Source organism: Streptomyces sp. NPDC110618, assembly GCF_055657065.1.
On sequence record NZ_JBVKBN010000006.1, the window covers coordinates 223,062 to 278,037 of the forward strand.

A 54,976-nucleotide genomic window follows, 5' to 3' on the forward strand; every position below is an offset into this window, starting at 1 on the left:
CGTCGGCCTGGGTGCCGTACACCTTGAACTCCCAGAGCGAGTAGCCCCATCCGGTGGCGCGGGCGGTGCCGTACACCCGGACGTGCTGGGCGGTTCCGGAGATGTTCAGCGTCTCGTTGCCGCCGCCGGAGGTGGTGGTGGAGTAGGCCGTGGTCCAGTCGTCGCCGTTCTGGGAGATCTCGATGCGGTAGGCACTCGCGTGGGCGGTCTCCCAGCTCAGTTCGACACGGCTGAGCTGGGCGGGGGCGCCTAGATCGACGCTGATCCACTGCGGGTCCTCGAACTTGCTGGACCAGCGGGTGCCGTTGTCGCCGTCGACCGCCGCGGCGGCGGGTGTGCCGGCGTGCTCCTCGCTGGAGGCGGTGACGTCCTTGCCCTGCGAGAGCAGGGTAGGTGCGGCGGCTGCCCTCGTCGCGGGCACAACGGCGAGCAGGGCCGCGGCAAGGGCGAGTACGACCGTCACAACCACGGTGTGGAGCGCCGGTCTTGGGGGTGGGGCCATCGCGACGGGTCGGCCTGCTGCGGGCATGGCTGAACTCCTCGGTACGAGTGAGGTATTGGGACAGAGCGCGCTCCGGGTGAACCCTGCCGCCGTTCAACTACCGGGTCAATAACTCCGTCACGACTTTTCTTTCACCTTTCATTAAGTGAGGAGCGATCGATCATGTGAACCGAGGGGCGTCACATACGCGCCAATAGCGTTCGGAACGGGCGGGACCCGCCGTCCTCAACGTCCGTACAGCCAGGGCCACTTCACACCGCCGTCACAGGTCCCGCACGCGACGATCACTTCCGGTCGACCCGCCTCCGGCGGTGCAGACATCGGGACGAAGCGCCCCTAGCCTCCCGGGCCATGCGATCACCTCTGATGAGACGCCTCGGTCTCACCGCCGTCCTGGCTCTCCTGCTCGCCGCGTTCGGCCTGGCCCCCTCCGCGCACGCCGCCGAACCGGCCCCGGCCGCCCTGTCGTTCAGCACCGACAGCGCGACGACCACGCCGGGCGGCACGGTGAACCTGTCGATGACGCTCACCAACAACGCCACGTACGACATCTGGTTCGTCTACCAGACCATCGACCCGACGTGGCTCACCACCCAGCGCCCGGACCTGAAGTACAGCTTCACCTCCTGCTCGCTGGCCACGGCCGCGGGCGCCACGCCGTGCACCGGCACCGGTCCCGCCAACCTCGGCGCGAACTACGGCACCACCGTCCCGCCCGGCCAGAGCCGCACCGTCACCCTCACCCTCCAGGTCGCCGCGGACTCCGGCTGCAACGGCAACATCGGCTTCTACTCCTACTTCTACGCCGAGTTCAGCGACAGCACGAGCATCAGCGGCGGTCCGGTCTACACCCCCGAGACCCGGGTGCTGTGCGCCTGACGAGCCGCGGCTGACCTGAAACCGGTCTGTGGCCTGCTTCCCCGCGTGGTCCAGACCTCCGGAAGAAGCACCGGCGGGCCGACCCGGCCCGCCGGTGCCTTCATCAGGCCCCCGACCTGCACACAAAGCGTTTCGCGCCCCTGCCGCACCACCCCCTCGGCCCGGCCCCGGCGCGTCAAGTCCGGGTCGATCACGACCTGTTGGACACCTACGCTTTTCCGTCATGTTTCGCTAGATGACCACGAAAGCTACACAGAGACTCCACTATGTGACACGACGGATGCGTGAACGACCGGCTACTGAGGGGGGCACGGCGTCGCGCAAGGGGGTGAGTCCGCTCAGTGCGAGCTGCGCCCACCCCTGCCCGGGGAGGGGACAAAACCGCATGAAGCGGATGTTTCACACCAGCGCGCTGATAGCGGGCGCGCTCATCGCCGCGATCGGCCTGCCGGCCGGAACGGCACACGCCGACACCACGCCCCGCATCGATCTGCGGGTCCTGGTCGTCAGCGACGGCGGCCCGTCGACGGACGCGATCGCCGCCGAACTGGACACGGCGGGAACCCCGTACACCGAGATCGACCTCACCGAGGCGGACCGCCCGGTGATCGACGCCGACCTGCTCGCGGACACCGTCGACGGACGGCCCCGGGCCAGGTTCCAGGCCGTCGTCCTGCCCAGCGACAACCCGTTCCCGGCCGGATCGTCCGAGATGGCGGCCCTGGTCGACTACGAGCGGACCTACGACATCCCCCAGGTCGACGCCTACACCTACGCACGCCCCGAAGCCGGGCTGAAGTACCCCGTCGAGGGCGGGTACGCCGGAAGCGTCGACGGAGTCCGGGCCAAGGTCACCGCGGCCGGTAAGGCCGGGCCCTTCGGCTACCTCCGGGACGAGGTTCCCTTCGAGGACAACTCCCCCACCGTCGGCGAGAGTTACGCCTACCTCTCCACGCCCGTCGCGGGCGCCGACTTCACCACCTACGTCGACGCCGCGATACCGGGGACCGCAAAGCGCGGCTCCCTCGTCGGCGAGTACCGGCACGACGGGCGGCGCGAGCTGGTCGTCACGTTTGTGTACAACCAGTACCAGCAGCAGTTCCGGCTGCTGGCCCGCGGCATCGTGGAGTGGATGACCGGCGGGATCCACCTGGGCGCGTCCCGGAACTACTTCGCCGTCCACGTCGACGATGTCTTCGCCGCCGACGACCGCTGGAACACCGAGCTGAACTGTACCCCCGGTGACGTCGACTGCCCCGACGGCGCGGGCACACCGGACCCGATCCGGATGACACCCGAGGACGTCACCTACGCCGCCGACTGGCAGGCGAGCCGGAACTTCACCCTGGACATGGCCTACAACGGCGCCGGAAGCGTCGAGCACCGCCAGGACAACGGCGGCGCCGACCCCCTCGCGGACAAGTTCATCGCCGAGCGCGACGAGTTCCGCTGGATCAACCACACCTACACGCACGCCTTCCTCGGCTGCGAGCAGGACACCAGCGTGGTGCCGTGGCGCTGCGCCACCGAGGCCGACGGCAGTGTGCGCTGGGTCAGCCGGAACACCATCGTCGACGAGATCGCCACCAACCGGGTCTGGGGCGAGCAGTCCGGACTGCCCCTGCACAACGACGAGTTGGTCACCGGTGAGCACTCGGGCATGAAGGTGCTGCCGCAGCAGACCGCCGACAACCCCAACCTGGCGCTCGCCCTGGACGACACCGACATCACCTGGCTCGCCTCGGACAACTCCCGCGAACCGCAGCAGCGCCAGGTCGGCCCGTCCATCACCGTGCCGCGCTACCCGATGAACGTCTTCTACAACGCGGGCCGGGCCGCCGAGCAGGTCGACGAGTACAACTGGATCTACACCAGCCGCGCCCAGGGCGGCAGCGGGATCTGCGAGGACAACCCGGCCACCTCCACCTGCCTCGACGAGCCGCTGGACACCGCCACCGGCTACGCCGACTACATCGTGCCGCTGGAGATCCGCACCGCCCTCGGCCATGTCCTCGCGGGCGACCCGCGCCCGCACTTCATCCACCAGTCCAACCTCACCGAGGACCGCATCGCCTACCCGGTCCTCAACGGCGTACTCGACACCTACGACGCCCTCTTCACCGCCGACGCCCCCGTGGTCAACCCGCGGATGAAGGACATCGGCGTCGAACTCCAGCGCCGCGCCGACTGGCACGCCGCCCTGGACGGCGGGCAGGTCACGGCCTACCGGATCGGTGACACGGTCACCGTCGAGGCCCCGGACGGGGTCGCGGTCGCCGCCACCATGCCCACCGGCACCACCCTGGCGGGCGCCGCCTTCGGCGATGCCTACGCGGGCGGCCGGTCCGGGTGGACGCCGTCCACGGGGACGCCGCTCACCCTCGGCCTGCCCGCCTCCGCGGTCCCCGCCGCGATTCCGGGCACCGGCCCGGCCGCGGTCCCGGAGCCGGCGCCCGAGACCCGCGTCCCGGCGGAGGTCCGCGAGCCCTCGACGGCCTGAGCCGCGCACGACCCGAGGTCCCGGCCGCCCGTGTGCGGCCGGGACCGGCACGACCACTCTCACCTCGGCCGTGGAGCACATCGATGCACGATCCCCGCGGCGCGCGCCGCTCGGACGCGACGCGCGTCACTCTGCTCACCGAAGGCACCTACCCGCACAGCCACGGAGGCGTCAGCGTCTGGTGCGACCAGCTCGTCACCGGCATGCCCGACGTGGCGTTCGACGTCATCGCCGTCACCGGAACCGGGCACGAACCGGTGGTGTGGGAGCTGCCCTCCCATGTCTCCCGGGTCCGCTCCGTGCCGATGTGGGGCGCACCGCCCGAGGGCGAGCCGCCCAAGGGCCGCGCCCGCCGTCAACTCGCCCGCGCCTACGAGCGGTTCCTGACCGCGCTGCTGGACCCCTGCGCCGAGGACGACTTCGCCCCTGGCCTGTACACGATGGCGCGGGCCGCGGAGGAGGGCACGCTCAGCCCTTTTCTGCGCGGTGACCGGGCGGTGTCGGTGCTGGCCTCCGTGTGGAACCGGCCCGGTCTCGTGGTCCGCGAGGCCCGGCCCACCCTGCACGACGCGCTGACCGCCACCTCGCTGCTGGAGCACGCCCTGCGCCCGCTGACGGCCCCACTGCCCACCGACGGGGTCACCCACGCGGTGAGCGGCGGTGTCGCGGTCCTGCCGGGCCTGGCCGCACGGGAACGGCACGGCGTTCCGCTGCTGCTGACCGAGCACGGCGTCTATCTGCGCGAGCGCTACCTCGGCTACCGCACCGCCCCCTACCGCTGGCCGGTGAAGGCCGTCGTGCTGGGCTTCTTCCGGCTGCTGGCGGAGGAGACCTACCGCAAGGCGGCCCTGATCACCCCGGGCAACCGCTACAACCGGCTGTGGGAGGAGCAGGGCGGGGCCGCACCGCAGTCCATCCGGACCGTGTACAACGGCGTCGACCCGGCTGCCTTCCCGCCCGCCGGGCCGGAACCGGAGACCCTCACCATGAGCTGGGCCGGCCGGGTCGACCCGATCAAGGACCTGGAGACGCTCATCCGGGCCTTCTCGCTCGTCCGCGAGCAACTGCCCGACGTACGGCTGCGGTTGTTCGGCGGTACCCCGCGCGGCGGTGAGGCTTACCGGGAGCGCTGCGAGGCACTGGCCGCCGAGCTGGGGCACGCGGACGCCGTGACGTTCGAGGGGCGGGTGGACGACATCAAGGACGCCTATGCCGCGGGGACGATCGTGATGCTGTCGAGCATCAGCGAGGGTTTCCCCTTCACGCTGATCGAGGCGATGTCGTGCGGGCGGGCCACCGTGTCCACCGATGTGGGCGGGGTGCGCGAGGCCGTCGGCGACATGGGGCTCGTGGTGCCGCCGAGGGACCCGGCCGCGATGGCCGCCGCCGCGCTGGAGCTTCTCGGCGACCCGGTGCGGCGGGCGGCGATGGGCGAGGGGGCGCGGCTGCGGGTGATCGAGCAGTTCACCCTGCGCCGGACCATCGACACCTTCCGCGACATCTACCAGGAACTGCCCAGAACGAGCCGGGTGCCCGCGCCCGAGCCCGTGTCGCTTCCCGAGCCGGCGAGGAGTCTCGCCATATGAGCGGCCCGATAGCCCTGGAGCCCGGCGGCCAGGAGCACGACACCCTGGCGCTGCGGCTCGCCGACGACGCCACCCTCGCCCTCCGGCTCCCGGACCGCGGCACGCACCGCGCCGAGGTGGACGCGCTGGCGGCCGAACTCGCCGACCGCATCGGGCCCGCGGTCCATCCCTACGAGGTGGCGGCGCTGCTGGAGTCGGAGGGCCTGACCGGCGCCGTGGTCACGGAGCGGTTCGGGCACCCCGACATCTTCTCGCTCGCCTCCGCCCTCTACGAACTGGTCCCCCGCACCTTCCCCGAGCCCGCGCCCACGCCCGACCCCTGGCGGCCGGACCATGTGCGCTGTCTGCTGCGCGGCCTGCTGTTCGCGCTGCCGGGGCTCGCCTACCTCCTCGCCGCGCCGCTGTGGAAGGCCTCGGCGCACCTCACGCCGCTGGTCGTGGCGGGTCTGGTCTCCTGGGCGTGGGGGCAGGGCCTGGGCCACCGGGCCCACGCCCGGATGGCGGCCGGCCGGCGCGCGGCGGGCCGTACGCTCGCCGTCGGCGCGCCCCTGGGCGCCGTTCTCGCCACGGCCTGCGCGGCGGTGCCCGCGCAGGCCGGTCCGGTCACCCTGGTGGCCTTCGCGCAGGCCGTCTACCTGGCCGCGGCGGGCGTGCTGCTGGTGCTCGGCGCCGAGTGGCTGCTGCTGGCCGCGCTCACCCCGCTGATCGCCGGGTCCGCCGCACTGCCCTGGTGGAACCCGCCCGCGGAACTGCGCGCCGGACTGCCCCTGCTGGCCCTGCTCGCCACCCTCGCCGTCACCGCCCACGCCCTGCGCCGCGCGCTCACCGCACCGCCGGGCCCCGCCGCTCCCCCGCCACCCGCGCACCGGTCCCTGCCGTACGGCCTGTTCGGGCTCGCGGCCGGAGTCATGGTGATGCTGGAGGGCCGCGAGCACCCGTACGCGGTGATCGCGCTGACCCTGTCCATGGGCCCCGCCGAATGGCTGCTCTACCGGTACCGGGGGCTGTCCGTCGGTGCCCTGCGCGCCGCCGCCACGCCCACCGCGTTCCTGTGGCGCTCGGCCGGGGTGCTCGCCCTGTGCCTGCTCGCCTACCTGCTGCCGCTGCTGCCGGCCGCCCTGCTCACCGGCAGCGACCCGGTGGCGCTGCTGCCGCTCGCGGCCGCCCTGTGGACGGCCCTGCTGCTCCAGGCGTTCGGCGTCGCCTGGGCCCCGGCCGCGATCTGTCTGACCGCCGCGGCCTGCGCCTTCGCGACCGCCCCGGACCGTCTCGCACTCGCCTACGGGGGCGCCGCCCTGTGTCTCGCGCTCTGCGCGCTGTGGACGCTGGGCCGTCCCGCCCCGCACGTCTGAGCCACCGCCGCTCACCCAACCGACCGGAAGGACCCCTGAGTTGACCTCCGCACCGCTCGCCGCCGTCACCGGAGCCGAGGGCTTCATCGGCTCGCACCTCACCGAGGCCCTCGTCGCCTCCGGGCACCGGGTCAGGGCCATGGCCCAGTACAACTCCTTCTCCTCCTACGGCTGGCTGGAGACCCTGGCCCCGGACGTCCTGGAGCACGTCGACATCGTCCTCGGCGACGTCCGCGACCCCGGTTCCGTGCGCGGCCTGCTGGAGGGCGCCGACTGCGCGTACCACCTGGCCGCGCTGATCGCGATCCCGTACTCCTACCAGGCGCCGCACAGTTACGTGGACACGAACGTGACCGGCACCCTCAACGTGCTGGAGGCCGTGCGCGCCCTGGGCACACCACGGCTGGTGCACACCTCCACCAGCGAGACCTACGGCACCGCGCAGACCGTGCCGATCACCGAGGACCACCCCATCAACACCCAGTCGCCGTACGCCGCTTCCAAGGCGGGCGGGGACCGGCTGGCCGACAGCTACCACGCGAGCTTCGAGACGCCGGTGGTGACGCTGCGGCCGTTCAACACCTTCGGTCCCCGGCAGTCGATGCGGGCCGTGATCCCCACCGTGATCGGGCAAGTCGCTTCGGGACAGCGCACGATCACCCTCGGCGACCTGCGGCCCACCCGGGACTTCACCTACGTCAAGGACACCGCGCAGGCCTTCCTCGCGGTGGGCACCGCGCCCGCCGAGCAGGTCGTGGGCCGCACCTTCAACGCCGGTACCGGCGGCGAGATCTCCGTCGGCGACCTGGTCGCGCTGATCGGCAAGGTGATGGACACCGCCCTCGACGTGCGCGAGGACCCCGAGCGGCTGCGGCCGCCCGCCTCGGAGGTGATGCGCCTGGTCGCGGACGCCTCCCGGCTCACCGCGGCCACCGGCTGGCAGCCCGCGCACACGCTGGAGGAAGGCCTCGCCCACACCGTCGAGTTCTTCCGCGACCCCGCCAACCTGGCCCGCTACAAGACCGGCATCTACAACATCTGAACCCTCCACCGACGTTCCATGAAGGAGCAGTCCCCATGCACGCAGTGATCCTGGCGGGCGGCAAGGGCGTCCGGCTGCGGCCCTACACCACGGCCCTGCCCAAGCCGCTCGTCCCCATCGGCGACCAGCACGCCATCCTGGAGATCGTGCTGCGCCAGCTCTCGGCCTCCGGCTTCACGCACTGCACCCTCGCCATCGGCCACCTCGGGGAGATCATCCGCGCCTTCGTCGGCGACGGCTCGCAGTGGGGCATGAAGGTCGACTACGCCACCGAGGAGAGCCCGCTGGGCACGATGGGCCCGCTGCTGTCGCTGCGCGAGCGGCTGCCGGAGACCTTCCTGGTGATGAACGGCGACATCCTCACCGACCTCGACTTCGCCGATGTGCTGCGCCGGCACCGCGAGTCGGGCGCGCCGCTGACCATCGCCACGTACGCGCGCAAGGTGCACATCGACTTCGGGGTGCTGACCACCGACGACAGCAAGGTGGTCGCCTTCACCGAGAAGCCGAGCATGGACTGCCGGGTCTCCATGGGCGTCTACGGCCTGTCCCGGGACACGCTCGCCGACTACACCCCCGGACTGCCGCTCGGCTTCGACGAGTTGGTCCTCGACCTGCTCGACTCCGGGCACCCGCCGCACGCCTACGACTTCGACGGGTACTGGCTGGACATCGGCCGCCCCGACGACTACGACCGGGCGAACGCGGAGTTCACCAGCCGCAAGAACCTGCTGCTCAAGGGAGCCTGAGTCCCGTATGCGCATTCTCGTCCTGGGCTTCACCGGCTATCTGGGCGGCCATGTCGTCGAGCGGCTGCGCGCCCTGCCGGGCGCGCGGGTGCTCGGCGGCGGCCGCTCCCGCGACGCCGACCATCACGTCGACCTCGCCACGGCCGACCCCGAACGGCTGGCGAAGACCCTGGCGTCGGCGGCGCCCGACGCGGTGGTCAACTGCGCGGGCGCCGTCGCGGGCGACACCGTCACCCTGGCCGAGGTCAACGCCCGCGGCCCGGCCGCGCTCTGCGCGGCGCTGCGCTCGGCGGCCCCGGCGGCGCGCCTGGTCCATCTGGGCTCCGCCGCCGAGTACGGGCCCGGCGCGCCCGGCGTCCCGGTCACCGAGTCGGCGCCGGCCGGCCCGGTCGGCCCGTACGGCGCGACCAAGCTGGCGGGCACGGCCGCGGTGACCGCCTCCGGGCTGGACGCGGTGGTGCTGCGGGTGGGCAATCCGGTGGGGCCGGGTGCCCCGGCCGCCGGACTGCCCGGCCGGGTCGCCGCCCAGCTCCGGGACGGCGGCGGCGTCCTCAGACTGGGTGACCTCTCGGCGTACCGCGACTTCGTCGACGTACGGGACGTGGCGCGGGCCGTGGAGCTGGCGGTGACGGCGCACGGGCCGCTGCCGCCCGTGCTGAACGTCAGCGGCGGTGCCGCGGTGCCGGTGCGGGACCTGGTGCACGGGCTCGCCGCGGCGGCCGGGTTCCAGGGCCGTATCGAGGAGTCCGTGAGCGGCTCGGCCCGGTCGGCGCGGGTGTCCTGGCAGTGCTCGGACATCACGGCCGCGCACGAGGTGCTGGGCTGGCGGCCCGCCCACACCCTTCAGGAGTCACTGCGGGCGCTGTGGGAGGACGGACGGACACCGTGAGCCTGCTGATCCCGCTGTACGTCCATCCCGCCGAGGACCCGGGCGCCTGGCACCGGCTGATCGAGGGCGCGGACCGTACGTACGGCGTCGTCATCAACCCGGCGAGCGGCCCCGGGAGCGAGCCCGACCCGGCGTTCACGGCGGCGGCCGGGGCGCTGCGCACGGCCGGGGCGCGGCTGCTGGGTTACGCGGACACCGGGTACGGGCAGCGCGATCCGGCTCAGGTGGTGGAGGACGTGCGCCGGCACCTGGAGTGGTACGGGGCCGACGGCTGCTTCCTGGACCGGGTGCAGGCGGACCGGGCGGGGCTGCCGGAGTGCCGCAGGCTGGTGCGCGCGGTGCGCCGGACCGGGGCGGAGACGGTGGTGCTCAATCCGGGGGTGCATCCGGCGCCGGGGTACACGCGGCTGGCCGACCTCACGGTGACCTTCGAGGGGCACTGGTCGACGTACGTCTCGGCGTTCAGCCGCCCTTCGTGGACCGCGCGGCAGCCCGCCGAAAGGTTCTGTCATCTGGTGTACGGGGTGCCGGAGGCGCTGATCCCGCTGGCGGTGCGGACCGCGCATCACCGGGGGGCGGCGGTGTCGGGGCCGGTCACCGGGGAACAGCCCAATCCCTGGGCTGGGTTGACGCCCGCACTGTCGGGGGTGGAGGTGTGAGGAAGACAGTTGTGGCGGTGGTGCTCGTCGTGCTGGCGGCCCTCGCCGGGTGTTCCGGTTCGGGCGACAGCGGCACCGCCGAACCGTCCGAGCGGTGGCGGCCGCGCCCCGGGCTGGCCTGGCAGTGGCAGCTCGACGGGAAGGTGGATCCGTCCGTGGACGTGCCGGTGTACGACATCGACGGCTTCGAGAACTCCGCCGAGGACGTGGCCCGGCTGCACCGGGACGGGCGCAAGGTGATCTGCTACATCAACGTGGGCGCCTGGGAGGACTTCCGGCCCGACGCGGACGACTTCCCCGAGTCGGTGCTGGGCCGCCCCAACGGCTGGAAGGGGGAGCGCTGGCTGGACATCCGGGAGCTGTCGGTACTGCGGCCGATCATGGAGCGCCGCTTCGACATGTGCCGGGACAAGGGGTTCGACGCGGTCGAGCCGGACCTGGTGGAGGGGTACGGCAATGACACCGGGTTTCCGCTCACCGCGCGGGACCAGCTCCGGTACAACCGCATGATCGCGGACGTCGCGCACCGGCGCGGGCTGTCCGTCGGGCTCAAGAACGACCTGCCGCAGATCCCCGAGCTGGTCCGGCACTTCGACTTCGCGGTGAACGAGGAGTGCGCCCAGTACGACGAGTGCGGGCTGCTGAAGCCGTTCATCGCGGCGGGCAAGGCGGTCTTCCACGTGGAGTACGCCGAGCCGAACTCCGCCTTCTGCGCCGACGCGCGGCGGCTGAAGCTGTCGTCGATGCGGAAGAAGCCCGCGCTGGGGGTGTGGCGGGCGCCCTGCTGACGCGGGGGGCGCTCTCCGTAGGCTGGTGGTCATGACCAGGCGGATACAGGTGGTGCAGTTGCTGGTGTCGCCCGCGCACCGGCTCGCGGGGCGGCCGGCCGACGGGCTGCCGCCCGCGCGGGACGGGGACCTGGTGACGCGGGCGGAGGTCCGCGCGGGGCTCGGCCTGGTCGGTGACCGCTACTTCGGGCAGAAGGCGCACCGGAACGCCTCGGTGACCTTGATGTCCGAGGAGAACCTGCCCGTCGGCATCGATCCGGCGGTGGACCTGACCGGCACGCGGCGCAATGTGCTGCTGCGGGGTGTCGAGATCGACTCCCTGGTCGGTTCGGTCGTCAGCATCGACTGCGGGTCCGGGCCGGTGACCTTCGCCCTGAACCGTCCGGCGCGGCCGTGCGCCTGGATGGAGGTCACCGTCGGCCCGGGTGCCCAGCGCGCGCTGCGCGGCAAGGGCGGCGTGCGGTGCACCCCGCTGTCGGACGGGGTGCTCGAAGTCGGTGACGCGGTCTTTCAGGAGGTCGGCTCGGCGCCGGTGTAGAACGCGACCGTCGCCTTGGTCGTCGACTCGACCACCTCCGGGTCCGCGCCGGAGGCGGCGTAGGCGGCGCCCCACAGTTCCCCGGAGAGGGTGTGGCAGGCCTTGCCCTCGTCGGACATCGCCCACTCCTGCGCCTGCTCCGGCGTGTAGCCGCCGCCCGCCAGGTGCATGCCGAGCCCGAGCAGCATCATGTCCCAGCCCACTCCGGTGGCGCCAGGCCCGAACTGTCCCCAGAACTCCTCGGGCACGACCGCGACGTGCTCCAGTTCCAGGACGGTGCGCTCCTCGTCCTCCGGGGTCAGGCGCAGGGAGACCTCGCTGAAGCCCGGGTCGGGGCCGTAGAGCCAGCTCACGCGGAGCAGGGTGGGCCGGTCGCACTGCAGGATCTCGCCCCCCGCCTGGCCCTGGAGCTGATAGCGGCCGCCGACCTTGAACTCGCCGGTGACCGGCAGGAACCAGCGGGCGATGCGCTCGGGGGAGGTCACCGCGTCCCACACATCGGCGATCTCGGCGTCGTAGGAGCGCCGCAGCAACACGGTGCGGGCCTCGCCGGCCTCGACCTGGCGGGTACCGACCCGGCGGTGCAGGCGGTTGATCTCATCGACGAAGTCAGTCATCGTCTCTCACTTCCTGATGGCGTCTGCGCTCGCGCTTGCCGCGCGCGAGTTCCGTCTCCAGTGCGTCGAGCCGCTGTTCCCAGAAGCCCCGGAACCGGTCCAGCCAGTCGTCCACCTGGCGCAGCGGGGCGGCGTCGACGGCGTACAGCCGCCGGGTGCCCTCCGCGCGCACGGACGCGAAGCCGTTGTCCCGCAGCACTTTCAGGTGCTGGGACACGGCCGGCTGCGAGATCCCGAACTCCTCCCGGATGACGGCGGTGATCTCACCCGACGCCTGCTCGCCCGTGGCGAGCAGCTCCAATATCCGGCGTCTGACCGGATCCCCCAGAACGTCGAAGGCGTGCACGGAGCCGACTATGCCACCCCTCGCTTATATAAGGCAACTCTTAAATAAGAGCCCGCGTTGCATATACGAGCCGGGGTTCAGGGGCGGCCGATGACAGCGACGATCGGTGCCGGGCGGACGATCTCGGCGGTCAGTCCCGCCGCCGTGAACCCGGCCGCCACCTTCGCGGCGATCTCCTCGTTCCGCCCGCCCGGCGGGTCGTAGCACGCGTACAGGGCGCCGCCGGGGGCGAGCAGGTCGGCGGCGAGGGCGAGCTCGGCGGTGGCGGGGCCGGTCCAGAAGAGGTTGACGTCGATCGCCAGGATCTTGTCGTAGCGGCGGTCCGACAGCCCGGCCGCCGCCAGTTCGGGAGCGGAGAAGGCGGCCCGGGCGAGCGTGACCCGCCCGGCCTCGATGCCGTCACTGTTGCGTGCCGCCGCCCGGGCCACGGCGTGCGGCGAGCGGTCGATCGCCGTGATCGTGCCGGTCGTCAGCAGCGGGCGGAGCTGCTGGACGGCGCCCCCGCCGCCGCAGCCGATCTCCAGCAGGCGGTCGGCCGGGCGGACGTCGAGCAGGGCGACCGCCTCGGTGATGCGCCGGGGGACCGCTCCTGCCACGGCGGCTCCTCTCAGACGGGCGTCCGTGCCGTCACGAACGCGTCGATCGCGGCGGTGAGTTCCGCGGGGCGCTCCACGGGGAGTTCGTGCCCCGCGTCGATGATGCGCACGAGAGCGTCCGGGTACGCCTTCGCCATGCGGAGCATCTGGCCGACCGGGAGCTGGATGTCGTGGTAGCCGTGGATCAGCAGGGTGGGGGTGCGGATCTCGCCGACGCGGTCGAGGACGTCGAACGCGCGCATGGCGCCGTACAGGGTCATGACGACCTCGCGCGGGGTGTCCGCGGAGGCGCGGATGTACTCGCGGATCTCCTCGCGCGGGTATCCGGGGGCGAAGGCGCGCTGGATGTTGGCGGCGACGAAGAGCTTGAACGGTACGAGGGTCGAGGCGGCCATCAGCAGCCCCCGGCCGCGGCTGTACGTCATCCGGCTGATGGAGTTGACCAGCACCAGGCGCTCGACCCGCTCGGGCCGGGCCAGGGTGATGGCCTGGGAGATCATGCCGCCCATCGAGTGGCCGACCAGGACGCACCGCTCCATCTCCAGGTGGTCGAGGAGGGCGACGACATCTGCGGCCAGTTCCTCGATGGTGCGCACCCCGGCGCCGGTGCTCTCGCCGTGGCCGCGCAGGTCGAGGCGGACCACGCGGCGGCGCTCGGCGAAGTGGGCCATCTGGTGGTCCCAGCGGTGCCGGTTCGCGGTCCAGCCGTGGATGAAGACCAGGGGTGCCTCGGGGCTGTCGCGGGGCCCCTCGTCGTCGTACGTCAGCTTCGCGCCGTCGACTGCGAGTTGCGGCATGGGGGCCTCCTGCATGCGGTCCGGTTACTGGCCGGTACGGTAACCGGTCGCCGGGCCCCGCGTCACCGGCCCCGCGTCACCGGTCCCCGGCGGATCCGGTGGACGGTGCGGACTCTGCCGAGCGGCGCAGGAGGGCGTTGAGGCGGGCGGCCTGGCGGGTGAGGTGGTCGCGCTCGGCGAGGCTGGACGCCCGGTCGGCGGCCTCGGCGTACAGGCGTGCCGCCGTGCGCGGGTCGCCGTCGCGTTCGTGCAGGTGGGCGGCGACCGCTGTGTAGCGGGGCAGGGAGTCGTCGAGGGCGGCGAGCACGGCCAGTCCGGCGCGGGGGCCGTCGGCCTCGCCCACGGCGACGGCGCGGTTGAGGCGGACGACGGGGCTGTCGGTGAACCGGACCAGCTCGTCGTACCACTCGACGATCTGCACCCAGTCGGTCTCCTCGGCGGTGGGCGCGTCGCAGTGCAGGGCGGCGATGGCGGCCTGGGCCTGGAACTCGCCGAGCCGGTCGCGGGCGAGGGCGGCCTGGAGGATGTCCACGCCCTCGGCGATCAGTACGGTGTCCCACCGGCTCCGGTCCTGTTCGGCGAGGGGCACCAGACTGCCGTCGGGGGCGGTGCGGGCGGCGCGGCGGGCGTGGTGGAGCAGCATCAGCGCGAGCAGGCCCCGGACCTCGGGGTGGTCGATCACGGCCGCGAGCCGGCGGGTGAGCCGGATGGCCTCGGCGGCGAGGTCCACGTCCCCGGAGTAGCCCTCGTTGAAGACCAGGTACAGCACGCGCAGGACGGTGGCGACGTCGCCCGGCCGGTCGAAGCGCACGCCGGAGACGGTGCGCTTGGCGCGGCTGATGCGCTGGGCCATGGTCGCCTCGGGCACCAGGTACGCCTCGGCGATCTGGCGGGTGGTGAGTCCGCCGACGGCACGCAGGGTGAGGGCGACCGCGGAGGCCGGGGTGAGCGAGGGGTGCGCGCACAGGAAGTACAGCTGGAGGGTGTCGTCGGTGGCGGGCGCGGGCCCGGGCGGCGGCTGCTCCTCGACCAGGTCCTCGCGGCGGCGCCGGGCGGCGTCCGAGCGGGTCGCGTCGAGGAACTTGCGCCACGCCACCGTGACCAGCCACCCCTTGGGGTCCCGCGGCGGGTCGGCGGGCCACCCGCGCAGCGCCTCGATCAGCGCTTCCTGTACGGCGTCCTCGGCCGCCGCGAAATCCGCTCCGCGCCGGACGAGGACACCGATCACGCTCGGCGTGAGGCTTCTGAGGAGGGCCTCATCCATGACATTCGGTGATGCCCGGCTGCGGGGCGAGGAAGGGCCGCAGCTCCAGCCACTCGTGGATGGGCTTGCCGCCCGCACCGGGGGCCGCCGACAGTTCCCCGGCCAGCTCGACGGCGCGCTCGTAGCTGTCGACGTCGATCACCATCCAGCCGGCGATCAGGTCCTTGGTCTCGGCGAACGGCCCGTCGGTGACCGGCGGCCGCCCCTCGCCGTCGTACCGGACCCAGGTCCCCTCGGGGGCGACCGCCTCGCCGCCGACGTACTCCCCGCTCTTCTCCAGCCGGTCCGCGAAGTCCCGCATGTACTGGATGTGCGCCGAGATCTCCTCCGGCGTCCACTCGGCCATGGGCACGTCGTTGACCGCCGCCGGGGCGCCCCGGTAGTGCTTCAGCAGCAGGTACTTGGCCATGGTGGTTCTCCTCGGTCCTGATGCGACCCATTCTGGTCACGTTCACCCCGGGGACGCAGCCGCTCAGCGCTTCTCGACATCGCGGGCGAAACTTTTTCGGATTTCTTCGACGGGGGCGCGCACCCCGCCCCACCGCCTTCGCGCACACGCCCCCTCGCCTTCGCACACCGGGCCCGCGGCCGTCCCGCCCGAGACCGGGTCCCACCACCTGTTTTCGTTGAATCATCAACTCCCTGTAGCCGTATGGCAATTCAGACAGTCGGTGCAGAAGTGAACAGAGGGCAGGCAGAATCGGAGCGAAGTACCCATCGACCGTGCGAGAACGGTCGATGACGGTGTGTACTGTGCTCCGAGCGCCTCGTCAGGGGGCCTCTCAGTCACCCCTGCCCACTTCCCTGGATACCGATTCGATGATCGAACTACCGGACCTGGCCGTCGGTGGACTCGCCTTCGGCACACTGTCCGCGCTCGCCCTCGGCGGCGGGCTGCTCCGGTCCAGACGGCAACGGGCCGCGCAGCGCGACGAGATCGCCGCGCTGCGGGCCCATCTCGACGGCGTGGTCCAGACGTTCGCCGCGGAGGTCGAGCACCTGGCGGCCAAGCGCATGCCGGCCGCCGCCCGCCGCCTCGCACACCCCCATGTCACCGTGCCCGGCCCGCTGGAGCTCCGTACGGCCGGATCCTCGCTCGGCATGGCGATGGAGAACGTCCTGGAGCAGCTCCGCGTCGAACTCACCGCGCAGCACGTGCGCGTCGACGCCGCCGCCCAGGCCGGCATGCGCGGCGCCACCCGTGAGATCCAGGCCGCCCTCTACCGGCTCCAGGACGCCCTGCGCGGACTGCAACAGCGTTACGACGACCCCGAGTTGGCGCAGACCCTGTTCGAACTCGACCACGAGAACGAGCAGTCGCTGCGGCGCGCCCAGGTCGCCGCGGTGGTGTGCGGGGCCTGGGTGGGGCTGGCCCGCGAGGAGTCCCACCTGGTCGACGCGGTGACCGGGGGGCAGGCCCGGCTGGCCGGGTACCACCGGGTCAGGGTCAACAACCACCTCAAGCCGGGCACCGCCCTGGTCTCGCACGCCGTCGAACCGGTCGCGATCATCGTCGCCGAACTGCTCGACAACGCGCTTCGCCACTCGGCGCCCGACACGGACGTCATCGTGAACCTCGAACACGTCCACCACGGCGCCTGCGTCACCATCGACGACGCCGGCCTCGGCATGACCCAGGACGAGCGCGACCGCGCGCAGCGCATGGTGGCCGGTTCCGAGCCGATCCTGCTCACCGACCTCGGCGACCCGCCGCGCATGGGGCTCGCCGCGATCGGCCAGCTCACCCGGCAGTTCGACCTCACCGTCGACCTGTCCTCGCCGTCCCCGTACGGCGGCGTCCGGGCGGTCCTGCGGGTCGACAGCCACCTACTGACCACCATCGACCCCGAAGCCCGGCCCCCGGCCGCCGCCGCGCCCCGGCCCACGCCCCGCGCGACGCCCGAGCAGGCGCCCGCCCCGAGCAGGGCCCACGCCTACGTCGCCGAACCCGACGACACCCCGGCGGCCACCGACCACCACGCCACCCGGACCGCCCCCGACGGCCTGCCCCAGCGCCGCCGCCGCACACGGGTGGCCGCCGCGGCGGACGTACCCGAACCGCGCACACCCGCCCGGCCCCCCGAGGAGGCCGCCGCCGCGCTCGGCGCGCTCCAGGCGGCCACCGCCGCGGCACGCGAGAACGCCGCCGTCACCGACCACGACAGTGAACGCACCACCGCACAGGACGACCACGAAGGGGGAACGGCCCGATGACCGGCCGCGAAACAGGAGACACGGCATGGGTCCTGGACCCGATCCTCCAGGTGCCGCACGTCGTGGCCGCGGTGCTGCTCACCCGGGACGGCCTGGTCACCGGGTACACCGACGCCCTCAGCCAGGCGTCCGCCGAGCGGGTCGCCGCCATCACCAGCACCGTGCAGGGCGCCTGCCGCACCGCGGCGGCCGCCTTCGCCGACCGGGAGCGCGCCGAGGTGCGCCAGGTCGTCATCGAGTCGGACCACGGCTATGTACTGATCGTGCCGACCGACCACGGCACCTGCGTCGCCGCCTACGGCGACAGCGAGGTGCGCCTGGACCTGCTCGCCCACCGGGTGCACTCCCAGGTGGCGCGGCTCGGTGAGAAGACGATGGCCGCCGCGCCCAGAGGCACCGACGGCGGCGCGCCGGCATGAGCCGCCGCCCGGGCGGCCGTCCGCTGGTCCCCGCGTATCTGTCGACCGGCGGCGTGGCCCGGCCGAGCCGTCCGCACCTGGAACGGCTCTCGGTGCTCACCGGCAGCGGCGAACCCGCGCCGCCCGGACTGCCCGCCGCCGAACTCGCCCTGCTGGAAGCCCTGGACGGCGGCTCCCTGACGGTGGTGGAGGCCGCCGCACACCTGCGACTGCCGGTCTCCGCCGTGCGGGTCCTGGCCGGAGCGCTGCTGGACCGCGACCTGGTCCTCGCCCGCGCCCCGATCCCGCCCGCCGAACGCTTCGACCCCGACCTGCTGAAGAGAGTGGCCGATGGCCTTCGCGCCCTCAAGCACGACTAGCGGCATGCACCTGCCCGAAGGCGCCCGCGACCTGGTGAAGATCCTGGTCGCGGGCCCGTTCGGGGTGGGCAAGACCACGCTGATCGACTCCGTGTCCGAGATCCGGCCCCTGCACACCGAGGAACGGCTCAGCGAGGCGTCCGTCCCGGTCGACGACCTGGCCGGCATCCGCGAGAAGGCGACCACCACGGTCGCCATCGACTTCGGCCGCATCAGCCTCAACGGCGGGATCGTGCTCTATCTGTTCGGCACGCCCGGCCAGGAGCGGTTCCGCTCCCTGTGGGAGGACATCGCCTACGGGGCACTGGGCGCCCTGGTCCTGGTGGACAGCCGCCGCATCGACGCCTCCTTCGACGTGCTCGGCCTGGTGGAGGAGAGCGGACTGCCCTACGCCGTCGCCTTCAACGCCTTCCCGGACGCGCCGAGCCACTTCACCGAGGACCAGTTGCGCGCCGCGCTGGACCTGGAGCCGGACACACCGATGGTGACCTGCGACGCCCGCGACACGAACTCCTCCGTGGACGCGCTCCTCGCGCTGGTCCAGCACCTGATCGACCGCCACCCCCCGGAGACCCGGTGACCACCTACCCCACCGCCCAGCAGACCTTCTCCCGCTCCGCGCCCGTGCGGCTGTGGGAGGACGGCTTCGCCCTGGACCCCTACCGCTACTACGCCGACCTGCGCGCCCAGGGCCCCATCGGCTGGGGCGAGCTGGCGCCCGGCGTGCCCGCGTACGTCGTCACCGACCGGCGGGCGGCGCTGGACCTGCTGCACGACACCGAGACGTTCTCGCACGATCCGCGTCCCTGGGAGTCCACGGTCGCCGACGACTCCCCGATCCTCGGCATGATGCGCTGGCGGCCCAACACCCTGTTCGCCGACGGCGCCGCGCACGTGCGCTACCGCACCGCGCTGCTCGACGCCTTCGACCGGGTGGAACCGCACGACCTGCGGGCCCGGGTCCACCACGCGGTACGGCTGCTGGTCGGCAGGTTCGGCCCGCGCGGTGAGGCGGACCTGGTGGGCGACTTCGCCCGGCCGCTGATGGCGCTGGTGTTCAACAACCTCTTCGGTCTGCCCGACAGCCAGAGCGACCGGCTCAACGCGGCGCTCGGCAAGATGATGGAGGGCGGCGCCGAGGCCGCCCAGGGCGAGGCCGAGTTCGGCGGGTACGTCCTGGAGCTGATCGCCGCCAAGGCCGAGCGGCGCGGCGAGGACCTGCCGAGCTGGCTGCTGGACCATCCCGCCGGGCTCACCCCGGAGGAGGTCACCTGGCAGGTCTTCCTCACCCTGGGCGCCGGGCACGAGCCGACCGCGAACCTGGTCTCCAACGCGCTCTCCCGCATCCTCGGCAACCCCTCCTACTACTCCACCCTCACCAGCGGGGCGCGCCCCGTGATGGACGCCGTGGTGGAGGTGCTGCACCACGAGACACCGCTGGCCAACTACGGCATCCACTACGCCCGCACACCGGTGAGCTTCCACGGCACGTGGATCAGGGCCGCGGTCCCCATCGTCATCTCCTACGGGGCCCTCGCGCACGCCGCCGAGCGGGAGCACGGCGGCCGGCACCGCCCCGGGGACGCCTCCCATCTGTCCTGGTCGGCGGGGCCGCACGCGTGCCCGGTCAAACAGCACACGCTGCTGATCGCGACCGAGGCGATCGAACGGCTCACCCAGTGGCTGCCCGATCTGCGACCCGTACTGCCGCGCGAGCGCCTGACCTGGCGACCGGGTCCGTTCCACCGTTCGCTGACCTCGCTGCCCGTGCGGTTCAGCCCCCGCTCCCCCGATCTGCCTGGAGGCCCCTCGTGACCGTGACCGACCGCGCCGAACGTTTCGCCCTGGACCCGTTCGGCTCCGACATCCCCGGCGAGTCGGCCCGGCTGCGCGCCCTCGGCCAGGTCGTGCCCGTCGAACTGCCCGGCGGCATCCCGGCCTGGGCGCCCAGCGACTACGCCACCCTCAAGCAGCTGATCCTCGACCCACGGGTCAGCAAGGACCCGCGCAAGCACTGGCGGCTGTGGCCGGAGGTCGGTGAACACCCGTCCTGGGGCTGGATCCTGGGCTGGGTCGGCGTGGTCAACATGCTCTCCACCTACGGCCCCGACCACACCCGGCTGCGCAAGCTGGTGGCGCCGAGCTTCACCCAGCGGCGCACCGAGGCGATGCGGCCGCGGGTGGAGGCGATCACGGCGGAGCTGCTGGACAAGGTGGCCGCGTCCGGCGCGGAGCGGGTGGACATCAAGGCGGCGTTCGCGCACCCGCTTCCGCTGCGGTTCATCTGCGAACTGTTCGGTGTCCCGGACGCGTTGGTGCCGGACACCACCCGGCTGATCGCGGCCATCATGGACACCTCGGACCCGTCCCCCGAGCACGCCGCGTTCGTGCAGCAGCAGATCGGCACGGTGCTGCCCGCGCTGATCGCCCACCGCACCGAACACCCCGGGGACGATCTGACCACCGAGCTGATCCGGGTGCGCGACGAGGACGGCGACCGGCTCAGCGACGAGGAGCTGCTGTACACGCTGCTGCTGGTGATCGGCGCCGGGTTCGAGACGACCGTGAACCTGATCGGCAACGCGGTCGTGGCCCTGCTGCGCGACCCGGCGCAGCTGGCGGCGGTACGCGAGGGGAAGGTCGGCTGGGAGGCGGTCGTCGACGAGACGCTGCGCGTCCACCCCTCCATCGCCTCGCTGCCGCTGCGGTTCGCGGTCACGGACGTGGAGGTCGGGGGCGTCACGATCCCGGCCGGGGACGCGATCATCACGACGTACGCCGCGGCGAACCTGGACCCGGCGCACTACGGTCCGGACGCGGACAGCTTCGACGCGGCGCGCGGGGCCGACGACCATCTGGCGTTCGGGATCGGTGTGCACCGCTGCATCGGGGCGCCGCTGGCCCGGATCGAGGCGCTCACCGCGCTGCCCGCCCTGTTCGAGCGGTTCCCGGGGCTCCGTCTGGCGGTGGACGCCGGGGAGCTGAAGCAGGTGCCGTCGTTCATCGCCTTCGGGTGGCAGGAGATCCCGGTGGTGCTGGGCGGATGACGGGCATGGCTGGGAACGCGGGGGTCGACCGGTCCCCCGTTCCGGTCGCGCCCCCGCGGCTCGTCGAAACTACGTGGAGGCCTGGGTGCTTGTGAACCGTGTTGATGCCCGCTGCGCGGGGCTCGTGGCTCACCTGTGCACAAGTGAGTCCGATTCGTCCTGGTCCACTCCGCGCAGGGCGGGCTGAGCGAGGTCACCGCAGGCCAGGTGCGCGAGCACGACCTCGTACAGGTCGCCGCCTCCGGCGAGGAGCTGCCGTTCGAGGACGGGTTCGGCGGCGCGGACGTGTTCGCGCACGGTCTGGGCGTGGAAGCCCAGGGTCTGGGCGGCGCGCTCGGCGTTGCCGCCCGCCGCGATCCAGGTGCGCACCGTGCGGCGCAGGTCGCGGCTGTCGGTGGCGAGGCGGGCCAGCAGGTCGTTGGCCCAGGCGCGCAGGGCGGCACCGGTGAACAGGTCGGCGGTGTCGGCGGGCGGGGCGCCGGGCGCCCGGTCGGGGTCGTGGACGGCGCTCTCGTGGGCGTTGAGGGCGAGGTGGACGACGGCGCGCGCGGTGAGGTCGGTGAAGTCGGTGCCGAGCAGGGTCTCCGCGCGTTCCATCCGGGCGCGGACGGTGTTGCGGCTGACGCCGAGGACCTTGGCGGCGCTGACGGCGGTGAACTCCAGGCCGAGCCGGGTGGTGGCGAGCAGTTCGGCACGGGTGTGGTGGGGCAGCCTGTCGAAGGGCCGCAGCACCCGGGCGGTCCACTCCCGCAGGGCGGCGGGGTCCAGCAGCCGCTCGGGGTGTGTGCGCTCGGCGTAGACGGCGGCCTGGTCGGGCCGGAAGTGGGCGACGGCGAGCGCGCTGACGGCCTGCCCGTACGCGGTGGCGGTCCTGGCGAGGCTCTGCCGGGCGCTGCCGCCGAGGAAGACCCGGGGCCGGGACTCGATCAGGGACCGCAGGGCACCGGCCACGCTGTCCCGGGGCGTCATGACGATCACATGGCCGTCCATCGCCGGGCACCGCACGACCAGGGCCTGCTCGGCCGTGGTGTGCAGACACTCCTCGGCGAGCCGGTCACGCTCCTCGGGACTGCTCTCCACTACGTAGACACAGGCGGTGTCGGTGTCCAGCAATCCCGGCCACAGCCCCGCGGCGACCCGCCGGGCGGAGACGGTGTCCTCGACCATCAGCAGCTGGAGAATCGCCAGCCGCAGGTCGGAGGTGGCCCGCTCCAGCCGCCGCTCGGACTCGGTGCCCTGCCGTGCCCGGAGCAGCAGCTCAAGCCCCTGCACGGTACGCGTGACGATCTCGGAGTCCCGCCGCCCGAACGGCGCGGTGCGGGAGACGGTGACCACCCCGGCGGGGCCGCTCAGCCGGACCATCCGCAGATGCCGCCCCTGCCCCTCCCAGGCGGCGGAGGCGATCCGCCCGGCGACGACATCCCCGAGCAGCCCCTCGAACGGCCCGGAGTCCAGCTCGGTCCCCGCGACCACGGCACCGGTGTCGTCGTGCAGACACACGGCACCGCCGACAGCGTCCGCGAGCCAGGCGACGACCTGCCGCACGCCGCTCCCACCGGGCCGCAGCAGGTCCAACAGCTCCCGCTCCCAGCCCCACCCGTCGCCCCTGCCACCCACCTTCGGCCTTCCTCACGCTTGAACCGCTTCCGTACCGCCCCGGGACGCTACCGCACGCCCCCGCGCCGGTCACCAGCGAACCGGCCCCGGCACGCTGCGGGGCCGGCCCAGAGGAAGGCAGGTTACGGCGCACCCCGCCCTGCGTGTCCAAATCCCGTCGAGGGCATACCCTCGGCGGATGGCCAAGTACTTCGATGTGCACCCCGACAATCCGCAGCCGCGCATCCTCGCGCAGATCGCCGACAGTATTCGGGCCGACGCGTTGATCGCTTATCCGACGGACTCCTGCTACGCGCTGGGCTGCCGGCTCGGCAGCCGGGACGGAACCGAACGGATCCGGGCGATTCGCAAGCTCGACGACCGGCATCACTTCACGCTGGTGTGCCAGGACTTCGCGCAGCTCGGGCAGTTCGTGCAGATCGACAAGGACGTGTTCCGCGCGATCAAGGCGTCCACGCCGGGCAGTTACACCTTCATCCTGCCCGCCACCCGTGAGGTGCCGCGCATGCTCCAGCACCCGAAGAAGAAGACGGTCGGTGTGCGTATCCCCGCCCACGGGGTGACCCAGGCGATCCTCGCCGAGCTCGGCGAGCCGCTGCTGTCCAGCACCCTCCTGCTGCCCGACGAGGACGAGCCGATGACGCAGGGCTGGGAGATCAAGGACCGTCTCGACCATGTGCTGGACGCGGTCGTCGACTCCGGGGAGTGCGGTACCGAGCCCACCACGGTCATCGACTTCTCCGGCGGCGAGGCCGAGATCATTCGGCGCGGCGCGGGCGACACCTCCCGTTTCGAGTGAGGGCGTACGCCCGCACCCCCACCCGTGCCACGATGATCACATGATCGCCATTCAGGGAAACACCGTCGAGATCCTCACCGAGGACGGCACAGCCGACGCCTATCTGGCCCACCCCGACGACGGAGCCCCCCACCCGGCGGTGCTGTTCTACATGGACGCCTTCGGGCTGCGCCCCCAGGTGCGCTCCATGGCCGACCGGCTCGCCGGGGAGGGCTACACCGTCCTGGTGCCGAACCTGTTCTACCGTCACGGCCCCGCCCCCGTGGTGGAGTTGCCCGAGTTCATCGACGCCTCCGCCCGCGAGCGGATCTTCGAGAAGCTCCCGCCCCTGGGACAGATCCTGCCGCCCGCCGTCGCCATGCGGGACGCCGGCGCGTACCTGCGGTGGCTCGCCCAGAACGCGCACGTCGCCGACGGGCCCGTCGCGCTCACCGGCTACTGCTTCGGCGCCCGTCTGTCCCTGCTCACCGCCGGGACCTACCCGGAGCGGGTCGCCGCGGCGGCCGGGTTCCACAGCGGGCCGCTGGCCACCGACGACCCCGACAGCCCGCACCTGGTCGCCCACCGCGTCACCGCCGAGCTGTACTTCGGCCACGCCGACAACGACCCCTCCATGCCCGTGGAGCAGCAGAAGCGGCTGGTGGACGCCCTCAGCTCGGCCGGCGTCCGGCACCGCTGCGAGGTCTACGAAGGCGCCACCCACGGGTTCACCATGGCGGACACCGCCGTCTACGACCCGGAGGCGGACGCCCGCCACTGGGCGGCACTGCTGGACCTGCTCCGGCGTACGTTCTGAGCGGGACGTTCGCTTAGGGTGCGGTCCATGACCGCACGGGACTATCTCTCCGAACTGTTCTCCCTCGACGGCCGGGTCGCCCTGGTGACCGGCGGCAGCTCCGGTATCGGGCGGGCCATCGCCGGGGCCCTGGCCCGGGCGGGCGCGAGCGTCGTGATCGTCGCCCGCCGGGAGAAGGAACTGACCGCGGCCGTGGACGAGTTGACGGCCGACGGCTGCCGCGCCGCCTGGGTGAGCGCCGATCTGAGTACCCGGGAGGGTGTACGCGAGGGCGCCGAGGCGGCGGCCGCCGTGTTCGGGGAGCCCGACATCCTCGTCAACTGCGCCGGGATCAACCTGCGTCCGCCGATGAACGACCTGGACGACGAGGTCTGGGCCACCACGATGGCCGTCAACCTGGAGGCGCCGTATCTGCTGGGACAGCGCTTCGGGCCCGGCATGGCCGAGCGCGGCTTCGGGCGGATCATCCACGTCACCTCCCAGCAGGCGCACCGCGCCTTCGTGCAGAGCGGCGCCTACGGCGTCTCCAAGGGCGGTCTTGAGTCGCTGGCCCGGTCGCAGGCGGAGGCCTGGTCACCGTTCGGCGTCACCTGCAACACGCTGGTGCCGGGGTTCGTGCTGACGCCGCTGAACGCGCGGCTGCAGGACGACCACGAGAAGGTGGCGGAGCTCGCGGCGCGCACGATGCTGGGCCGCAACGGGCTGCCCGAGGACTTCGAAGGCGCGGCGGTCTTCCTCGCGAGCCGCGCCTCCGCGTACGTCACCGGGCATTCGCTCTTCGTGGACGGCGGGTTCTCCGTCCACTGAGCGCGCTCACCCCGCGGCGATCACCGCCGCCAGCGCCTCCTGGTCCGTGAACACGTGTCCGCGCATGCCCAGCGCCTGCGCGGCGCGCACGTTCTCCTCCCGGTCGTCGACGAAGAGGAAGTCGGCCGGGGCGGCCCGCAGCGCGGTCACACAGTGCAGGAAGGCCGCCGGGTCGGGCTTCGCCACCTTGATCCTCCCGGAGAGGGCCACGAGGTCCAGCTCGTGCAGCCAGGGCTGCGCCGCGAGGAAGGCGTCCGCGTGGTCCGCGGGGATGTTGGACAGCAGGGCGACCTCGGCGGTCTCGCGCAGGGACCGTACGTAGGCGACCATCCGGCCGTCGACGCGGGACCAGCTGTCGATGTCGGTGAGCCGCAGTTCCTCGACGGTGTCGGGATCGGCGGGTCGGCAGAGGCGTCCGAGTACGGCGGTCCAGTACTCGGTCGCGGAGAGCCGTCCGGCGTCGTAGGGCGGACGGCAGGCCCAGTACGCGGCGGTGAAGTCCTCGGTGGGGGCCTGGCAGCGGGCGGCCATCTTCTCCTGGGCGCCGGGGCGTTGGTGGCGGGCGATGACGCCGAAGAGGTCGAACAGGACGATCCTGCGGGCGGTGGGCATAAGAGGGGGTCTCCGGTTCGTTCAGTGGCTGCTCGTCGCCGTCTCGCGGGCGGGGACGGGTGCCGGGCGCAGGACTCCCGCCGCCACCGCGGTGACCGCGCACATCAGGGTCAGCAGCACGAAGGTGTGGTTCAGGGCGACGAGGTGGGTCAGCCAGCCGATGACGGCGGGACCGGCGAGCATGCCGACGTAGCCGAGTCCGGCGACCCGCGAGACGTTGGCGCCCGCGGCGGCGGGGTCGGCGTGTCCGGCCGCGCTGAACAGTTGCGGGACACAGCCCGACAGACCGAGACCGAACAGCGCCCAGCCCACGAACGCGGCCCACCCCCACGGCGCGAGCGCCACGGTCGTGATGCCGACGGCGGCCGTGACCGCGCCGTGGCGCAGTACCGCCATCGAGCCGAACCGGGCGGCGACCCGGTCAGCGAGGAGCCGGCCGATGGTCATCGTCGCCGCGAAGGTGCCGTACGCGAAGGCGGCGACGCTCGCGGGCGCGTCGAGGACGTCCTTCAGGTGCAGCGCGCTCCAGTCGTTGGCGGCGCCCTCGCACAGCATCACCAGCAGGGCCAGGACGGCGAGGATCCAGATACGGCTCCCGGCGGTGCTCTTGGCCTCCGGCGTGTCGTCGGCCGGAGCCGGCGGCGCCACGGTCTCCAGCAGGGCGCGGGTCCAGCCGAGGGCGATCACGACGGTGAGCGCTCCCACGGCGGCCATGCCCGCGACGGGACTCAGACCGGCGGCCGCCACGCCCGCACCGACGAGTGCGGCGATGACGCCGCCGACGGAGAAGGTGGCGTGGAAGGCGGACATGACGGGGCGGCCGTAGGCCTTCTCCACGTGGACCGCGTGGGCGTTCATGCTCGCGTCCAGACAGCCGTTGCCGAAGCCGAAGAGCAGCAGGGCGGCGCCCAGTGTCCACGGGTCGCGGGCCAGGCCGGGCAGGACCAGGGTGGCACCGCACAGGACCCCGGTGGCGGGGACGACGACGCGCGCTCCGAGCCGGTCGGTGAGCCGCCCGGCCGCCTGCATGCCGGTGAAGGCGCCGAGGCCCAGCAGCACCAGGAGTCCGCCGAGGGTGGCGTGGCTGATGTCCACGCGGTCCTCGACGGCGGGGATGTTGACCACCCAGGTGCCCATCGTGGTGCCGCAGAGAACGAAGTAGACGAAGGTCGCCACTCGGGCGGAGCGCAGCGAATGTTCCATGACCGCCACCGTAATGAACGCACTACATGTTTGAACACTGGCGATTCGCACACATTGCGTGTTCGTTTTGGCTGCGGTTGAATCTCCGGCATGAGCGGGATGAGCAACACGGAGCGGCACGGGGTCATCGCGCAGGCCGTGCGGGAGGCGGGCCGGTGCTCGGTCCAGGAGCTGGCCGCGCTGACCGGCGCCTCGGAGATGACGATCCGGCGCGACCTGGACGCGCTCGCCGCCCAGGGCGTCCTGGAGCGGGTCCGGGGCGGGGCGCGCACGCTGCTGCTGCGCGGCGAGGAGCCGCCGTTCGCGCTGCGCGCGCACGACGCGATCGAGGCCAAGCGGCGTATCGCGGCGGAGGTGTCGAAGCTGATCGCCGACGGGGAGACCGTCCTCCTGGACAGCGGCACCACCTGTCTGGAACTGGCCCATCTGCTGCGCGAGCGGCCGGTCACGGTAATGGCCCTGTCCCTGCAGTCCATCCAGGTGCTGGGCGACGGCCCGGCCCCGGTCCGTCTGATGGTGCCCGGCGGCCAGCCGAGGGCCGCCGAGGGAGCCCTCACCGGCCCCCTCACCCTCGCCTCCCTCGCGGCGCTGCGCTTCGACACCGCCGTGATCGGCTGCTGCGGGCTGAGCGCGGCCGAGGGGGTGACCGCCTACGACCTGGACGACGCGGCGGTGAAGAAGGCGGCGATCGCCTCCTCCCGCCGGGTCGTCGCCGCCGCCGACGGCAGCAAACTCGGCCACACCGCCTACGCCTGGGTCGGCCCCGCCACCGAGCTGCACACCCTGGTCACCGACGCCTCCGCGCCGGCCGACGAGGTTGCCGCGCTGGCGGCCGCCGGGGTCGTGACCCGGGCCGTCTGAGGCGTCAGGCGCCGACGTACTGCGCCAGGTGCTCCCCGGTGAGGGTGGAGCGGTCGGCGACCAGATCGGCGGGCGTGCCCTCGAAGACGACCTTGCCGCCGTCGTGACCGGCACCGGGGCCGAGGTCGATGATCCAGTCGGCGTGCGCCATGACGGCCTGGTGGTGCTCGATGACGATCACCGACTTGCCGGAGTCCACCAGCCGGTCCAGCAGGCCGAGCAGTTGCTCCACGTCGGCGAGGTGGAGTCCGGTGGTCGGCTCGTCGAGGACGTAGACGCCGCCCTTGTCGGCCATGTGCGTGGCGAGCTTCAGCCGCTGCCGTTCACCGCCGGACAGGGTGGTCAGCGGCTGGCCGAGGGTCAGGTAGCCGAGGCCCACGTCGGCGAGCCGGGTCAGGATGGTGTGCGCGGCCGGGGTGCGGGCCTCGCCCTCGGCGAAGAACTCCCGCGCCTCGGCCACCGACATCGCCAGCACCTCGGCGATGTCCCGGCCGCCGAGCCGGTACTCCAGCACCGAGGGCTGGAACCGCTTGCCCTCGCAGTCCTCGCACGGCGTGGCCACGCTCTGCATGATCGCCAGGTCGGTGTAGATGACTCCGGCGCCGTTGCAGGTGGGGCAGGCGCCCTCGGAGTTGGCGCTGAACAGGGCGGGCTTGACGCCGTTGGCCTTGGCGAACGCCTTGCGGATCGGGTCGAGCAGTGAGGTGTAGGTGGCGGGGTTGCTGCGCCGGGAGCCGCGGATGGGGCTCTGGTCGACGGAGACGACGCCCTCGTCGGCGGGGATGGAGCCGTGCACCAGCGAGCTCTTGCCGGAACCGGCGACGCCGGTAATGACGGTGAGCACGCCGAGCGGGATGTCGACGTCGACGTTCCGCAGGTTGTTGGCGGTGGCGCCGCGGATCTCAAGTACGCCGGTCGCCTCGCGCACCGTGTCCTTCAGCTTCGCCCGGTCGTCGAGATGGCGTCCGGTCACGGTGCCGGAGGACCGAAGGCCGTCGAGGTCGCCCTCGAAGCAGACGGTGCCACCACCCGAACCGGCGCCGGGACCGAGGTCGACGACGTGGTCGGCGATGGCGATGGTCTCCGGCTTGTGCTCGACCACGAGCACCGTGTTGCCCTTGTCGCGCAGCCGCAGCAGCAGGTTGTTCATGCGCTGGATGTCGTGCGGGTGCAGGCCGACGGTCGGCTCGTCGAAGACGTAGGTGACATCGGTGAGCGAGGAGCCGAGGTGGCGGATCATCTTCACGCGCTGCGCCTCGCCGCCGGACAGCGAGCCGGAGGAGCGGTCCAGGGCGAGATAGCCGAGGCCGATCTCCACGAAGGAGTCCAGCGTCTGCTGGAGCGCGGTCAGCAGCGGCGCCACCGACGGCTCCTTCAGGCCGCGCACCCACTTGGCGAGGTCGCGGATCTCCATCGCGCAGGCGTCGGCGATGGAGATGCCCTTGATCTTGGAGCTCCGGGCGCCCTCGCTGAGCCGGCTGCCGTCGCACTCGGGGCACGTGGTGAAGGTGACGGCACGCTCCACGAAGGCCCGGATGTGCGGCTGCATGGCCTCCTTGTCCTTGGACAGGAAGGACTTCTGGATCTTCGGGATGAGGCCTTCGTAGGTGAGGTTGACGCCGTTGACCTTCACCTTCATGGGCTCGCCGTAGAGGAAGGAGTGCATCTCCTTCTTGGTGTACCGGCGGATCGGCTTGTCGGGGTCGAGCAGGCCGGACTGGGCGTAGATGCCGACGGTCCAGACGTTGTCCGACTTCCAGCCGGGGATGGTGAAGGCGCCCTCGGAGATCGACTTGGAGTCGTCGTAGAGCTGGGTGAGGTCGATGTCGGTGACCTTGCCGCGGCCCTCGCAGCGGGTGCACATACCGCCCGTGCGCTCGAAGGTGGCCTTCTCGGCCTTGGTCTTGTCCCCGCGCTGCACGGTGATCGCGCCGCTGGCCTTCACCGAGGCGGTGTTGAAGGAGTACGCGCCGGGCGGGCCGATGTGCGGCTCGCCGAGGCGGCTGAAGAGGATGCGCAGCATGGCGTTGGCGTCGGTGGCGGTGCCCACGGTGGAGCGCGGGTCGGCGCCCATGCGCTGTTGGTCGACGCTGATCACGGTGGTCAGGCCGTCCAGGACGTCGACCTCGGGCCGGGCCAGGTTCGGCATGAAGCCCTGCACGAAGGCGGGGTAGGTCTCGTTGATCAGCCGCTGCGACTCGGCGGCGATGGTGTCGAAGACCAGGGAGGACTTGCCGGAGCCGGAGACGCCCGTGAACACCGTCAGCCGGCGCTTGGGGATCTCGATGTCGACGTCCTTGAGATTGTTCTCGCGGGCTCCGTGCACACGGATCATGTCGTGGCTGTCGGCGATGTGCGGCTCGGGCGACTTGGTGTTCGTCCTGGTGGCCCTGCTCATCGTGTCTCCCTCGTGGGATCGCCCGGCCGGAGCTGACCGGCTTGGAACAGTACGTCAAGGTGTACTTGATCGCCGCCGGAATGGGTGGCGGTTCAAACCAGGTGCCACGCTATCCACTGCCGGGGGCCCGGCGCTTCTCCGTTCCTGATCGGCTCGGCCCGGATGTCCGGTCGGCGCGGCCCGCATGTCCCGTCGGCGCGGCCCGGACGCGGAACGCGGCGCGGGCGGGTTCCCCTGCCAGGGGAACCCGCCCGCGCCGCGTGCGAGCGGTGTCCGTCAGTCGGTGCCGAACTCCATGGCCGCGTGGTCCAGCAGTTCCTCGTCGCTGTCCGGGCCCTTGCCGACGGAGGCGATGGCCTCGGCGCCGCCCTCGGTCAGGGCGCCGATCAGGCTGGTCGTACCGGGGGTCTCCACGGCGGCGGCCGCCGCGGTACCGACCATGCCGAGCCCGGCGTAGAGCTCCAGCTTGGTTCGGGAGTCGGCGATGTCGAGGTTGCGCATGGTGAGCTGGCCGATGCGGTCGACGGGACCGAACGCGGCGTCCTCGGTGCGCTCCATGGACAGCTTGTCCGGGTGGTAGCTGAAGGTCGGGCCGGTGGTGTCGAGGATCGAGTAGTCCTCGCCGCGGCGCAGCCGCAGGGTGACCTCGCCGGTGACGGCCTGGCCGACCCAGCGCTGCAGCGACTCGCGGATCATCAGCGCCTGCGGGTCCAGCCAGCGGCCCTCGTACATCAGCCGGCCGAGGCGGCGGCCCTCGTTGTGGTACTGGGCGAGGGTGTCCTCGTTGTGGATCGCGTTGACCAGGCGCTCGTAGGCGGCGTGCAGCAGCGCCATGCCGGGCGCCTCGTAGATGCCGCGGCTCTTGGCCTCGATGATCCGGTTCTCGATCTGGTCGGACATGCCGAGGCCGTGCCGGCCGCCGATGGCGTTGGCCTCCATCACCAGGTCGACGGCGGAGGCGAACTCCTTGCCGTTGATGGTGACCGGACGGCCCTGCTGGAAGCCGATCGTGACGTCCTCGGTGGCGATCTCCACCGAGGGGTCCCAGAACCGCACGCCCATGATCGGCTGCACGGTCTCCAGGCTGGTGTCCAGGTGCTCCAGGGTCTTGGCCTCGTGCGTGGCGCCCCAGATGTTGGCGTCGGTGGAGTACGCCTTCTCCGTCGAGTCACGGTAGGGGAGGTCGTGAGCGAGCAGCCACTCCGACATCTCCTTGCGGCCGCCCAACTCGGTGACGAAGTCGGCGTCGAGCCAGGGCTTGTAGATCCGCAGGTGCGGGTTGGCGAGCAGGCCGTAGCGGTAGAACCGCTCGATGTCGTTGCCCTTGAAGGTGGAGCCGTCGCCCCAGATCTGGACGTCGTCCTCCATCATCGCGCGGACCAGCATGGTGCCGGTGACCGCGCGGCCCAGCGGGGTGGTGTTGAAGTACGCCCGGCCGCCGGTGCGGATGTGGAAGGCGCCGCAGGTCAGCGCCGCCAGGCCCTCCTCGACCAGCGCCGCGCGGCAGTCGACCAGACGCGCGATCTCGGCGCCGTAGGTCTTCGCGCGGCCGGGCACCGACGCGATGTCGGGCTCGTCGTACTGGCCGATGTCGGCGGTGTACGTGCAGGGCACGGCACCCTTGTCGCGCATCCAGGCGACCGCCACGGAGGTGTCGAGGCCCCCGGAGAAGGCGATCCCGACGCGCGAGCCGACGGGGAGGGAGGTAAGCACTTTGGACATACGCAGAAGTATGCACGACAACGCATGAACATGCAACGCCCTCGTCGGGGACCGGTCCGGACCAGTAGCAGGGCTTGCTTCACAGGGGTCGCACAGCGTAAACCTTTCACCTCAACCGGCCTTTGCTCTGGGGGGAGTTGGCGCGTGGAGGGGACGGTCGACGGGTTCCGGTACGGGGTGGTGACCCCCGTGGCGGCCTTTCTGATGGCCTGCTCAGGAGGGGCGCTCGGGCTGCGCTGCATCGTGCGGTCGCTGATCGACGAGGAGACATGGAAGACCGGCTGGCTGGCGCTGGGCGCCACGTCCATCGGGTGCGGTATCTGGACCATGCACTTCATCGCCATGATCGGCTTCCAGGTCGAGGAGACGCGGGTCCGCTACGACGTCACCCTGACAGTGCTGAGCCTGGCCGTGGCGGTCGTGGTGGTGGGTATCGGCGTCTTCATCGTGGGCCGCCGGGGCGCGAGCCCTGCCACGCTCACGTTCGCGGGCGTGGTCACCGGGCTCGGGATCGCGGCCATGCACTACCTCGGCATGGCCGCGCTGCGGCTCGGCGCGGACATCCGCTACGACATCCTCACCGTCCACCTCTCCGTCCTGATCGCGATCGGCGCGGCGACCGCCGCCCTGTGGGCGGCGGTGACGGTGCGGGGCTTCCTGGCGAGCCTCGGGGCCAGCCTGGTGATGGGCCTGGCCGTGTCCGGGATGCACTACACCGGCATGGCGGCCGTGAAGGTGCATCTGCACAGCTTCGCGGAGCAGGGCACCTGGGCGGGCGACTCCCCGACCTCCCTGCTGCTGCCCATGCTCATCGGCCCGGTCGTCTTCCTTGGGCTCGCGGGCGTGGTGGTGATGTTCGACCCGGGGCTCGTCGCCGGCGACGGCAAGGGCGGCGGCACGGACGGCCGACAGACAGTCAGGAGCGGTTCCCCGCACGCCCGTTCGTAGATCGTTGTTACGGTGCACGGGTGTCTGAATCCTCACGCGATACCGCCGAAGGAGCCGGCTGGGGAACCGCGGAACGCGGCACCTACCGGCGGTTGATGCCCCCCGACGTCAAGCGGATCTCCTGGCTGGACCCGCGGATGCTGTGGGCGGCCCGCAACGGCGTGCTCGCCTCCTGGTTCGGCGATCCGACCGGACGGACCCGCGCCCGCTGGACGGCGCAGCGCACCGCGGCCGGGGCGCCCGCGGACAAGGTGATCCGGCGCTCCGACCCGGACACCTTCTCCTTCCTGGTCATCGGGGACACCGGAGAGGGCGGCGAGCCCCAGTACGCGGTGGTGCCGGGGCTGTTGAAGGCGGGCGAGGGCACGAGCTTCGCGGTGCTGGCCAGTGACGTGATCTACCCGGTGGGCAGCGCCGACGACTACGCCGACAAGTTCTTCCGCCCCTACCGGGACTACCGGGCGCCGATCTACGCGATACCCGGCAACCACGACTGGTACGAGGACCTCGGCGCCTTCATGCGCGTCTTCTGCGACGCCCCGCCACTGGAGCCCGAACCCCGCCCGCGCCCGCTGACCCGGGCCTGGCTGCGCTCCCTGCTGTGGCACCGGCCGCGCCGCACGGACGGCCAACACCTGTACGAAGCCCGCACGTTGCGCTCCGCCCCGGCACAACAGACCGTCCAGCCCGGCCCGTACTGGGCGATCGACGCCGGACCGGTGCGCCTGATAGGCATCGACACCGGGCTGCTCGGCACCCTCGACGCCGAGCAGGGCGCCTGGCTGCGCGAGGTCTCCCGCGACCCCCGCCCCAAGATCCTGATCACCGGCTCACCGCTGTACGTGGACGGCGAGCACCACCCGTGCCCGATCGAGGGCGGCGGTACGGTCGACGACATCGTCCGCGACCCGGCGCACCGCTATGTGGCGGCGATAGGCGGCGACATCCACAACTACCAGCGCTATCCGGTGCGGGTGGGCGACCGCACGATCCAGTACGTCGTGTCGGGCGGCGGCGGCGCGTTCATGCACGCCACCCACACCATCCCCCGCGTCGACGTGGCGGGGGTGACCGAGGCGGACTTCCGCTGCTACCCGCTGCGCGGCGACTCCCTCGCCTTCTACAGCGCCCTGTACGGCCGACGGCTGCGCCTGCGCCGCTTCTTCACCGTCAGCGAGGCCGAGGCGGCGGCCGTGGTCGCCGAGCGCCTGGGCATCCCGCTCACCCGGTCGCAGCGGACGTCCGCCCGGGTCACCCGGCGCACCCGGGTGGTGGCGAGCCTGCTGGGCGCGGGCCGCCGCCCCGACCGCACCGCCCGGCTGCGGCTGCCAGTGCGCAAGATCCACACCTCGCTGTTCTCGCCCGGTTCGGCGACCTACAGTCCGCCGTTCTTCAAGTCCTTCCTGCGCGTGGACGTCTCCCCGGAGGCGGTCCGGCTGCGCTGCTGTGCGGCCACGGGCAACCGGGCTCACGAGATCGAGCCCCCGGTGGAGGACGAGGTGACGATTTCTCTCGCCTGAGCGGAACAGGACGGGCACGGCCGCGGTTGGCACGGAAGAACTCTTGAACTTTGGAGGACCTGTGCCGTCGACCCCGCGACCGCTGCGCAAGCTGGGCTTCCTGACCATGGGACTGTTCGACGAGCACGACCCGGGCGCCGGCCACGAAGCCACCCTCGGCCTCATCGAGCTGGGCGAACAGCTCGGCTTCGACAGCGCCTGGGTGCGGCACCGCCATCTGCAGTACGGCATATCCTCGCCCGTCGCCCTGCTGGCGGCGGCCACCCAGCGCACCCGCCGGATCGAGCTGGGCACGGCGGTCACCCCGCTGGGCTGGGAGAACCCGCTGCGCCTGGCCGAGGACCTGGCCACGGTCGACGTCCTGTCCGGCGGCCGGCTCAACCCGGGCGTCAGCGTGGGCCCGCCGATGCACTACGACCGCGTCCAGCGGGCGCTCTACCCGGACACCGCGCAGGCGGAGGACTTCGGCTACGAGCGGGTGCGCCGCCTGCTCGACTTCGTGCGCGGTGAGGCGGCCACGGACTTCGAGGGCACCGAGGGGTTCGAGGTGTTCTCCCGGCGCGTCCAGCCGCACTCCCCCGGCCTGGGCAGCCGCATGTGGTACGGCGGCGGCAGCCTCCGCTCGGCCCGGTGGGCCGGTGAGCAGGGCATGAACCTGCTCACCAGCAGCGTGGTGAAGGCGGAGGAGTCGGAGGACTTCGAGCAGATCCAGCTCTCCCACATCCGCGCCTTCCGCGCCGCCCACCCGGACGGCGAGCGGGCCCGGGTCTCCCAGGGCCTGGTGGTGATCCCGACCGACTCGGCGACCCCGGCCCAGCGGGCGAAGTACGAGGAGTACGCGCGAAGGCGCACCCCGCGCACCCGCTCCCCGCAGGGCCCGGCCCGGCTGATGTTCGCCCCGGACCTCGTCGGCACCAGTGCGGAGATCGCCGAGCGCCTGCACGCGCACGCCGCGTTCCGCGAGGTGGACGAGGTGGCCTTCGCCCTGCCCTTCACCTTCGAGCACGAGGACTATGTGCAGATCCTGACCGACATGGCCGTGAAACTGGGGCCGGAACTGGGCCGGCAGCCGTCCGCGTGACGGGCCCGCGCCGTCTGCCGCTCGGCGCGCGCTTCGCGCCCGGGCTTCTTACGATCGCACAGTGGCACACACCTTCGAAGAGCTGATCGAGAAGCAGCGGGCGGCGGACGAGGCGCACCGCCGGGTCGAGGGCCTGCGCGCGCAGTACGGCCCGCCGGCCCGGACCGGCGGCTGGTCGGACACGCAGACCCAGACCTACGACACCGCGTGGCGGGCCTGGCGCGACCTGGCCCGCGACGCCCGCACGTCCCTCACCGAGTACGCGAGGGAACAGGGCGCCGCGCTCGGCGATGTCGAGTCCGAGGTGGCCAAGGCCGTGGGCCGGGCCGGACGGGCCGGGGGCCACGGGTAATCTCGTGGCTTCGGCCTTGAGGGGAGCGGCACCATGGCAGCGGACGGCACACGGTCCCGGATCACCGTCGACGGTGAGGAGTTCGAGGTCGTGCAGCCGCCCGACAGCCCGGGCAGCTACGAACTGACGTGGGTGTCCGGGCGGGACCCGCGGTACGGGTTCGCGTTCCGCACGCATCCCCCGGCGCCGGTCGGCCGGGCCGAACTCGAAGAAGCGGTACGGGACTTCCTCGCCCAGGTCGACCCGGCCACCGGGTACATCGAGTGACAACCTAGGGTCTGTCGGTCACATTCCCGTCGTCCGCCCGGAGGGCACGCCGCGCGGCAGGCGGGAATGTGACGACAGACCCTAGCGCCGGCCGCCGAACTCCCAGTCGTGGACCTCGATCTCGGCGTACCGGTCCTTGGTGAGCAGGGCGCGGGCCGATTCCGGGTCCGGGGCCCTGACCAGGGCGGCGGTGCCGAGCCAGGTGGTGGCGTCGTCGGACAGCAGAGGGCCGTACGCGATCAGTCCGTCCTGATAGGACAGCGGGACGGTGAGGTCGGCGGCGGGGCCTTCGCCGAGGCCGAGCACCAGGTAGCGGTTGCCGCCGCTGGGGCCGCCGGGGAAGTCCCACATGGTGCGTCCGAGCAGGTTGCGCCAGCGGCGCAGCAGCACGTCCCGGTACACGCCGGCCTGGTGGTTGGGCTCGTCGAAGGCGAAGGCGCGGGCGGCGGCGGGATCCGGCAGACCGAGGATGTGCACACTGCCGGACGGGGTCTCGCCGTCCTCGGCGAAGGTGGGCCCGCGGGCGATCATCCGGGCGGCGTACCGGTCCATGTAGGACCAGTGCTCCTCGATGAGCGCCTCGCGCAGGGGGAGGGAGCCGCGGCGGTCCCGGTGGTAGCAGAAGAACTCCATGGCCACCGAGCCTCCCCCACGGCGTACACGGCCTCAACAGACTTTCGGCGCGATCAGGGTTCGCGCAGCTCCTCAAGCCGCCGCAGTGCCTCCGCGGCCGACTCCCGTTCCTCCGGGGTGAGGGGGATCGCGGCGGCCCGCTCCAGCGCGTCCGCCGCGGCCTCCTCGTCGCCGAGCCTCCGGGCTATGTCGGCGCGCAGGACGAGGAGTTGGAGCAGGAGGCACGGCGTCGGCCGCTCGTCCTCCAGCCCGAGCACCCGGTCGACGACCTTCGCCGCGGCTTCGGGGGTCTGCTTGGAGTCGGCGAGGAGTGCGGCGTGGTGCAGGGCCTGCGCGAAGGTCTCCTCGGGGGCGGGCCGGTGGCTCGGGTCCTCGCTCGTCCGCTGCCCCACACGCAGGCAGTTGCCGCCGGGGTCGGTCACCAGGAACTGACGTACGCCGTACGGCATGTCCTTCAGCGGCCCGATCCGCGGCAGACCCCGGGGCGGGACCCTGCCGTAGGCGGCCCTGAGCCCGCTCCGGAACGCGGCGTACAGGCCGTCCACGTCGTCGGTCCGGATGTAGCAGGTGCTGTAGGACTCCGCGGGCTCGTACCGCTTCATCCCGAAGAACTGGAGCTGGATGCCGCCGCGTTCCACCACGGCGTACGGGTTGGGACTGCGCTGCTCGTAGGTCACCTCGAAGCCGAGGGCCGTGTAGAAGTCCAGGAGGGGCGGGAGGGTCCGGCACGGGAGGATCGGAATGGTCGTTTCACTCATGACACCAATCTAGTCAAACTTGATTACCGACGGCCAGTGCGCTCGCTTGAACAGTCCGGACCCGGCATCCGTACTCCCCACGGACGGTTGATCGAAGGAAAGAGTGGGACCGAGTGAGACGTGCGCTCATCGTCGGATTGCTGGTGCTGACTCCCCTGGCCGCGGGATGCGGTGGCGGCGGGGACGACACGGCCGACACCGCCACGGCCGAGAAGGTCTCGGCCGCCGCGTCCGCCGGTGTCGTCGCCCCCGCCAAGGTCGAGGTGATCGCGGGACTGACCGGCTGCAAGCCGAAGATCCGCATCGAGGCGGACGAACTGCGCGAAGGCGTGTGCCGCACCGGGAAGGCCGACTACGTCATCACCACCTTCCCCGAGGAGAAGCTGAAGCAGACCTGGCTGGACTCGGCCTCCGTGTACGGCGGGACCTATCTCGTGGGCACCCGCTGGGTGGTCGGCGCCAAGCCCGAGGTGCTCGACGACCTCCGCCCGAAGCTGGGCGGGGAGATCCGGAAGCTGCAGGGCATCGGCCCGGCCCCGAAGTCCTAGCCGGCCTCCACCGCCTCGTCGTCGCTGGTCCTGACCGGCCTCCACCGCCTTGTCGTCGATGGTCCCGGCCGGCCCTTGACCGCCTTGTCGTCGATGGTCCTGGCCGGCCCTTGACCGCCTCGTAGCCGCTAGTCCTTGGCGGCCTTGACCGCCTCGTAGTCGCTGATGACGTACACGGCCTCGTCGTCGATGGCGCCCTCCATCCAGTCCAGGACGATCCGCTCGGGATGCCCGTCGGCGGCGTACTCGGCCTCCGCCCGGTCCGCGCCGTCCTTGCGCGCCCGGCGCAGCTCCGTCAGCAGGTCGCCGATGGTGGGCACCTCCTCGGGCAACTGCCGCACGACCCGGCGCCCACTGGCGTCGAGCCCGGCCGCCTTGGCCACCTCGCCGTCCCGGACCGTGATCCGGAACCTGCCGAGCAGCGACCGCTCCCCCGCCACCGACTCCAGCGTGTAGCTGTACGCGGCGGGCTCCCGCCACGTCACCGGTTCCTCGGCCGTACGGACCCCGGTACCGCTGTCGTCGCCGCACCCGACGGCGGTGAACAACAGGGTCCCACCCAGGGCGACGACGGAGGCGGTGCGGGTACGCCGGAGTGCGCGAGTCATATGAGTCCGATCCCTTCGACACGGTTGCTCCTACGACGCCGAAGGGGGCCGGAACGTTCGGTCCGGAAGGCGCCGCGCGGTCGGGGCCGGCGAGGACGTAAGGTACGCGAGCATCGATCTTGGTTTCACGTTCTTGTTCACTCGGGGGGCTCCGCCATGTCCGTCCTGGATCCACGTCCGCACGCCCAGCAGTCCACGGGCATACCGATGCCGCCACGGTGGCTGGCCGTCGTGGTCGCGGCGCTGCTCGGACTGGCGGGGCTCACCGGCGTGTTCGCCGTCGTGGCCGGAATACGGCTGTACGGGGTCATCGACGGGGAGGCGGGCTTCCTCACCACCGACGCCCAGGACCTCCACGGCGCGCTGTCGCTGTGGGAGACGGCGGGCAAGTTCCAGGGCGGCGCCTACATTCTGTGCGGCGCCCTGTTCATCCAGTGGTTCTACCGCACGCGCCGCGCGCTCGGGCTGCTGGCGCCGGACCGGTTCCGGCACGCCGCGGGGTGGGCCATCGGGGCCTGGTTCGTGCCGATCGTGAATCTGTGGGTGCCGTACCGGATCGCCTTCGACATGTGGGGCGGTGCCTCGCCCCTGCCGTCCGACGGGCAGCCGCACCGGGCACCGGTCTGGCCGGTGAACCTGTGGTGGGCCCTGTTCGCGGGCAACGCGCTCTTCAGCCGCTGGTGCGCGGCACGGTTCGACTCCGCCGACGACCTGGCGGAGCTGCGCCAGGCCGTCGTGCAGTACATGATCTGCGACAGCCTGGAGATCCTGGCCGCGGGCGCAGCCATTCTGTTCGTCCTGCGGCTCAGCGCGATGCACGAGCGCAAGGTCCTCGAAGGTCCCTACGGCCCCGCCCTCTAACGCCCGCTCCCCGCACCGGCGAGAGGTCGATCGCCCCCGCGCGGGGTGCAGGCGGCGGATCCGGGTGTCCCCCGCCTGCAACGCCCCCCGGTGCGCCGGACCTCGTCGCCGGTCCGCGCGTGCACCCACTTCCCGAACCTGGTGCGCGGACCTCTACGACGACTCGCCGGTGAAGGCGGCCGCCATCCTCAGCCAGGACTCCGCCTCCTCGTGGCGGCCCTGGCGCTCCAGCGTGCGGCCCAGCATCAGGTGTGCGTAGTGCTCCACCGGGTCGCGCTCGATGACGCGCCGCAACTGCTCCTCGGCACGCCGCAGTTGGGCCGAGTGGTAGTAGGCCCGGGCCAGCAGCAGCCGGGGGGCGGTCTGCTCCGGGACCTCATCGACGATGTCGACAAGGAGCCGGGCGGCGCCGATGTAGTCCCGGGCGTCGAAGAAGAACCGCGCCCGATCCCAGCGCTCCAGCAGCGTCTCCTCGTGCGGCACCCCGGCACCGTTGTCGAAAAGGTGCAGGGCGCTCGCCCACCGGTCGGGGGCGACGCCGCCGTGGGCCGCGTACTCGTTGAAGCCGTTCGTCGTCATGCCCTCAGCCCTCACTTCCTCCGTGGTTGATACGTCAACCACGTGCGGGGAACGCGGCCCGCGCACGCCCTATTCCCGGGGCGGTGCCGGGGCCCGGCACCGCCCGCCAGCCCTACGGCCCTCAGCCCACGACCGCCTCCTCCTGCTTCCGCTCCTCCTCGGGCTCCGGGCGCGCCGGGAGCTTCGCGCCCTCGATGTCCACGTCCGGGGTGACCCGGTCCAGCCACCGCGGCAGCCACCAGGCGTGCCGGTCGAGCAGGGCCATGGCCGCCGGTACGAGGGTCATGCGGACCACGAAGGCGTCGACGAGGACACCGAACGCCAGGGCGAAGCCGATGGACTTGATGATCGGGTCGTGGTTGAAGACGAAGCCGCCGAAGACGGCGACCATGATCAGCGCGGCGGCGCTGACCACCCGGCCGCTGCTGGCCACGCCCCGGGTGACGGCCCCGGCCGCGTCGCCGGTGTGCTCGTGGTGCTCGCGCATCCGGCTGACCAGGAACACCTCGTAGTCCATGGCGAGCCCGAAGAGCACGCCGATCAGCAGCACGGGCAGGAAGCTGGTCACCGGCCCGGCCGACGGGATCTCCAGGAGGTCCATGAGATGGCCGTCCTGGAAGACCCAGACCGTGGCGCCGAGGGACGCGGCGACCGACAGCAGGAAGCCGAGCGCCGCCTTCAGGGGCACGAGCAGGGAGCGGAAGGCGATGGTCAGCAGGATCAGCGCCAGGACCACGATGAGGGCGACGAACAGTGGCATCGCGTCCGAGAGCTTGCCGGAGACGTCGATCGCCGCGGCCGTCTGGCCCGCGATGTACAGGGTGCCGCCCGCCTCGGTGACGGCCGGCGCGTGGTCGCGCAGCCGGTGCACGAGATCGGTGGTGGCCTGGGCGTCGGGCCCGGTCCTCGGCACCACGGCGACGACGGCGAGGCTGCCGTCGGAGTTGGTGACCGGCGGGGCGGCCACGGTGACTCCCGGGTCGCCCGCGAGGTCCGCGCGCAGCTCGGCCACGGTCGTGGTGCGGTCGGCGGCGGGGACGCCGTCGAGGTCGACGATCGCGGTCAGGGTGGCGTTGAAGCCGGGTCCGAAGCCCTCGGTCAGCAGGTCGTAGCTCTTGGACTGGGTGCTGCTCGTGGGCTGCGAGGCGTTGCTGGGGAGCCCGAGGCGCAGGTCGCGGGCGGGCAGGGCGAGCGCGAGCAGTCCGACGACCCCGGCCAGCAGGACGAGCAGCGGCTTGCGGGTGACCGCGCGGCCCCACGCCAGGCCCCAGGCGCCGGGCGCCTTGCGCTCCGTACCGCGGTCACGGGGGCGCAGTCGTTCGCCGAGCAGGGCGAGGGCGGCCGGGACCAGGCTGATCGCGACCAGGACCGCGAGCAGCACGGTCACCGCGGCGGCCACGCCCATCACGGTCAGGAACGGGATGCCGGTGACCGCGAGGGCCGCCAGCGCGATGATCACGGTCGCCCCGGCGAACACCACCGCGCCGCCGGCGGTGGCCACGGCGCGGGCGATGGAGTCGGCCACGTCCCGGTCGGGGTCGGCGAGTTGCTCGCGGTGGCGGGAGATGATGAACAGCGCGTAGTCGATGCCGACGGCCAGCCCGATCATCAGGGCGAGCACGGTGGCGGTGTTGGTCATCTCGACGTAGCGGCTGACGAATTGGACACCGAGGACGCCGATCGCCACCCCGACCAGGGCGGTGAGCAGGGGCAGCCCGGCGGCCACCAGGGAACCCAGGGCGAGGGCCAGGACGACGAACGCGACCACGACGCCGACGATTTCGGCGGGTCCGCCGACCTCCGTCTTGGGCTCCATCGCCGAGCCCCCGAACTCGACCTGGAGTCCGGCGTCCCGGGCCTGTTCCATCGCGCGGGACAGCGCGTCCTTGGACACCTCGGGGACATCGCTGGCCTGTTCACGGAAGACGACGTCGGCGTAGCCGATCCGCCGGTCCGGTGAGACGGTCCGGTCCTTCAGCGGGTCGGAGACGTTGACGACGCCGTCGACCTCGGCGGCCTCGCGCAGGCTCGCCCCGACGGCGGCCGAGGTGTCCGGCGCGGTCAGGTCGCCGCCCCCCGGTGCCGCGAGAACGACCCGGACCACGCCGCCGGAAGCCTCCGGGAACTCCTTCTCCAGCAGGTCCTGGGCCTGCTGCGACTCGATCCCCGGCACCGTGAACTCGGTGCTGGCCCTGCCGTGCAGGGTCACCCCGAGACCTCCGACCACGGCGAGCAGCAACAGCCAGACCGCGACGACCAGACCGCGACGGCGCACCGCCCACCGGGCCCATGTGTACAGGCGTGAGGCCATGCCTGTCCCCTCTCCTTCGCTGAGTTACGTCCCCCGCTTCTTGCACCGTACGGCATTTTTGCAGTCGACTGTAAATTCGCTACCGATGGTAAAGTGGCGGGCATGATGAGCGAGGGTCTGCGGGAACGGTCGAAGGCGCGGCGCAGGGAGGCGATCCTGCGGGCGGCGTACGAGCTGTTCGCCGAGCGGGGCTTCGAGGCCACGACCATCGCCGACATCGCCGCGGCGGCGGAGGTCGCCCCGCGGACCGTCACGCTCTACTTCCCGTCGAAGCTGGAGCTCGCCACCTCGCAGTTCGACGAGTTCGCGGACCGGCTGCACCTGGCCCTGCGCGACCGGCCGGAGGGGCTGCCGCTCCTGGACGCGCTGGAGCACTGGCTGCGCGGCGAGATCGCCGACCTGACCGATCTCGATCACCTCTACGAGCGCATGCTCGACCTCAACCCGCAGGTGCGGGCCGTCACCGGCGTGCGGCTCACCGAGGTCATCCAGCAGGGCGCCCGGCTGCTCGCGGAGGAGCGCGGGGGGTCACCCGACGACTTCGGCCCCCGGATCGCGGCAGCGGCGGCGGCCGCGGTGGTCAGCGAGGTCTGCCACCACCCGGAGGACGCCGACATCGATGCCGCGATGGCCTTCCTGCGGGCCGGTATCGACGCGCTCATGACCAGGTCGGATACGTCCTGAGCGGGCCGTGAGTGACGCCGGGCACTTACCCGCGGTCACCCCGTGGCCGCGTGTTAGCGTCCCCGCCGTGACTTCCCCGGTATTGGACGCATCCGCCCCGCTCGGTACCGACGTATCCGCCCCGCTCGGTGCCGCGCTGGACCTGTTCGGCGACGGCTTCACCCGCGACCCGTACCCGTGGCTGGACGCCCTGCGCGCCGGGTCGCCGGTGCACTTCGACGCGGGCACCGGGCTGTGGCTGGTGAGCCGGCACCGGGACATCCGGCAGGTGCTGCTGACCCCGGAGGACTACCTGCCGGACAACGCGCAGAACGCGGTCACACCGCTGCCGTTCGGCGCGCTGCGGGTGCTGGCGCGGGCGGGGTTCAACCTGCCGGTCGCGCTGGCCAACAACGGCACCGACAGCCACCCGGGGCTGCGCCGCGTGGTCACGCGGTTCTTCAACGCCCAGCGGGTCTCCGCCACCGTGCCGGTCGTCGAGCGCATCGCCGACGAGCTGCTGGACGGGGTGCGGGAGCGGTTCGACGCCTCGGGGCGCTGCGATCTGTTCACCACGTTCGCCCAGGTACTGCCGTGCCGGGTGCTGATGGAACTGCTCGGCATCGAGGGCGTCGCACCGGCCACGCTGATCCGCTGGAGCGATGCCTCGCTGGAGCTGTTCTGGGGTCGGCCGACACCGGAGCGTCAGCTCGAACTGGCGGAACTCGTGGGCGAGTTCCACCGCTGGCTGACGGTGACGGTGTCCGACGGCGCGGCCCGCCCCGGCTCCTTCGTCCGGGCCCTGACCGAGCACCGGCTGCCGGACGGCGAGCGGCTGGACGTGGAGACCGCGGTCGCCGCCTGCTTCTTCGTCTTCATCGCCGGTCAGTCCACCACCGGCCAGCTCATCGCCACGGTGCTGCGCCACGCCCTGTCCGAGCCGGGCCTGTGGGCCCGCGCCGCCGCCGAGGACGACCTCGCGCGGGCCTGGGTGGAGGAGGTGCTGCGCCGCGAGCCCCCGGTGACCTCGTGGCGCCGGGTCACCGCGAGCCCGGTCGAGCTGGGCGGGGTCCGACTGCCCGAAGGGGCCCAGCTGTTGCTCCTCCTGCTGGGCAGCGGCTCGGACCCGGAGGTCTTCGACGCCCCGGAGCGCATGTGTCCGCACCGGGCGAACGTACGGCAGCACTTGGCGTTCGGGGTCGGCCGCCACCGCTGCCCGGGCGCGTCCCTGGCCCGTACGGAGGCGGCGGTGGCCCTGCGCGCGGCGGCCCGCGGATTGCCCTCCGCACGCCTGGACGCGTCGGCGGACGCCCCGATGCTCGGCCTGCTCTCCTTCCGCGCACCGCTGCGGGTGACGGTGGAGCGGGCGTGACTCCTCAGACGACCAGCGCGTCCAGGAACCCTTCCAGCACCTGGGCGACACCGTCCTCGTCGTTGGAGGAGGTGCGGTGCCGTGCGGTGGCGAGCACGTCCGGGTGGGCGTTGGCCATGGCGTAGGAGTGCCCCACGACCGTGAGCATGGGCAGGTCGTTGGGCATGTCACCGAACGCGGCGATCTCGTCGACGCCGATACCGAGGCGCTTGCTCCACTCGACCAGGGTGGTCGCCTTGGTGACGCCGGGCGCGCTGAACTCGACGAGGGACAGTCCGGTGGAGTGGGTGGTCTCGGCGGACGGTCCCACGGCCGACGCGGCCCGCGCGACGAAGTCGTCGAGCGGGAGGGCCGGGTGGTGGGCGAGGATCTTCAGCAGGGGTCTGGCGGGAGAACGGCTCACCAACGCCTCGGCGGTTCCGACGAGTTCGACCGTGTCGCTGCCGAACGACCAGGTGGGGTAGTCCGGTTCATGGCCGAAGTCCCGGTCGTACTCCACGGCGAAGGAGACCCCGGGGACGGCGGCCCGCAGCCGAGTCACGAGCCCCGTGGCCGCGGCGGGCGGGAGCGGCGAGGCGAGGGCGAGCAAGCCGTCGGGGGTGTGCACGGCTGCGCCGTTCGCGGCGATGACGTGGTGCGGCCCGATGATCTCCAGCAGCGCGTCCACGACCCGTGACGGGCGGCCGGTGACCAGCACGACCGGGATCCCGGCCCGCTCGACCGCGGCGAGGGCGGCCCGGGTGCGGGACGACAGCGTGCCGTCGCTGCGCAGCAGGGTGCCGTCGAGGTCGGTGGCGATGAGTCGGGGTGTGACCACGGCGGCACCTTCTCGTCCTGGCGTTCCGGAGCCTCGGGCCACGGAACTACGGGCGCCCAGTGTAGTTGATTCATCAACTTACGGCCGGTCGCAGGTGCCCGGCAACGCGAACGGCCCGCCCCGGGGACCGGGACGGGCCGTACATCCGAGCGCTGGGCAGGTCTCGCACCTGCATTTCCCCGCAGGAAGCGGGGCGTCTTGCTTTGGACCACCAACGCAGTGCCATTCGCCCTGAGTTGCGGCGACCGGCGCAAGATCAACCATACGGTAGGACCGGCGCCGGGGCCAAATCGTCTGCCGCCCACCCCGTCGCGGCCACGACCTCCCGGGCGATGTCCGTCACAGCCCGGCCGTCGGTGGCCACCCGCACGGTGTCCGCCGTCGCCTCCCGCTCCAGGAGCCGCGCCTTGCGCAGACTGGCCGCCAGCTCCCCCTCCAGCTCCGAACCGATCTCACGGCCGGTCAGGCGGGCGCACGCCGTGTCGTCCGTGGCGGTGAGCAGCACGCGGATCAGGCGCACCCCGGGGCCCATGGCGCGCTCGAACATCCCCGTCGCGGCGGGGAGCACGCTCACCGTGTTGGTGTAGATCAGCCGCCGGCAGCCCTGTTCGGCGAAGTTGGCCCAGACGGCGCGGAGATTGCGCTCGGTGATCCCCGCGCGCCGCGGGTCGCCGTCCGGCGCCGGATGGATCTGGCCCAGGTAGTCCCCTTCGACAACCGCGTGGGCCACCCCGGCGGCCCGCAACCGGGCGGAGACCTCCCACCCGACCGTCGTCTTCCCGACCCCGGCCCGTCCACCGATCAGCAGTGCTTCCACTTGGTCCATGGCGGCCAGGGTGCCAGCGGGCGGGGGCCGCAGGCGACACACATAGTGGGCCCCGGCCTGGGGGTGGGTCGGGGCCCCGGACGTCACACGTCGCGGTGCAGCAGATAGAGCACCGCCGCCCACATCGCGCGGGCGCTGAGCGCGGCGATGACTCGCTTCGCCAGGTCCGCGCAGAGCGTGGCCGCCCCGGTCGACTTGTCGTCGGCCATGAACTTCACCTCCCATCCGGTTCGCCTCCGTCGGCCCCGCCCGTGAAGCGGCGCCGACAGCGGCTCCCCCCTTCGCCCGCGCGGGACGACGGATGGAAGCAACTCCAAGAATAGCGAGGGAAGTTGGGAAGCCGCAGGGCTTGCGCTCACCCCGTGGGGGAAATCCGTTTCGTACCGAGCCTCCGCCCGCCGTACCGTGGCCCCGTGGCGACTCAAGTGATCATCCTCAACGGCGGCTCCAGCTCGGGGAAGTCCGGGCTCGTGCGCTGTCTCCAGGCCGTGCTGCCCGATCCGTGGCTGGCGTTCGGGGTCGACTCGTTCGTCGACGCGCTGCCCGCGCGGATGCAGACCTCCGACGACGGGATCACCTTCGGCGACGACGGCTCGGTGAGCGTCGGCGGCGACTTCATGGCCCTCCAGGCGGCCTGGGCTGAGGGCATCGCCGCGATGGCCCGGGCCGGTGCGCGGATCGTCGTCGACGACGTCTTCCTCGGCGGCGCCGCCTCCCAGCAGCGGTGGGAGAAGGCGCTCGGCGGCCTCGACGTGCTGTGGGTCGGGGTGCGCTGCGACCCGGAGGTCGCCGCGGCCCGGGAGATCGCCCGCGGGGACCGCACCCCTGGCATGGCCGCCCAGCAGGCCGAGGTCGTGCACCGGCGGGTGCGCTACGACCTCGAAGTGGACACCACCCGCACGGAGTCACTGGACTGCGCCCGCACCATCGCCTCCTGCCTCGGCTGACCAAGGACCGACCAACACTTCGCCATGGACGGTCAACGAGCCGTCAACGATTGGGTTGTACGGCCCTGACGGCCCTGCTCCGGACGTACGTTCTGGCCGTGATTGCCGACACCGACCCCCTCCCGGCCCGCCGGTACCTCCTGCGCGGCGCCCTCACCGGAGCCGCCGCGCTCGGCACCGGTCTCACCGTCGGGGCCTCCCCCGCGACCGCCGCGCCGAGGCCCCGCCACCGCCCGGCCACCCCCGCCGAGGCGCTGCGCGCGCTCGCCGCGGGCAACGCGCGCTGGCGCACCTTCCGCGAGCGGCACCCCGACGAGACCCGCGCCGTCCGCCAGGAACTGGTGTCGGGCCAGCACCCCTTCGCCGTGGTCCTGGGCTGCATCGACTCCCGCGTCCCCCCGGAGCTGGTCTTCGACCAGGGCCTCGGGGACCTGATGACCGTGCGCAGCGCCGGTGAGGTCCTGGACGAGGCGGTGCTCGGCAGCGTCGCCTACGGTGTGCTCGAACTCGGCATCCCGCTGGTGCTGGTCCTCGGCCACCAGTCGTGCGGCGCGGTGCGCGCGGCGGTCGAGGCCGACGAGAGCGGGGAACACCTGCCCGCACACATCCAGTACATCGCCGACCGTATCCGCCCGGTGATCGACCGCACCAAGACGGGCGAGGCACGCGTGGACGCGACGATCGACGCCCACGTACGGCTGGTGCGCGACCTCGTCGCCGCGGATCCGGACCTCGCGGCCAAGGTCGGGGCGGGTGAACTCGCCGTCGTCGGGGCCCGGTACGAGCTGAGTGACCAGCGCGTGCACCGCGTCGCCTGACCCACAGGTCACGGTTATCGTGGTCGGAGGGGCCGCGACTGCTGGTGAGCGAGGTCTCCATGAGCGGATCGGTCACTTCTCCGGGTGTCGAGGGCGCCATGGGCCGCGGTTACGCCCGGCACTCCCGGGTGCAGCACCGCGCCGACGACTTCGGAATGCCCCTGCTGCACCGCGCCCTCGACGCGGTCGCCCTGCCCCGGGACGGCGAACCCTTCCGGGTGGCGGATCTCGGTGCGGCCGCCGGGACCAACTCCCTGGACCCCATGCGTGCCGTGGTCGACGGCGTACGCGAGCGGACCGGTGAGGACACCCCGGTGACGGTGGTCCACACCGACATCCTCGCCAACGACTTCAACACCCTGTTCGCGACGGTCATGGACTCCCCCGGCTCCTACGCCCACGCACCGGGCGTCTTCGTCCACGCCGAGGCCCGCTCCTTCTACGAGCCCCTCTTCCCGCCCGGGGACCTGCACCTGGCGTGGAGCGCGATCGCCGTGCACTGGCTGTCCCGGGCGCCCGCGCCCATCCCCGGCCACATCTTCTCCACCCGGGCCACCGGCGACATCCGAGCGGCCTTCAAGGCGCGGTCACGGTCCGACTGGGATGCCTTCCTGACCCACCGGGCCCGGGAACTGCGCCCCGGCGGGCAACTCGTGGTCCTGGGCGGGTCGTGCGCCGAGGACGGGTCCAGCGGGGCCGAGGCCCTGATGGACACCGCCGACGCCGCACTGGCCGATCTCGTACGGCAGGGTCTGATCACGCGGGACGAGCACGCGCGGATGACGATCCCGACCTGGAACCGGACCGTGGACGAATTCCTCGCCCCTCTCCGGGCGGGTCCCCTGACCGACGTCCTGAGGGTCGAGGAGTACGACCTGGTACGCCTCCCCGACATCCACCTCGACCACTTCCGCGCGACCGGGGACGCCCGGGGCTTCGCCGAACAGGTGACGGCGTTCTTCCGGGCGGCGTTCCAGCCGTCGCTGTTCAGCGCGCTCGATGCCGAACGCGACCCCGACGAGGTCGAGCGCGTGGCGGACGCCTTCGCGGCCGGGCTGCGCGCCCGCGTGGCCGCCGATCCGGAAGCCGTCGAGACCCACTGGCATGTCGTCCCGCTCCGCATCGCGCGCCGCTAGCGAGGCGGCACCGGGCACACGGCGGCGCGGCGCGCTCACCGTGCTGCTGCTCGCGTCGTTCATGGGCATCCTCGACGTGCTCATCGTCAACGTCGCCGCCCCCTCCATCCAGCGCGACCTGCACGCGAGCTTCGACGACATCCAGGCCGTGATCAGCGGCTACGTCCTGGCCTACGCCGTCCTGCTGACCACGGGCGCCCGGCTCGGCGACTCGTACGGGCACAAACGGGTCTTCCTGCTGGGCGTCCTGGGCTTCACAGCCCTGTCCGCCGGATGCGCGGCGGCGCCCTCGGCCGGAGTCCTCATCGCGCTGCGCCTCCTCCAGGGCATGGCGGCGGCCCTGATGCTGCCGCAGGTGCTGGCGCTGATCCAGGTGATCTTCCCGTCGGACCGGCGGGCCCGGCCACTCGCGCTCTACGGCGCCACGCTGGGGCTCGGCGCGGTCCTCGGCCAGATCATCGGCGGCGCCCTGATCCGCGCGGACGTGTTCGGCCTCGGCTGGCGGTCGGTGTTCCTGGTCAACGTGCCCATCGGACTCGCCGTGGCGGCCTGTGTCCCCGCCACGCTCCCGAAACGGGGGCCCGCCGCCCGCCACCCGCTGGACCTCCCGGGCCTGCTGCTGACCGCGGCCGCCATGACCCTGCTGATCTTCCCGCTCATCCGGGGCAGCGCCGACGGCTGGCCCGGCTGGGTCTGGCCGGCCCTCTCGGGGTCCGCCCTGGCCCTGGCCGCCCTGTGGTTCACCGAGCGGCGCAGGGAGGACGCGGGCGGGGCGCCCCTGGTCCCGCCGTCGCTGTTCCGCGTGCCCGGGTTCCGCATCGGCCTGGCCATCGCCCTGATCTTCTACAGCGGCAACTACGGCCTGTTCCTCCTCCTGGCCTACGTCTTCCAGGACGGCCTGCACCTGTCCCCGCTCGCCTCCGGCATCGGCTTCCTGCCGCTCGGCGTGGGCTTCGCCGCCGCGTCCCTGGCCAGCCGCCGCCTGACCGCCCGCTACGGCAGCCGGGTCCTGCTCATCGGCGCCGGGACCATGGTGATCGGCTACGTCGTGCTCCTGGCGACCCTGGCACCGGGACCGGCGTCCTCCGGTCCCCTGGAGGCCCTCGCGATGGCTCCCGCGCTGCTGCTGTCCGGGGCCGGACAGGGCTTCGTCTCGGCGCCCCTCATCGGGGTCGTCCTGGCCACGGTCCGCCGCGAGGACGCCGGGGCGGGGTCCGGCATCATGCTCACCGCGAACCAGCTCGCGAGCTCCCTGGGGGTCGCCGTGCTGGGCGCCCTCTTCGTGGCCCTGCTGGGCGCCGACCCCCAGGACTCCGGGGCGGGGCTGGACGAGGGGGACTTCACCGCGGCCCTGCTGGGCTGCTCCTGGGCGCTGCTGGCACTGGCGGCGGCCGTCGAATTCCTGGCGCGACGGCTGCCGCGGGGAGGGGCGGACCGGGGGGCGATGCGGCCGACAGCCGCCCCACCCGCAGACCGGTGAGCCGTCACGCCTCCGCCACCTGCCGCGGTGCCCACCGCAGCGCGTACCCGCCCATGGCGCCCAGCACCCCCGCCGCCGCCACCAGCAGCGCCACCGTGATGCTCACCCGCAGCAGCAGGGTGCCGATGGCCGCGCCGGTCAGGACCGCTATGACGCCCGCCGCCCGATAGGGATTGGACGGGTCGTCCCCCCTGCCGCCGCCGATCGGCGACTTCCGGAGGAAGGTCACGAGGGTGCCGGTGACGAGCGTGGTGTTCAGGACGGCACCGAGCCGCCACATGGTCGCGCTGCGCACCCCCATGGCCAGGGCGGTCGCGGCGATGACGGCGTAGTGCCGCGGCCTGGGCTCCGCGTCGACGTTCGGGAGGTCGATCGCGAACAGCGCCCCGATGGCGAGCAGGACCGACGCGGTGCCGGACGAGGTGAGGAGCCAGCGTCTGCGCCGGTTCTCCAGGACCACCCCCATGCGGTTCCCGGCGACGGCACCGCACACGAACGCGAAGAACGCGGTCAGTGACCCCAGCGGCCTGAGCCCTTCGCCCCCGGCGAGGGCGAAGCCGAGGAAGAGGATGTTGCCGGTCATGAAGGCCGTGAAGATCTGCCCGAGCCCGAGGAAGGCCACCGCGTCGACGATCCCGGTGATCGCGGTCACCACGACGAGCACCCTGGGCAACGGGTCGGCGCGATCGGCTGCGGACACGGCACACCTCCCTGCCCTGACGGGCGGAGAACGACCCCCGCCGCCCATTACAGCGCCGCTCCGGACACACGGCACGCCGGGACGGGACCGCGGCAGGTTCCCGTACGGCCTGCCCGGGGTGCGCGGACGGACTATTCTCCTGAGCGCACAGGCGCGTTGGGGGGCGGGGGACGTATGCGGTTCGTCTTCGTTCATGGGACCGGGGTCCGCAAGGAACGGTTCGACGAGTTGTTCCGGCAGGTCGAGGCGGGGTTACGGAAGCGGTTCCCGACGGCGGAGGTGGAACCGTGCTACTGGGGCCTGGAGTTCGGTGCCACGCTGGCCGCCGGGGGCGCCTCCGTGCCGGGTATGCGTCCGGTCACGGCGGCGGACGTCGTCGAGGACGACCCCGAGACCGCCGAATGGCTGCTGCTGCTCACCGACCCGCTGTGCGAGCTGCGGGTGCTCGCGGAACTCGGCGCCGGCCCGGACGACGACGGCGGATTCGGGCTGCCGGGCCTTCAGAGCCCCGGTGATGAGGTCCGCGACCGACTGGGCGGCCTGCCGCGCGCCCTCGACCCGGCCGACGAACTCGCCGTGCTCCTACGCGACACCGGCCTGGCCGACGGCTACCGCGCAGCCCTGGACTCCGTGGCGGACTCCGACGAGTTCCACGCCGCGTCCCTCGCCGCCGAGGACGAGGCCACCGCCGCCGAACTCGTCCTCCTCACCAGCCGGGCCGTGGTCGCCACGATGCTCGCCGAGGCGCAGGACACCGCCCTGTGCACCGGCGACGAACGGGACGAACTCGTCGACCGGCTGAGCGACCGGCTCGGCGGCACCGCGCGCGGTGTCCTGACCCGTACGGCGGGCGTGCTGTTCAAGCTGGCCCAGCGACTGACCCCGCAGTCCGTGCTGGACAACAAGCGCGGCGAGCTGACCTCCGACAAGGCGTCCGAGGTCGGCGACATCCTGCGCTACCAGGCGCGCGGCGAGCATCTGCGCGCCCACCTGGAGAAGGTGATCGGCCGCGGCCCCGAGCCGCCGGTGCTGATCGGCCACAGCCTCGGCGGCATCGCCCTGGTGGACACCCTGGCACTGGCCGCGCGGCGCGGGCGGGCCCTGCCGGTACGGCTGCTGGTGACCGTGGGTTCGCAGGCGCCGTTCCTGCACGAGCTCGGGGCCCTCGCGGGCCTCGAACCCGGCTCGGCGCTGCCCGATGGCTTCCCCGAATGGCTCAACATCTACGACCGCCGCGACCTGCTCTCCTACCTCGCCGAGCCCCTCTTCGGCGACGGCGCCCGGGTCACCGACCACGAGGTCCGCAGCCGACAGCCCTTCCCTGTCTCGCACAGCGCGTACTGGCGCCTCGATCCGGTCTTCGACCGCATCGCGGAGGCCCTGCGATGACGGAGGCGCCCGCCGCCTGCGAGCCCCCGATCACCCCGGAACGGACCTTCGCCCTCGTCGTCGGCATCGAGTCGTACGAGATCGACGGCGGCCTCGCCCTGTCCGGTCCCGCCCGGGACGCCACCCGCTTCGCCGACTGGCTCACCGGCACGGCCGGCGTCCCACAGGCCAACGTACGGCTGCTGCTGTCGCCCCTGTCCCGCAACTCCGCCGGAGCGACGGCCGATCCGGCCACCCGGGAGAACGTGGAGGATGCGCTCCTCAAGGACTTGCCGCAGCGGGACGGCGACCTGCTGTGGATCTACTGGGCCGGGCACGGTTTCCTCGACCGCGCCCACCAGTTGCTCCTGCCCTACTCCGACGCGACGGCGACCCACACGACCCACCTCAACCTGACCTCGGCGCTGCACCTGTGGCGGTCGACCACGGTGGGCGGGGGACGGTTCCGTGACGTCGTCGCCATCACCGACGCCTGCCGCATCGACACCCGTTGGCGCGGCGACCGCCTGGGGTTCGGCTCGGTCGCGTACCCGGTCGGCCAACCGGTACCCGCGCGGCGCCAGTTCGTCCTGTACGCGGCTCGGCCGGGCCAGGCGGCGGCCAACCGGGCGGAACTGGGCGCGGGCCAGTTCACCGACACACTGCTCAGGCGCCTTGACGGGCTGACGGTGGCGGACGCGGTCCGGGACCTGGTCGACATCGCCAGGGCCGTGCAAGGGGACTTCGCGGACATGAAGCGGAACGGCAGGGCATCGCAGCAGCCGACGTTCGAGATAGCCACCTCGTGGGACGAATCACCGCTGTTCGGGGACAGGTGGACCGACCCTTCGGGCTCCACCGGCGCGCGTGTCCTCGACCAGCTCGCGTGGACGGAACTGGCCGAACTGCTCAAGGACTTCCCCAGGATGCCCCCGCACACCTACGAGGCGTACCGGTGGGCCTTCGAGGTGGCGGACAGCGCCCCGCCCGCCGGTCACTGTCTGCCCTCGACACAGTTGACGGAGATCGCCCGCGACCTGAACAACCGTCAGGGAACGCGCCCCGGCCTCCCGTTGGTCCTGCCGTTCATGCAGCACCTCGCCTCCAGATCCCGGTTGTCCGACTGGGCCGCGGCCGCGACCGCCTGGGTCGAACGCACCCGTGAGCGGCTGGGTGCCGACCCGCTCCCGCCGCCTCCCCCGGAGCCCACCGAGCCGCCCGCCCTGCACGTCCGCCTCACCCCCGAGAGCGAGGACGAGTACTGGCTCCAACTGTGGACGTACCAGGGCGACTTCGAGAACGTGGGCGACTCCGAACAGCCCCTGGACCTGGAGGCCGTACGCAAGGCACTCGGCGATCACCTGCTGACCCACAAGGCGTCCGCCAAGCCGAAGCGGATCGAGTTCCACGTCCCGTACGAGCTGTTGGAGGAGCCGTTCGAGACGTGGGAGGTTCCCACGGGACGCCCGAACAAGACCGCATCCCTCGGGTGCTGGTACGAGGTCGTGCTCCGCTGCCCGGACGAACGGGAGGGGCTGGTCGAGGAACCATGGCGGACCAAGTGGCGGTGGTACGAGACCCACGGCGGCCGCCACCCGGAAGCCGTGCACGAAGTGTGCGACACCGACGTGACCGACGGCCTCGCCGACGTCCTGCAACTGAACGAACCGCCCGTGTGCGTACTGGCCGACGTGACCGAACCCCTGGTCCCGAACGCGCTGGACGCCGTCATCGACAGCGGCATACCCATCGCCGTCTGGCGCCGCCCCTCCGCAACGGAGAAGGAACCCCTCCGCACCGCGCTGGAGATGGACTCGCTGGACGTGGCGCAGCTGCCGACCAAGCTCAAGCACCTGCGGGTGCGCCGTCAACCACTCGCCCTGCTCTGGGACGACCCCGGGCGGATTCCGGTCAGGCGGTCGTTGTCCTCATGAACCAGCCGTCGAGGAGAGGAAGTCGGATGGACACCGCCAAGGACTGGTGGATCTACCGGGGCCCGGGCACAGTCGGGGAGCGGCGCGCCCGGCTCGACGAACACCGGCCGCCGTGGCGGGAGTTCAAGGGCGAACCCGATCCCGAGTACACCCCGCCGGGCACCGAGGGCCCGGCGTGGGCGGAGACGTACGAGCGCGGGGACGGCTATGTGCCCGACGACTACGAAGTGGACGCCGTCAACACGGCCCTGTATTTGCGCCGCCCGCTGCTCGTCACCGGCAAGCCGGGTGTCGGCAAGTCGACTCTGGCCCACAGCATCGCGGCCGACCTCGAACTCGGCCCGGTCCTGCACTGGCCGGTGACCAGCCGGAGTTCCCTGCGGGACGGGCTCTACCAGTACGACGCGATCGGGCGGCTGCACGACGCGAACCTGAGGCACCTGGCATCCTCCGGCCGCAGCCGCCGCCCGCCGGGCGCCAAGCGCCCCGCC

Annotated in this window: 57 protein-coding genes (2 of these 57 only partly in view); 36 read left to right on the forward strand and 21 right to left on the reverse strand. The window is 72.3% G+C overall.

What is annotated here, in order from left to right:
• Positions 1-529 carry the start of a discoidin domain-containing protein gene (locus ACZ7L7_RS14210; RefSeq protein WP_453608294.1) on the reverse strand. Its footprint begins 1,661 nt before the window's first position, so 529 of the gene's 2,190 nt are visible here — the first part of the coding sequence; it begins with the start codon at positions 527-529; the stop codon falls past the left edge of the window.
• Positions 530-853: 324 nt separating this feature from the next.
• Between ACZ7L7_RS14210 and ACZ7L7_RS14215 the strand changes: the two genes are divergently transcribed.
• From ACZ7L7_RS14215 to ACZ7L7_RS14260, 10 genes are all read left to right on the forward strand, one after another.
• Positions 854-1,381, forward strand: a complete 528-nt coding sequence (locus ACZ7L7_RS14215) for a hypothetical protein (RefSeq protein ID WP_285512586.1) — start codon at positions 854-856, stop codon at positions 1,379-1,381.
• 385 nt (positions 1,382-1,766) lie between these two features.
• Complete coding sequence (locus ACZ7L7_RS14220) at positions 1,767-3,881, forward strand: hypothetical protein (RefSeq protein WP_472075930.1); 2,115 nt, start codon at positions 1,767-1,769, stop codon at positions 3,879-3,881.
• Positions 3,882-3,964: 83 nt separating this feature from the next.
• The gene (gene pelF, locus ACZ7L7_RS14225; protein WP_472075931.1) at positions 3,965-5,467 is read left to right on the forward strand and encodes a GT4 family glycosyltransferase PelF; all 1,503 of its coding nucleotides are present in this window, start codon (positions 3,965-3,967) and stop codon (positions 5,465-5,467) included.
• On the forward strand, positions 5,464-6,819 hold the full coding sequence (locus tag ACZ7L7_RS14230; RefSeq protein WP_285512589.1) for a hypothetical protein: 1,356 nt from the start codon (positions 5,464-5,466) through the stop codon (positions 6,817-6,819). The genes pelF and ACZ7L7_RS14230 overlap by 4 nt, the downstream gene beginning before the upstream one ends.
• 40 nt (positions 6,820-6,859) lie before the next feature.
• Positions 6,860-7,861 (forward strand): GDP-mannose 4,6-dehydratase, encoded by a 1,002-nt coding sequence (locus ACZ7L7_RS14235; RefSeq protein WP_285512590.1) that lies wholly within the window; start codon positions 6,860-6,862, stop codon positions 7,859-7,861.
• Positions 7,862-7,896: 35 nt separating this feature from the next.
• Complete coding sequence (locus ACZ7L7_RS14240; protein ID WP_471593341.1) at positions 7,897-8,610, forward strand: nucleotidyltransferase family protein; 714 nt, start codon at positions 7,897-7,899, stop codon at positions 8,608-8,610.
• A 7-nt stretch (positions 8,611-8,617) separates the two neighbouring features.
• The gene (locus tag ACZ7L7_RS14245) at positions 8,618-9,499 is read left to right on the forward strand and encodes an NAD-dependent epimerase/dehydratase family protein (RefSeq protein WP_472075933.1); all 882 of its coding nucleotides are present in this window, start codon (positions 8,618-8,620) and stop codon (positions 9,497-9,499) included.
• Positions 9,496-10,158, forward strand: coding sequence for a spherulation-specific family 4 protein (locus tag ACZ7L7_RS14250; RefSeq protein ID WP_285512593.1), 663 nt, complete (start codon positions 9,496-9,498; stop codon positions 10,156-10,158). Before ACZ7L7_RS14245 ends, ACZ7L7_RS14250 begins: the two co-directional genes overlap by 4 nt.
• Positions 10,155-10,946, forward strand: coding sequence for an endo alpha-1,4 polygalactosaminidase (locus ACZ7L7_RS14255; RefSeq protein ID WP_471593339.1), 792 nt, complete (start codon positions 10,155-10,157; stop codon positions 10,944-10,946). Before ACZ7L7_RS14250 ends, ACZ7L7_RS14255 begins: the two co-directional genes overlap by 4 nt.
• A 31-nt stretch (positions 10,947-10,977) precedes the next feature.
• Entirely contained in the window at positions 10,978-11,484 is a 507-nt protein-coding gene (locus ACZ7L7_RS14260) for a molybdenum cofactor biosysynthesis protein (protein WP_285512595.1), read from the forward strand.
• On the opposite strand, the gene ACZ7L7_RS14265 is transcribed toward ACZ7L7_RS14260, so the two are convergent.
• The 6 genes from ACZ7L7_RS14265 to ACZ7L7_RS14290 all read right to left on the reverse strand — a co-directional run bounded on the left by ACZ7L7_RS14265 (position 11,457) and on the right by ACZ7L7_RS14290 (position 15,513).
• A complete protein-coding gene (locus ACZ7L7_RS14265; protein WP_285512596.1) occupies positions 11,457-12,101 on the reverse strand; it encodes an SRPBCC family protein in 645 nt (214 codons plus the stop codon). The two genes, ACZ7L7_RS14260 and ACZ7L7_RS14265, sit on opposite strands and share 28 nt — an antisense overlap.
• Entirely contained in the window at positions 12,094-12,447 is a 354-nt protein-coding gene (locus ACZ7L7_RS14270; RefSeq protein ID WP_471593338.1) for an ArsR/SmtB family transcription factor, read from the reverse strand. Before ACZ7L7_RS14270 ends, ACZ7L7_RS14265 begins: the two co-directional genes overlap by 8 nt.
• Positions 12,448-12,524: 77 nt before the next feature.
• A complete protein-coding gene (locus ACZ7L7_RS14275; RefSeq protein WP_285512598.1) occupies positions 12,525-13,043 on the reverse strand; it encodes an SAM-dependent methyltransferase in 519 nt (172 codons plus the stop codon).
• 11 nt (positions 13,044-13,054) lie between these two features.
• Positions 13,055-13,840, reverse strand: a complete 786-nt coding sequence (locus tag ACZ7L7_RS14280; RefSeq protein ID WP_285512599.1) for an alpha/beta fold hydrolase — start codon at positions 13,838-13,840, stop codon at positions 13,055-13,057.
• Positions 13,841-13,916: 76 nt separating this feature from the next.
• Positions 13,917-15,104, reverse strand: coding sequence for an RNA polymerase sigma factor (locus ACZ7L7_RS14285; protein WP_472075937.1), 1,188 nt, complete (start codon positions 15,102-15,104; stop codon positions 13,917-13,919).
• A complete protein-coding gene (locus tag ACZ7L7_RS14290) occupies positions 15,097-15,513 on the reverse strand; it encodes a YciI family protein (RefSeq protein ID WP_472075939.1) in 417 nt (138 codons plus the stop codon). The genes ACZ7L7_RS14285 and ACZ7L7_RS14290 overlap by 8 nt, the downstream gene beginning before the upstream one ends.
• A gap of 410 nt (positions 15,514-15,923) precedes the next feature.
• On the opposite strand from ACZ7L7_RS14290, the gene ACZ7L7_RS14295 reads away from it, so the two are divergent.
• Genes ACZ7L7_RS14295 through ACZ7L7_RS14320 form a run of 6 tightly spaced genes read left to right on the forward strand, consistent with a single transcriptional unit; the run spans position 15,924 to position 21,143 of the window.
• Positions 15,924-17,318, forward strand: coding sequence for an ATP-binding protein (locus ACZ7L7_RS14295; RefSeq protein ID WP_285512602.1), 1,395 nt, complete (start codon positions 15,924-15,926; stop codon positions 17,316-17,318).
• Positions 17,315-17,737, forward strand: a complete 423-nt coding sequence (locus ACZ7L7_RS14300; protein ID WP_093723189.1) for a roadblock/LC7 domain-containing protein — start codon at positions 17,315-17,317, stop codon at positions 17,735-17,737. The genes ACZ7L7_RS14295 and ACZ7L7_RS14300 overlap by 4 nt, the downstream gene beginning before the upstream one ends.
• Positions 17,734-18,096, forward strand: coding sequence for a DUF742 domain-containing protein (locus ACZ7L7_RS14305; RefSeq protein ID WP_285512603.1), 363 nt, complete (start codon positions 17,734-17,736; stop codon positions 18,094-18,096). The genes ACZ7L7_RS14300 and ACZ7L7_RS14305 overlap by 4 nt, the downstream gene beginning before the upstream one ends.
• The gene (locus ACZ7L7_RS14310) at positions 18,068-18,676 is read left to right on the forward strand and encodes a GTP-binding protein (protein ID WP_453608211.1); all 609 of its coding nucleotides are present in this window, start codon (positions 18,068-18,070) and stop codon (positions 18,674-18,676) included. Before ACZ7L7_RS14305 ends, ACZ7L7_RS14310 begins: the two co-directional genes overlap by 29 nt.
• Entirely contained in the window at positions 18,673-19,911 is a 1,239-nt protein-coding gene (locus tag ACZ7L7_RS14315) for a cytochrome P450 (protein WP_285512605.1), read from the forward strand. The genes ACZ7L7_RS14310 and ACZ7L7_RS14315 overlap by 4 nt, the downstream gene beginning before the upstream one ends.
• Positions 19,908-21,143, forward strand: a complete 1,236-nt coding sequence (locus ACZ7L7_RS14320; protein WP_285512606.1) for a cytochrome P450 family protein — start codon at positions 19,908-19,910, stop codon at positions 21,141-21,143. Before ACZ7L7_RS14315 ends, ACZ7L7_RS14320 begins: the two co-directional genes overlap by 4 nt.
• A 129-nt stretch (positions 21,144-21,272) precedes the next feature.
• Here ACZ7L7_RS14320 and ACZ7L7_RS14325 read toward each other — a convergent pair whose 3' ends face one another.
• Positions 21,273-22,760: a helix-turn-helix domain-containing protein gene (locus tag ACZ7L7_RS14325; protein ID WP_472075942.1), complete on the reverse strand. Its 1,488-nt coding sequence runs from the start codon at positions 22,758-22,760 to the stop codon at positions 21,273-21,275.
• Positions 22,761-22,938: 178 nt separating this feature from the next.
• On the opposite strand from ACZ7L7_RS14325, the gene ACZ7L7_RS14330 reads away from it, so the two are divergent.
• The 3 genes from ACZ7L7_RS14330 to ACZ7L7_RS14340 are packed head-to-tail and all read left to right on the forward strand — an operon-like array spanning position 22,939 to position 25,162.
• Positions 22,939-23,559 carry an L-threonylcarbamoyladenylate synthase gene (locus ACZ7L7_RS14330; RefSeq protein ID WP_285512608.1) on the forward strand — a complete coding sequence of 207 codons (621 nt, stop codon included), beginning with the start codon at positions 22,939-22,941 and terminating at the stop codon, positions 23,557-23,559.
• A gap of 40 nt (positions 23,560-23,599) precedes the next feature.
• Entirely contained in the window at positions 23,600-24,355 is a 756-nt protein-coding gene (locus ACZ7L7_RS14335; protein WP_471429655.1) for a dienelactone hydrolase family protein, read from the forward strand.
• 27 nt (positions 24,356-24,382) lie between these two features.
• The gene (locus ACZ7L7_RS14340; RefSeq protein WP_285512610.1) at positions 24,383-25,162 is read left to right on the forward strand and encodes an SDR family NAD(P)-dependent oxidoreductase; all 780 of its coding nucleotides are present in this window, start codon (positions 24,383-24,385) and stop codon (positions 25,160-25,162) included.
• A gap of 6 nt (positions 25,163-25,168) precedes the next feature.
• On the opposite strand, the gene ACZ7L7_RS14345 is transcribed toward ACZ7L7_RS14340, so the two are convergent.
• Positions 25,169-25,774 (reverse strand): HAD family hydrolase, encoded by a 606-nt coding sequence (locus ACZ7L7_RS14345; RefSeq protein WP_472075945.1) that lies wholly within the window; start codon positions 25,772-25,774, stop codon positions 25,169-25,171.
• A gap of 21 nt (positions 25,775-25,795) precedes the next feature.
• On the reverse strand, positions 25,796-26,977 hold the full coding sequence (locus ACZ7L7_RS14350; RefSeq protein ID WP_472075947.1) for an MFS transporter: 1,182 nt from the start codon (positions 26,975-26,977) through the stop codon (positions 25,796-25,798).
• A 99-nt stretch (positions 26,978-27,076) separates the two neighbouring features.
• Between ACZ7L7_RS14350 and ACZ7L7_RS14355 the strand changes: the two genes are divergently transcribed.
• Positions 27,077-27,838 (forward strand): DeoR/GlpR family DNA-binding transcription regulator, encoded by a 762-nt coding sequence (locus ACZ7L7_RS14355; protein WP_285512760.1) that lies wholly within the window; start codon positions 27,077-27,079, stop codon positions 27,836-27,838.
• A 4-nt stretch (positions 27,839-27,842) separates the two neighbouring features.
• On the opposite strand, the gene ACZ7L7_RS14360 is transcribed toward ACZ7L7_RS14355, so the two are convergent.
• The gene (locus tag ACZ7L7_RS14360) at positions 27,843-30,236 is read right to left on the reverse strand and encodes an excinuclease ABC subunit UvrA (RefSeq protein WP_285512614.1); all 2,394 of its coding nucleotides are present in this window, start codon (positions 30,234-30,236) and stop codon (positions 27,843-27,845) included.
• Between the two features lie 276 nt (positions 30,237-30,512).
• Entirely contained in the window at positions 30,513-31,958 is a 1,446-nt protein-coding gene (gene argG, locus ACZ7L7_RS14365; RefSeq protein WP_285512615.1) for an argininosuccinate synthase, read from the reverse strand.
• Positions 31,959-32,102: 144 nt separating this feature from the next.
• Here argG and ACZ7L7_RS14370 point away from each other — a divergent pair, with 144 nt between their 5' ends.
• From ACZ7L7_RS14370 to ACZ7L7_RS14390, 5 genes are all read left to right on the forward strand, one after another.
• A complete protein-coding gene (locus ACZ7L7_RS14370) occupies positions 32,103-32,906 on the forward strand; it encodes an MHYT domain-containing protein (RefSeq protein ID WP_285512616.1) in 804 nt (267 codons plus the stop codon).
• Between the two features lie 20 nt (positions 32,907-32,926).
• Positions 32,927-34,426, forward strand: a complete 1,500-nt coding sequence (locus ACZ7L7_RS14375; protein WP_285512617.1) for a metallophosphoesterase family protein — start codon at positions 32,927-32,929, stop codon at positions 34,424-34,426.
• 61 nt (positions 34,427-34,487) lie between these two features.
• A complete protein-coding gene (locus tag ACZ7L7_RS14380) occupies positions 34,488-35,507 on the forward strand; it encodes an LLM class flavin-dependent oxidoreductase (protein WP_472075950.1) in 1,020 nt (339 codons plus the stop codon).
• A 61-nt stretch (positions 35,508-35,568) separates the two neighbouring features.
• On the forward strand, positions 35,569-35,859 hold the full coding sequence (locus ACZ7L7_RS14385) for a hypothetical protein (RefSeq protein ID WP_285512619.1): 291 nt from the start codon (positions 35,569-35,571) through the stop codon (positions 35,857-35,859).
• Positions 35,860-35,892: 33 nt separating this feature from the next.
• Positions 35,893-36,126 carry a hypothetical protein gene (locus ACZ7L7_RS14390; protein ID WP_285512620.1) on the forward strand — a complete coding sequence of 78 codons (234 nt, stop codon included), beginning with the start codon at positions 35,893-35,895 and terminating at the stop codon, positions 36,124-36,126.
• 81 nt (positions 36,127-36,207) lie between these two features.
• Here the strand turns inward: ACZ7L7_RS14390 and ACZ7L7_RS14395 are convergent, their stop codons facing one another.
• Both ACZ7L7_RS14395 and ACZ7L7_RS14400 read right to left on the reverse strand, forming a co-directional pair.
• Positions 36,208-36,759, reverse strand: a complete 552-nt coding sequence (locus ACZ7L7_RS14395) for a YciI family protein (protein ID WP_285512761.1) — start codon at positions 36,757-36,759, stop codon at positions 36,208-36,210.
• 53 nt (positions 36,760-36,812) lie between these two features.
• Entirely contained in the window at positions 36,813-37,517 is a 705-nt protein-coding gene (locus ACZ7L7_RS14400) for a bleomycin resistance protein (protein ID WP_285512621.1), read from the reverse strand.
• Between the two features lie 113 nt (positions 37,518-37,630).
• Here ACZ7L7_RS14400 and ACZ7L7_RS14405 point away from each other — a divergent pair, with 113 nt between their 5' ends.
• A complete protein-coding gene (locus ACZ7L7_RS14405; protein WP_453603669.1) occupies positions 37,631-38,065 on the forward strand; it encodes a hypothetical protein in 435 nt (144 codons plus the stop codon).
• Positions 38,066-38,193: 128 nt separating this feature from the next.
• On the opposite strand, the gene ACZ7L7_RS14410 is transcribed toward ACZ7L7_RS14405, so the two are convergent.
• Entirely contained in the window at positions 38,194-38,673 is a 480-nt protein-coding gene (locus ACZ7L7_RS14410; RefSeq protein ID WP_285512623.1) for a DUF6174 domain-containing protein, read from the reverse strand.
• Positions 38,674-38,829: 156 nt separating this feature from the next.
• On the opposite strand from ACZ7L7_RS14410, the gene ACZ7L7_RS14415 reads away from it, so the two are divergent.
• On the forward strand, positions 38,830-39,534 hold the full coding sequence (locus ACZ7L7_RS14415; RefSeq protein ID WP_472075953.1) for a DUF4328 domain-containing protein: 705 nt from the start codon (positions 38,830-38,832) through the stop codon (positions 39,532-39,534).
• A gap of 153 nt (positions 39,535-39,687) precedes the next feature.
• Here ACZ7L7_RS14415 and ACZ7L7_RS14420 read toward each other — a convergent pair whose 3' ends face one another.
• Positions 39,688-40,113, reverse strand: a complete 426-nt coding sequence (locus tag ACZ7L7_RS14420) for a tetratricopeptide repeat protein (RefSeq protein ID WP_285512625.1) — start codon at positions 40,111-40,113, stop codon at positions 39,688-39,690.
• A 121-nt stretch (positions 40,114-40,234) separates the two neighbouring features.
• Positions 40,235-42,424, reverse strand: a complete 2,190-nt coding sequence (locus ACZ7L7_RS14425; RefSeq protein ID WP_472075955.1) for an MMPL family transporter — start codon at positions 42,422-42,424, stop codon at positions 40,235-40,237.
• Between the two features lie 102 nt (positions 42,425-42,526).
• On the opposite strand from ACZ7L7_RS14425, the gene ACZ7L7_RS14430 reads away from it, so the two are divergent.
• Together ACZ7L7_RS14430 and ACZ7L7_RS14435 are read left to right on the forward strand one after the other, a co-directional pair.
• Entirely contained in the window at positions 42,527-43,108 is a 582-nt protein-coding gene (locus tag ACZ7L7_RS14430) for a TetR family transcriptional regulator (protein ID WP_472075957.1), read from the forward strand.
• 67 nt (positions 43,109-43,175) lie between these two features.
• Positions 43,176-44,459 (forward strand): cytochrome P450, encoded by a 1,284-nt coding sequence (locus ACZ7L7_RS14435; protein ID WP_471593364.1) that lies wholly within the window; start codon positions 43,176-43,178, stop codon positions 44,457-44,459.
• Positions 44,460-44,463: 4 nt separating this feature from the next.
• Here ACZ7L7_RS14435 and ACZ7L7_RS14440 read toward each other — a convergent pair whose 3' ends face one another.
• From ACZ7L7_RS14440 to ACZ7L7_RS14450, 3 genes are all read right to left on the reverse strand, one after another.
• Positions 44,464-45,276: an HAD family hydrolase gene (locus ACZ7L7_RS14440; protein WP_472075959.1), complete on the reverse strand. Its 813-nt coding sequence runs from the start codon at positions 45,274-45,276 to the stop codon at positions 44,464-44,466.
• A 256-nt stretch (positions 45,277-45,532) separates the two neighbouring features.
• Positions 45,533-46,102: a nucleoside/nucleotide kinase family protein gene (locus tag ACZ7L7_RS14445; RefSeq protein WP_285512630.1), complete on the reverse strand. Its 570-nt coding sequence runs from the start codon at positions 46,100-46,102 to the stop codon at positions 45,533-45,535.
• An 83-nt stretch (positions 46,103-46,185) separates the two neighbouring features.
• Entirely contained in the window at positions 46,186-46,311 is a 126-nt protein-coding gene (locus ACZ7L7_RS14450) for a hypothetical protein (RefSeq protein ID WP_285512631.1), read from the reverse strand.
• 204 nt (positions 46,312-46,515) lie between these two features.
• Between ACZ7L7_RS14450 and cpt the strand changes: the two genes are divergently transcribed.
• From cpt to ACZ7L7_RS14470, 4 genes are all read left to right on the forward strand, one after another.
• Complete coding sequence (gene cpt, locus ACZ7L7_RS14455; RefSeq protein WP_285512632.1) at positions 46,516-47,049, forward strand: chloramphenicol phosphotransferase CPT; 534 nt, start codon at positions 46,516-46,518, stop codon at positions 47,047-47,049.
• Positions 47,050-47,147: 98 nt separating this feature from the next.
• Positions 47,148-47,867, forward strand: coding sequence for a carbonic anhydrase (locus ACZ7L7_RS14460; protein ID WP_285512633.1), 720 nt, complete (start codon positions 47,148-47,150; stop codon positions 47,865-47,867).
• A gap of 59 nt (positions 47,868-47,926) precedes the next feature.
• Positions 47,927-49,003 carry a class I SAM-dependent methyltransferase gene (locus ACZ7L7_RS14465; RefSeq protein WP_471432469.1) on the forward strand — a complete coding sequence of 359 codons (1,077 nt, stop codon included), beginning with the start codon at positions 47,927-47,929 and terminating at the stop codon, positions 49,001-49,003.
• Positions 48,972-50,483, forward strand: coding sequence for an MFS transporter (locus tag ACZ7L7_RS14470; protein ID WP_472075962.1), 1,512 nt, complete (start codon positions 48,972-48,974; stop codon positions 50,481-50,483). The genes ACZ7L7_RS14465 and ACZ7L7_RS14470 overlap by 32 nt, the downstream gene beginning before the upstream one ends.
• 4 nt (positions 50,484-50,487) lie before the next feature.
• Here ACZ7L7_RS14470 and ACZ7L7_RS14475 read toward each other — a convergent pair whose 3' ends face one another.
• Positions 50,488-51,183, reverse strand: coding sequence for a YoaK family protein (locus ACZ7L7_RS14475; RefSeq protein WP_471432468.1), 696 nt, complete (start codon positions 51,181-51,183; stop codon positions 50,488-50,490).
• 174 nt (positions 51,184-51,357) lie between these two features.
• Here ACZ7L7_RS14475 and ACZ7L7_RS14480 point away from each other — a divergent pair, with 174 nt between their 5' ends.
• The 3 genes in view from ACZ7L7_RS14480 to ACZ7L7_RS14490 are tightly spaced (at most 26 nt apart) and all read left to right on the forward strand, a layout consistent with a single transcriptional unit that may run on beyond the window.
• Positions 51,358-52,572 carry an alpha/beta fold hydrolase gene (locus ACZ7L7_RS14480; protein ID WP_472075964.1) on the forward strand — a complete coding sequence of 405 codons (1,215 nt, stop codon included), beginning with the start codon at positions 51,358-51,360 and terminating at the stop codon, positions 52,570-52,572.
• Positions 52,569-54,485 carry a VMAP-C domain-containing protein gene (locus ACZ7L7_RS14485; RefSeq protein WP_471593368.1) on the forward strand — a complete coding sequence of 639 codons (1,917 nt, stop codon included), beginning with the start codon at positions 52,569-52,571 and terminating at the stop codon, positions 54,483-54,485. Before ACZ7L7_RS14480 ends, ACZ7L7_RS14485 begins: the two co-directional genes overlap by 4 nt.
• A gap of 26 nt (positions 54,486-54,511) precedes the next feature.
• Positions 54,512-54,976 carry the start of an AAA family ATPase gene (locus ACZ7L7_RS14490; RefSeq protein WP_471432461.1) on the forward strand. It continues 600 nt past the right edge of the window, so the window shows 465 of its 1,065 coding nt (coding positions 1-465); its start codon is at positions 54,512-54,514; the stop codon falls past the right edge of the window.

Excerpts from the sequence above, each read along its gene's own strand:
- ACZ7L7_RS14215 (WP_285512586.1), top strand. The coding sequence starts at position 854 with ATGCGATCACCTCTGATGAGACGCCTCGGTCTCACCGCCGTCCTGGCT.
- ACZ7L7_RS14220 (WP_472075930.1), top strand. The coding sequence starts at position 1,767 with ATGAAGCGGATGTTTCACACCAGCGCGCTGATAGCGGGCGCGCTCATC.
- pelF (WP_472075931.1), top strand. The coding sequence starts at position 3,965 with ATGCACGATCCCCGCGGCGCGCGCCGCTCGGACGCGACGCGCGTCACT.
- ACZ7L7_RS14230 (WP_285512589.1), top strand. The coding sequence starts at position 5,464 with ATGAGCGGCCCGATAGCCCTGGAGCCCGGCGGCCAGGAGCACGACACC.
- ACZ7L7_RS14240 (WP_471593341.1), top strand. The coding sequence starts at position 7,897 with ATGCACGCAGTGATCCTGGCGGGCGGCAAGGGCGTCCGGCTGCGGCCC.
- ACZ7L7_RS14245 (WP_472075933.1), top strand. The coding sequence starts at position 8,618 with ATGCGCATTCTCGTCCTGGGCTTCACCGGCTATCTGGGCGGCCATGTC.
- ACZ7L7_RS14260 (WP_285512595.1), top strand. The coding sequence starts at position 10,978 with ATGACCAGGCGGATACAGGTGGTGCAGTTGCTGGTGTCGCCCGCGCAC.
- ACZ7L7_RS14265 (WP_285512596.1), bottom strand. The coding sequence starts at position 12,101 with ATGACTGACTTCGTCGATGAGATCAACCGCCTGCACCGCCGGGTCGGT.
- ACZ7L7_RS14280 (WP_285512599.1), bottom strand. The coding sequence starts at position 13,840 with ATGCCGCAACTCGCAGTCGACGGCGCGAAGCTGACGTACGACGACGAG.
- ACZ7L7_RS14285 (WP_472075937.1), bottom strand. The coding sequence starts at position 15,104 with ATGGATGAGGCCCTCCTCAGAAGCCTCACGCCGAGCGTGATCGGTGTC.
- ACZ7L7_RS14290 (WP_472075939.1), bottom strand. The coding sequence starts at position 15,513 with ATGGCCAAGTACCTGCTGCTGAAGCACTACCGGGGCGCCCCGGCGGCG.
- ACZ7L7_RS14295 (WP_285512602.1), top strand. The coding sequence starts at position 15,924 with ATGATCGAACTACCGGACCTGGCCGTCGGTGGACTCGCCTTCGGCACA.
- ACZ7L7_RS14300 (WP_093723189.1), top strand. The coding sequence starts at position 17,315 with ATGACCGGCCGCGAAACAGGAGACACGGCATGGGTCCTGGACCCGATC.
- ACZ7L7_RS14305 (WP_285512603.1), top strand. The coding sequence starts at position 17,734 with ATGAGCCGCCGCCCGGGCGGCCGTCCGCTGGTCCCCGCGTATCTGTCG.
- ACZ7L7_RS14310 (WP_453608211.1), top strand. The coding sequence starts at position 18,068 with ATGGCCTTCGCGCCCTCAAGCACGACTAGCGGCATGCACCTGCCCGAA.
- ACZ7L7_RS14330 (WP_285512608.1), top strand. The coding sequence starts at position 22,939 with ATGGCCAAGTACTTCGATGTGCACCCCGACAATCCGCAGCCGCGCATC.
- ACZ7L7_RS14335 (WP_471429655.1), top strand. The coding sequence starts at position 23,600 with ATGATCGCCATTCAGGGAAACACCGTCGAGATCCTCACCGAGGACGGC.
- ACZ7L7_RS14340 (WP_285512610.1), top strand. The coding sequence starts at position 24,383 with ATGACCGCACGGGACTATCTCTCCGAACTGTTCTCCCTCGACGGCCGG.
- ACZ7L7_RS14345 (WP_472075945.1), bottom strand. The coding sequence starts at position 25,774 with ATGCCCACCGCCCGCAGGATCGTCCTGTTCGACCTCTTCGGCGTCATC.
- ACZ7L7_RS14350 (WP_472075947.1), bottom strand. The coding sequence starts at position 26,977 with ATGGAACATTCGCTGCGCTCCGCCCGAGTGGCGACCTTCGTCTACTTC.
- ACZ7L7_RS14355 (WP_285512760.1), top strand. The coding sequence starts at position 27,077 with ATGAGCAACACGGAGCGGCACGGGGTCATCGCGCAGGCCGTGCGGGAG.
- ACZ7L7_RS14360 (WP_285512614.1), bottom strand. The coding sequence starts at position 30,236 with ATGAGCAGGGCCACCAGGACGAACACCAAGTCGCCCGAGCCGCACATC.
- argG (WP_285512615.1), bottom strand. The coding sequence starts at position 31,958 with ATGTCCAAAGTGCTTACCTCCCTCCCCGTCGGCTCGCGCGTCGGGATC.
- ACZ7L7_RS14390 (WP_285512620.1), top strand. The coding sequence starts at position 35,893 with ATGGCAGCGGACGGCACACGGTCCCGGATCACCGTCGACGGTGAGGAG.
- ACZ7L7_RS14395 (WP_285512761.1), bottom strand. The coding sequence starts at position 36,759 with ATGGAGTTCTTCTGCTACCACCGGGACCGCCGCGGCTCCCTCCCCCTG.
- ACZ7L7_RS14400 (WP_285512621.1), bottom strand. The coding sequence starts at position 37,517 with ATGAGTGAAACGACCATTCCGATCCTCCCGTGCCGGACCCTCCCGCCC.
- ACZ7L7_RS14410 (WP_285512623.1), bottom strand. The coding sequence starts at position 38,673 with ATGACTCGCGCACTCCGGCGTACCCGCACCGCCTCCGTCGTCGCCCTG.
- ACZ7L7_RS14415 (WP_472075953.1), top strand. The coding sequence starts at position 38,830 with ATGTCCGTCCTGGATCCACGTCCGCACGCCCAGCAGTCCACGGGCATA.
- ACZ7L7_RS14420 (WP_285512625.1), bottom strand. The coding sequence starts at position 40,113 with ATGACGACGAACGGCTTCAACGAGTACGCGGCCCACGGCGGCGTCGCC.
- ACZ7L7_RS14425 (WP_472075955.1), bottom strand. The coding sequence starts at position 42,424 with ATGGCCTCACGCCTGTACACATGGGCCCGGTGGGCGGTGCGCCGTCGC.
- ACZ7L7_RS14430 (WP_472075957.1), top strand. The coding sequence starts at position 42,527 with ATGATGAGCGAGGGTCTGCGGGAACGGTCGAAGGCGCGGCGCAGGGAG.
- ACZ7L7_RS14445 (WP_285512630.1), bottom strand. The coding sequence starts at position 46,102 with ATGGACCAAGTGGAAGCACTGCTGATCGGTGGACGGGCCGGGGTCGGG.
- ACZ7L7_RS14450 (WP_285512631.1), bottom strand. The coding sequence starts at position 46,311 with ATGGCCGACGACAAGTCGACCGGGGCGGCCACGCTCTGCGCGGACCTG.
- ACZ7L7_RS14465 (WP_471432469.1), top strand. The coding sequence starts at position 47,927 with ATGAGCGGATCGGTCACTTCTCCGGGTGTCGAGGGCGCCATGGGCCGC.
- ACZ7L7_RS14470 (WP_472075962.1), top strand. The coding sequence starts at position 48,972 with ATGTCGTCCCGCTCCGCATCGCGCGCCGCTAGCGAGGCGGCACCGGGC.
- ACZ7L7_RS14480 (WP_472075964.1), top strand. The coding sequence starts at position 51,358 with ATGCGGTTCGTCTTCGTTCATGGGACCGGGGTCCGCAAGGAACGGTTC.
- ACZ7L7_RS14485 (WP_471593368.1), top strand. The coding sequence starts at position 52,569 with ATGACGGAGGCGCCCGCCGCCTGCGAGCCCCCGATCACCCCGGAACGG.